Source organism: Octadecabacter dasysiphoniae (assembly GCF_021532615.1).
GTDB lineage: Bacteria > Pseudomonadota > Alphaproteobacteria > Rhodobacterales > Rhodobacteraceae > Octadecabacter > Octadecabacter dasysiphoniae.
Map to the genome: position 1 here is coordinate 171,731 of NZ_JAKGAQ010000002.1, position 57,671 is coordinate 229,401.

Annotated in this window: 54 protein-coding genes (2 of these 54 running past the window's edge); 22 read left to right on the top strand and 32 right to left on the bottom strand. The window is 57.9% G+C overall.

Annotated elements, in window-relative coordinates:
- The 7 genes from L0664_RS07705 to L0664_RS07735 form a co-directional block, all read right to left on the bottom strand.
- Positions 1-60 carry the 5' portion of a sugar transferase gene (locus L0664_RS07705; protein WP_235225072.1) on the bottom strand. Its footprint begins 570 nt before the window's first position, so the window shows 60 of its 630 coding nt (coding positions 1-60); it begins with the start codon at positions 58-60; the stop codon falls past the left edge of the window.
- A gap of 11 nt (positions 61-71) precedes the next feature.
- Entirely contained in the window at positions 72-1,466 is a 1,395-nt protein-coding gene (gene sauS, locus L0664_RS07710) for an acylating sulfoacetaldehyde dehydrogenase (protein WP_235225073.1), read from the bottom strand.
- A 3-nt stretch (positions 1,467-1,469) separates the two neighbouring features.
- On the bottom strand, positions 1,470-2,114 hold the full coding sequence (locus L0664_RS07715; protein WP_235225074.1) for an acetyltransferase: 645 nt from the start codon (positions 2,112-2,114) through the stop codon (positions 1,470-1,472).
- Between the two features lie 153 nt (positions 2,115-2,267).
- Positions 2,268-3,479, bottom strand: coding sequence for a DegT/DnrJ/EryC1/StrS family aminotransferase (locus L0664_RS07720; protein WP_235225075.1), 1,212 nt, complete (start codon positions 3,477-3,479; stop codon positions 2,268-2,270).
- A 77-nt stretch (positions 3,480-3,556) separates the two neighbouring features.
- A complete protein-coding gene (locus L0664_RS07725; RefSeq protein WP_235225076.1) occupies positions 3,557-4,714 on the bottom strand; it encodes a tyrosine-protein kinase domain-containing protein in 1,158 nt (385 codons plus the stop codon).
- Positions 4,715-4,717: 3 nt separating this feature from the next.
- Entirely contained in the window at positions 4,718-5,641 is a 924-nt protein-coding gene (locus L0664_RS07730) for a GumC family protein (RefSeq protein ID WP_235225077.1), read from the bottom strand.
- Positions 5,642-5,682: 41 nt separating this feature from the next.
- Entirely contained in the window at positions 5,683-6,918 is a 1,236-nt protein-coding gene (locus L0664_RS07735; protein ID WP_235225078.1) for a polysaccharide biosynthesis/export family protein, read from the bottom strand.
- Between the two features lie 440 nt (positions 6,919-7,358).
- Here L0664_RS07735 and L0664_RS07740 point away from each other — a divergent pair, with 440 nt between their 5' ends.
- The 4 genes from L0664_RS07740 (at position 7,359) to L0664_RS07755 (ending at position 10,760) form a co-directional block, all read left to right on the top strand.
- A complete protein-coding gene (locus tag L0664_RS07740) occupies positions 7,359-8,048 on the top strand; it encodes a serine/threonine protein phosphatase (RefSeq protein ID WP_336247101.1) in 690 nt (229 codons plus the stop codon).
- Between the two features lie 221 nt (positions 8,049-8,269).
- A complete protein-coding gene (locus tag L0664_RS07745; RefSeq protein WP_235225080.1) occupies positions 8,270-9,157 on the top strand; it encodes an NAD-dependent epimerase/dehydratase family protein in 888 nt (295 codons plus the stop codon).
- Positions 9,154-9,792 carry a sugar transferase gene (locus L0664_RS07750; protein WP_235225081.1) on the top strand — a complete coding sequence of 213 codons (639 nt, stop codon included), beginning with the start codon at positions 9,154-9,156 and terminating at the stop codon, positions 9,790-9,792. The genes L0664_RS07745 and L0664_RS07750 overlap by 4 nt, the downstream gene beginning before the upstream one ends.
- Positions 9,792-10,760: a glycosyltransferase gene (locus tag L0664_RS07755; protein ID WP_235225082.1), complete on the top strand. Its 969-nt coding sequence runs from the start codon at positions 9,792-9,794 to the stop codon at positions 10,758-10,760. Before L0664_RS07750 ends, L0664_RS07755 begins: the two co-directional genes overlap by 1 nt.
- On the opposite strand, the gene L0664_RS07760 is transcribed toward L0664_RS07755, so the two are convergent.
- Positions 10,747-11,565: an ABC transporter permease gene (locus tag L0664_RS07760; protein WP_235225083.1), complete on the bottom strand. Its 819-nt coding sequence runs from the start codon at positions 11,563-11,565 to the stop codon at positions 10,747-10,749. The genes L0664_RS07755 and L0664_RS07760 overlap by 14 nt on opposite strands.
- A 93-nt stretch (positions 11,566-11,658) precedes the next feature.
- On the opposite strand from L0664_RS07760, the gene L0664_RS07765 reads away from it, so the two are divergent.
- The 3 genes from L0664_RS07765 to L0664_RS18630 all read left to right on the top strand — a co-directional run bounded on the left by L0664_RS07765 (position 11,659) and on the right by L0664_RS18630 (position 16,924).
- A complete protein-coding gene (locus tag L0664_RS07765) occupies positions 11,659-13,017 on the top strand; it encodes a KpsE/RkpR family capsule polysaccharide export protein (protein WP_235225084.1) in 1,359 nt (452 codons plus the stop codon).
- 11 nt (positions 13,018-13,028) lie between these two features.
- Positions 13,029-13,682 (top strand): ABC transporter ATP-binding protein, encoded by a 654-nt coding sequence (locus tag L0664_RS07770; RefSeq protein WP_235225085.1) that lies wholly within the window; start codon positions 13,029-13,031, stop codon positions 13,680-13,682.
- Between the two features lie 128 nt (positions 13,683-13,810).
- Positions 13,811-16,924 (top strand): calcium-binding protein, encoded by a 3,114-nt coding sequence (locus L0664_RS18630; protein WP_235225086.1) that lies wholly within the window; start codon positions 13,811-13,813, stop codon positions 16,922-16,924.
- A gap of 8 nt (positions 16,925-16,932) precedes the next feature.
- On the opposite strand, the gene L0664_RS07780 is transcribed toward L0664_RS18630, so the two are convergent.
- The 4 genes from L0664_RS07780 to L0664_RS07795 are packed head-to-tail and all read right to left on the bottom strand — an operon-like array spanning position 16,933 to position 21,562.
- On the bottom strand, positions 16,933-17,562 hold the full coding sequence (locus L0664_RS07780; protein ID WP_235225087.1) for a sulfotransferase: 630 nt from the start codon (positions 17,560-17,562) through the stop codon (positions 16,933-16,935).
- Positions 17,559-19,379, bottom strand: a complete 1,821-nt coding sequence (locus tag L0664_RS07785) for a DUF4422 domain-containing protein (RefSeq protein ID WP_235225088.1) — start codon at positions 19,377-19,379, stop codon at positions 17,559-17,561. The genes L0664_RS07780 and L0664_RS07785 overlap by 4 nt, the downstream gene beginning before the upstream one ends.
- Before the next feature lie 57 nt (positions 19,380-19,436).
- Positions 19,437-20,603, bottom strand: a complete 1,167-nt coding sequence (gene glf / locus L0664_RS07790; protein ID WP_235225089.1) for a UDP-galactopyranose mutase — start codon at positions 20,601-20,603, stop codon at positions 19,437-19,439.
- Entirely contained in the window at positions 20,603-21,562 is a 960-nt protein-coding gene (locus L0664_RS07795; protein WP_235225090.1) for an NAD-dependent epimerase/dehydratase family protein, read from the bottom strand. Before L0664_RS07795 ends, glf begins: the two co-directional genes overlap by 1 nt.
- A gap of 153 nt (positions 21,563-21,715) precedes the next feature.
- Here L0664_RS07795 and L0664_RS07800 point away from each other — a divergent pair, with 153 nt between their 5' ends.
- Positions 21,716-22,396, top strand: a complete 681-nt coding sequence (locus tag L0664_RS07800) for a sulfotransferase family protein (protein WP_235225091.1) — start codon at positions 21,716-21,718, stop codon at positions 22,394-22,396.
- Here L0664_RS07800 and L0664_RS07805 read toward each other — a convergent pair.
- Both L0664_RS07805 and L0664_RS07810 read right to left on the bottom strand, forming a co-directional pair.
- Positions 22,390-23,160 (bottom strand): glycosyltransferase, encoded by a 771-nt coding sequence (locus tag L0664_RS07805; RefSeq protein ID WP_235225092.1) that lies wholly within the window; start codon positions 23,158-23,160, stop codon positions 22,390-22,392. The two genes, L0664_RS07800 and L0664_RS07805, sit on opposite strands and share 7 nt — an antisense overlap.
- The gene (locus L0664_RS07810) at positions 23,147-24,496 is read right to left on the bottom strand and encodes a hypothetical protein (RefSeq protein ID WP_235225093.1); all 1,350 of its coding nucleotides are present in this window, start codon (positions 24,494-24,496) and stop codon (positions 23,147-23,149) included. Before L0664_RS07810 ends, L0664_RS07805 begins: the two co-directional genes overlap by 14 nt.
- A 233-nt stretch (positions 24,497-24,729) precedes the next feature.
- Between L0664_RS07810 and L0664_RS07815 the strand changes: the two genes are divergently transcribed.
- From L0664_RS07815 to L0664_RS07825, 3 genes are all read left to right on the top strand, one after another.
- Positions 24,730-25,887 (top strand): NAD-dependent epimerase/dehydratase family protein, encoded by a 1,158-nt coding sequence (locus tag L0664_RS07815; RefSeq protein WP_235225094.1) that lies wholly within the window; start codon positions 24,730-24,732, stop codon positions 25,885-25,887.
- A gap of 97 nt (positions 25,888-25,984) precedes the next feature.
- Positions 25,985-26,920, top strand: a complete 936-nt coding sequence (locus L0664_RS07820) for a formylglycine-generating enzyme family protein (RefSeq protein WP_235225095.1) — start codon at positions 25,985-25,987, stop codon at positions 26,918-26,920.
- A gap of 70 nt (positions 26,921-26,990) precedes the next feature.
- Entirely contained in the window at positions 26,991-27,395 is a 405-nt protein-coding gene (locus tag L0664_RS07825) for a rhodanese-like domain-containing protein (protein WP_235225096.1), read from the top strand.
- On the opposite strand, the gene L0664_RS07830 is transcribed toward L0664_RS07825, so the two are convergent.
- The 3 genes from L0664_RS07830 to L0664_RS07840 all read right to left on the bottom strand — a co-directional run bounded on the left by L0664_RS07830 (position 27,392) and on the right by L0664_RS07840 (position 30,624).
- Complete coding sequence (locus L0664_RS07830) at positions 27,392-28,525, bottom strand: Gfo/Idh/MocA family protein (protein WP_235225097.1); 1,134 nt, start codon at positions 28,523-28,525, stop codon at positions 27,392-27,394. The genes L0664_RS07825 and L0664_RS07830 overlap by 4 nt on opposite strands.
- A gap of 100 nt (positions 28,526-28,625) precedes the next feature.
- The gene (locus L0664_RS07835; protein WP_235225098.1) at positions 28,626-29,516 is read right to left on the bottom strand and encodes a TIM barrel protein; all 891 of its coding nucleotides are present in this window, start codon (positions 29,514-29,516) and stop codon (positions 28,626-28,628) included.
- Positions 29,517-29,520: 4 nt separating this feature from the next.
- The gene (locus tag L0664_RS07840; RefSeq protein ID WP_235225099.1) at positions 29,521-30,624 is read right to left on the bottom strand and encodes a Gfo/Idh/MocA family protein; all 1,104 of its coding nucleotides are present in this window, start codon (positions 30,622-30,624) and stop codon (positions 29,521-29,523) included.
- Between the two features lie 116 nt (positions 30,625-30,740).
- Here L0664_RS07840 and iolD point away from each other — a divergent pair, with 116 nt between their 5' ends.
- The 6 genes from iolD (at position 30,741) to iolG (ending at position 36,492) form a co-directional block, all read left to right on the top strand.
- Positions 30,741-32,606 (top strand): 3D-(3,5/4)-trihydroxycyclohexane-1,2-dione acylhydrolase (decyclizing), encoded by a 1,866-nt coding sequence (gene iolD, locus L0664_RS07845; RefSeq protein WP_235225100.1) that lies wholly within the window; start codon positions 30,741-30,743, stop codon positions 32,604-32,606.
- Positions 32,606-32,767: a hypothetical protein gene (locus L0664_RS07850; protein WP_235225101.1), complete on the top strand. Its 162-nt coding sequence runs from the start codon at positions 32,606-32,608 to the stop codon at positions 32,765-32,767. Before iolD ends, L0664_RS07850 begins: the two co-directional genes overlap by 1 nt.
- Positions 32,764-33,741 carry a 5-dehydro-2-deoxygluconokinase gene (gene iolC, locus L0664_RS07855; protein WP_235225102.1) on the top strand — a complete coding sequence of 326 codons (978 nt, stop codon included), beginning with the start codon at positions 32,764-32,766 and terminating at the stop codon, positions 33,739-33,741. The genes L0664_RS07850 and iolC overlap by 4 nt, the downstream gene beginning before the upstream one ends.
- An 11-nt stretch (positions 33,742-33,752) precedes the next feature.
- Entirely contained in the window at positions 33,753-34,607 is an 855-nt protein-coding gene (locus L0664_RS07860; protein ID WP_235225103.1) for a 5-deoxy-glucuronate isomerase, read from the top strand.
- A 65-nt stretch (positions 34,608-34,672) separates the two neighbouring features.
- A complete protein-coding gene (locus L0664_RS07865; RefSeq protein ID WP_235225104.1) occupies positions 34,673-35,509 on the top strand; it encodes a class II fructose-bisphosphate aldolase in 837 nt (278 codons plus the stop codon).
- Positions 35,506-36,492 carry an inositol 2-dehydrogenase gene (iolG, locus tag L0664_RS07870; protein WP_235225105.1) on the top strand — a complete coding sequence of 329 codons (987 nt, stop codon included), beginning with the start codon at positions 35,506-35,508 and terminating at the stop codon, positions 36,490-36,492. Before L0664_RS07865 ends, iolG begins: the two co-directional genes overlap by 4 nt.
- Here the strand turns inward: iolG and kynU are convergent.
- The 3 genes from kynU to L0664_RS07885 form a co-directional block, all read right to left on the bottom strand.
- A complete protein-coding gene (gene kynU / locus L0664_RS07875) occupies positions 36,489-37,676 on the bottom strand; it encodes a kynureninase (protein WP_336247102.1) in 1,188 nt (395 codons plus the stop codon). The two genes, iolG and kynU, sit on opposite strands and share 4 nt — an antisense overlap.
- Before the next feature lie 33 nt (positions 37,677-37,709).
- On the bottom strand, positions 37,710-40,133 hold the full coding sequence (locus L0664_RS07880) for a GcvT family protein (protein ID WP_235225106.1): 2,424 nt from the start codon (positions 40,131-40,133) through the stop codon (positions 37,710-37,712).
- Positions 40,134-40,223: 90 nt separating this feature from the next.
- Complete coding sequence (locus L0664_RS07885) at positions 40,224-41,186, bottom strand: LysR family transcriptional regulator (protein ID WP_235225107.1); 963 nt, start codon at positions 41,184-41,186, stop codon at positions 40,224-40,226.
- A 79-nt stretch (positions 41,187-41,265) separates the two neighbouring features.
- Between L0664_RS07885 and L0664_RS07890 the strand changes: the two genes are divergently transcribed.
- On the top strand, positions 41,266-42,792 hold the full coding sequence (locus L0664_RS07890) for a trimethylamine methyltransferase family protein (protein ID WP_235225108.1): 1,527 nt from the start codon (positions 41,266-41,268) through the stop codon (positions 42,790-42,792).
- 63 nt (positions 42,793-42,855) lie between these two features.
- The gene (locus L0664_RS07895; protein WP_235225109.1) at positions 42,856-43,764 is read left to right on the top strand and encodes an NAD-dependent epimerase/dehydratase family protein; all 909 of its coding nucleotides are present in this window, start codon (positions 42,856-42,858) and stop codon (positions 43,762-43,764) included.
- Here L0664_RS07895 and L0664_RS07900 read toward each other — a convergent pair.
- From L0664_RS07900 to rpe, 3 genes are all read right to left on the bottom strand, one after another.
- Positions 43,761-44,693 carry a sensor histidine kinase gene (locus tag L0664_RS07900; RefSeq protein WP_235225110.1) on the bottom strand — a complete coding sequence of 311 codons (933 nt, stop codon included), beginning with the start codon at positions 44,691-44,693 and terminating at the stop codon, positions 43,761-43,763. The genes L0664_RS07895 and L0664_RS07900 overlap by 4 nt on opposite strands.
- The gene (locus L0664_RS07905; RefSeq protein ID WP_235225111.1) at positions 44,690-45,373 is read right to left on the bottom strand and encodes a response regulator transcription factor; all 684 of its coding nucleotides are present in this window, start codon (positions 45,371-45,373) and stop codon (positions 44,690-44,692) included. Before L0664_RS07905 ends, L0664_RS07900 begins: the two co-directional genes overlap by 4 nt.
- A 92-nt stretch (positions 45,374-45,465) precedes the next feature.
- Positions 45,466-46,155, bottom strand: a complete 690-nt coding sequence (gene rpe, locus L0664_RS07910; protein WP_235225112.1) for a ribulose-phosphate 3-epimerase — start codon at positions 46,153-46,155, stop codon at positions 45,466-45,468.
- Positions 46,156-46,240: 85 nt separating this feature from the next.
- On the opposite strand from rpe, the gene L0664_RS07915 reads away from it, so the two are divergent.
- From L0664_RS07915 to L0664_RS07925, 3 genes are all read left to right on the top strand, one after another.
- Positions 46,241-47,113 (top strand): helix-turn-helix domain-containing protein, encoded by an 873-nt coding sequence (locus L0664_RS07915; protein WP_235225113.1) that lies wholly within the window; start codon positions 46,241-46,243, stop codon positions 47,111-47,113.
- Between the two features lie 70 nt (positions 47,114-47,183).
- Complete coding sequence (gene deoC, locus L0664_RS07920; protein ID WP_235225114.1) at positions 47,184-48,170, top strand: deoxyribose-phosphate aldolase; 987 nt, start codon at positions 47,184-47,186, stop codon at positions 48,168-48,170.
- A 4-nt stretch (positions 48,171-48,174) separates the two neighbouring features.
- Positions 48,175-50,493 (top strand): aldehyde dehydrogenase family protein, encoded by a 2,319-nt coding sequence (locus tag L0664_RS07925; protein WP_235225115.1) that lies wholly within the window; start codon positions 48,175-48,177, stop codon positions 50,491-50,493.
- 133 nt (positions 50,494-50,626) lie between these two features.
- On the opposite strand, the gene L0664_RS07930 is transcribed toward L0664_RS07925, so the two are convergent.
- The 9 genes in view from L0664_RS07930 to L0664_RS07970 are tightly spaced (at most 45 nt apart) and all read right to left on the bottom strand, a layout consistent with a single transcriptional unit that may run on beyond the window.
- Positions 50,627-51,298 (bottom strand): DUF1523 family protein, encoded by a 672-nt coding sequence (locus L0664_RS07930; RefSeq protein WP_235225116.1) that lies wholly within the window; start codon positions 51,296-51,298, stop codon positions 50,627-50,629.
- Positions 51,299-51,310: 12 nt separating this feature from the next.
- Positions 51,311-51,580 carry a hypothetical protein gene (locus tag L0664_RS07935; protein ID WP_235225117.1) on the bottom strand — a complete coding sequence of 90 codons (270 nt, stop codon included), beginning with the start codon at positions 51,578-51,580 and terminating at the stop codon, positions 51,311-51,313.
- Position 51,581: 1 nt separating this feature from the next.
- Positions 51,582-52,943 carry a DUF6638 family protein gene (locus L0664_RS07940; protein ID WP_235225118.1) on the bottom strand — a complete coding sequence of 454 codons (1,362 nt, stop codon included), beginning with the start codon at positions 52,941-52,943 and terminating at the stop codon, positions 51,582-51,584.
- 45 nt (positions 52,944-52,988) lie between these two features.
- A complete protein-coding gene (locus L0664_RS07945) occupies positions 52,989-53,336 on the bottom strand; it encodes a hypothetical protein (protein WP_235225119.1) in 348 nt (115 codons plus the stop codon).
- Positions 53,337-53,340: 4 nt separating this feature from the next.
- On the bottom strand, positions 53,341-53,685 hold the full coding sequence (locus L0664_RS07950) for a hypothetical protein (RefSeq protein WP_235225120.1): 345 nt from the start codon (positions 53,683-53,685) through the stop codon (positions 53,341-53,343).
- On the bottom strand, positions 53,678-55,615 hold the full coding sequence (locus L0664_RS07955) for an AAA family ATPase (RefSeq protein WP_235225121.1): 1,938 nt from the start codon (positions 55,613-55,615) through the stop codon (positions 53,678-53,680). Before L0664_RS07955 ends, L0664_RS07950 begins: the two co-directional genes overlap by 8 nt.
- Before the next feature lie 44 nt (positions 55,616-55,659).
- Positions 55,660-56,778 carry a hypothetical protein gene (locus L0664_RS07960; protein WP_235226158.1) on the bottom strand — a complete coding sequence of 373 codons (1,119 nt, stop codon included), beginning with the start codon at positions 56,776-56,778 and terminating at the stop codon, positions 55,660-55,662.
- On the bottom strand, positions 56,771-57,016 hold the full coding sequence (locus tag L0664_RS07965; RefSeq protein WP_235225122.1) for a hypothetical protein: 246 nt from the start codon (positions 57,014-57,016) through the stop codon (positions 56,771-56,773). The genes L0664_RS07960 and L0664_RS07965 overlap by 8 nt, the downstream gene beginning before the upstream one ends.
- Positions 57,016-57,671, bottom strand: the 3' portion of a protein-coding gene (locus tag L0664_RS07970; protein ID WP_235225123.1) for a coiled-coil domain-containing protein. The gene runs 421 nt beyond the window's last position; 656 of the gene's 1,077 nt are visible here — the last part of the coding sequence; its start codon lies off the right edge, out of view; the stop codon is at positions 57,016-57,018. Before L0664_RS07970 ends, L0664_RS07965 begins: the two co-directional genes overlap by 1 nt.

Consider the following 57,671-nt stretch of genomic DNA (forward strand, 5'->3'; position numbering starts at 1 on the left):
CAGCGCCAGTGCAGCGCACAGCGTGTCGAGGATATAGCGAAGGCGGAAATATAGGCGCACAGTCTTAGTCCTTATTCAAAACCCGAAAACAGCTGCTCGGGATCGGGCTCCGGCTTGTCTATGGTTCGGACCAGTTTGGTGACGTTGTAAAAATTCTTGACGGACAGGTTTTCAGAAATCGAATTTCCAGCCCAAGTTCCGCATCCCATCGACAGCGTGAACGGCAGGCTGTTGTTGAACCCGCCGCCATTACCAAAGGTGTGGGCCTGGTTCACCAGCACACGCGCAACAGATGCGCTTGCCGCCAAGTCTTCGGGCTGGGACGGATCCGTCGTGTGAATACCAACCGAATGACCGATGCCCTCATAGTCCAAAATCTCGAACGCTTTGGCCTTGGCGGCTTCAAAATCGTCAGCTTTATAAAGCGACAGAATCAGGCTCAGCTTTTCGCCCGACAGCGGGGAATCCGCGCCAACGCTGTCTTGTGGCACAATCAAAAACCGCACGTCCTCGGATGGTGCGGGCCAGCCCAAAAGGGCGAACAGTTTATCGATGCTTTGGCCTACAAAGTGGCGGTTGATGTTGCCGCCTTGAAACAGGCCAGCCTCAACTTCGGCGACTTGTTCGGGCGAACAAACGTACCCCCCGACACCGCGCAACGCATCAACAAAGCCGTCATAAATATCCGAATGGGCAATCGCCGCGTTTTCGGAACTGCACGATGTCGCGTTGTCAAAACACTTGGACAACAGGATTTTCTGCGCCGCGTCTTTCAGGTCCGCAGATTTGTCGATGATCACAGGCACATTGCCCTTACCGACACCGATACACGGCGTGCCGCTGCGATACCCGTCGCGCACGTTGGTCTGATCCCCCGTCACGATGATAAGATCGACAACCTGCGCCAGATACTGCGCTTTCTTCTTATTGATCGGCTGCGGGATGACCTGAAACAGATCGCGCGGCGCGCCAATCCGGTCAAGTTCCGCATGGATGAAATCACGGACGCGGTAGGCCGTGCGCGCACCGGCGGGCGACGGGCTGATGATGATCGCATTCTTGCACTTCAACGCCATCATCGCCTGATTGACGGGGGTGGCCGCCGGATTCGTGGACGGCGTCATTGTCCCGACAACACCAACCGGCTTGGCATATGTCGTCAGGCCCAGCTCTGGCTCATGGGATTGCTGTCCCACGGTGATTTCTTTCATCAGATCGTTCAACGCACCCAGCGTCTTGCGCTTGTTCTTGGTGATCTTGTCCGGCACGTTCCCAAGGCCCGTGTCTTCCACAGCCATTTCAGCCAATTCCAGCGCGCGATCATCGCGGTAAATTGCCCATGCAACGGCCTTGACCATCCGGTCAGCATCTTCTTGCGAATAATGGGAAATTTCGGTCATGGCCGAACGGGCCGCCGCAACGATCCCATCAACAATGGCTGCGTCTTTTTCATCAATATCGAACATAATCTATCTCGCTGGAATTGGTTTGGCCGGCGTACCGACAACTGTTGTATTATCATCGACGTCGCGAATAACGGTGGATCCGACCCCGACGATGGCGCCTTGGCCGATGTTCAACCGCGCATCAACGCGAAATCCGGGCGGCATCAATGTTGCGCCGCTCCCGATCAGGACACCTGTGGCCAGATCACACCGCGCCCCGATCACCGATCCGACCGACAAAAGGCAAAATGGGCCAACGACTGTGTCATGGGACACCGTGACGCTTGGCCCGACAAAGCAGCCCTCGCCGATCACGGGATTAACGTAAAAAACGCTGCCCGCCCCGATGATCAGGTTATCACCAAGCTGCGCATCAGCATCGATCACGGCAGAACTGTGGATCGCGCTGACCGTCTTGATGTCGTTTTCCTTCAGCCAGCCGACAATCGCCCTGCGGGATTTGATCGTGCCAACCCCGACGCAGACGGCATCGTAGCTGCTGCGATCCAGCAAAATGTCGCGCGTCCCAAGGATCGCACGCCCATAAGAAGATGCAGGCGCGTCCGGGGCGTCATCGACAAAACCCAACACCTCGTAGCCTTGCTCGCTCAGGATCGATGCGGCCATGTTTCCGGTCTGCCCGGATCCAAATACAATAACATTTTTCAATGTAAATACTCCAATGGGCTGCGGCTTTCGGTCCCTCTAGCACCAATAAATTTAAGACTAAAGTCGTCAGGCGCGGGCTTGGCCAACCTGCACTTTTTTTGCCGACAGCCGGGCCGTAATAGGCCGCGGCACAGTTGCGTTCTGCGCCTGAAATTAGGCTTTTGCTTGCTCGAATACCTCTGCAATGGCCGCTTCGGTCTGGCTGATTTCATCATCCGTAAGGGTCGGGTGAACCAGAAACATAATGCTGGTTTCGCCCAACCGCTGCGTCGTGCGCAATGGCGTCGTCGGGCGCACATCCATCCCGTCGAATGCTTTTTCCAGATAGACCTCGGAACAGGTGCCCTGAAAACACGGCACACCAAGGGCATTAATTTGTGCAACAATACGATCGCGCGTCCAACCCGGCGCCAAGGCATCCGGTTCAACGTAGGCATAGTATTTGTAATTGGCATGGGTGCAGCCAGTCGTGGCATCACAGCCCGTGCAGCCCTGACAGCGCAGCTGCGGCAAACGCACCGCCGCCCCGCCCGCTTTGGCCAACGCGGCCTCGATCCGGCTGGCGTTGTCGGTGCGCGCCTTGGTCCACTCGGCCATCCGCTTAAGCTGGATACGCCCGATCACCGCCTGAATTTCCATCATCCGCCAGTTGGTGCCGATGCTTTCATGCAGCCAGCGAAACCCCGGCGCGTGGTCGCGATTGTACACAGCGTCATAGGATTTCCCGTGATCCTTATAGGCCCACATATCAGCCCAAAGATCAGGATCGTTGACCGTCACCATGCCGCCTTCGCCGCCCGTCGTCATGATCTTGTCCTGACAAAACGACCACGCACCAACATGGCCGATGCCCCCAACGGGGCGGCCTTTGTACAGCGCGCCATGTGCTTGGGCGCAGTCCTCAATGACTTTGATGTCATGGCGCGCAGCCAGGTCCATGATCGGGTCCATATCCGCAGGCCAGCCCGCAAGGTGAACCACAATAATCGCGCGCGTTCTGTCTGTGATCATCGGCGCGATTGTTTCAGCCGACAGATTGCCGCTTTGCGCATCCACATCCGCAAACACCGGCGTCGCACCGGCCGTCACAACACAAGACGCCGACGCGATGAACGTGCGCGGCGTCACAATAACTTCGTCGCCAGCACCAATGCCCAAACCCTTCAACGCCAGATCAAGCGCGAGCGTCCCGTTGGACAACGCAATCGCATAGGCACTGCCCGCAAACTGCGCGAACTCTTTTTCAAACTCGCGGCCTTCCTGACCTGTCCAGTAATTCACGCGGTTTGATCGCACGACCTGTGCAACCGCATCCGCTTCCTCATCCGTGAATGACGGCCACGCCGCAAATTTGGTGTTCAACATAAACCGACCCTTCGCAATTCGTTAACGTCCCTATAAGGGACGCCCGCGCAGAGGCCTACAGACCCGCGCGTGCGCAATCAGGAGTAGTATCCAGCGGAATATTCGCCGTAATAGCTGCCATAACGTGTTGATCCGCCATAACTTCTGGCTTTCTTGCCATCAATCTTGGTCAAAATCAGGCCTGTCACCTTAAGGCCCGCGTTCGAAAACTCGGACATTCCGGCATCCAGAACTTCGCCACGTGTTTCGTCCCAAGCGACAGCATACAGAATCGCATCAACCTGCTGCCCGATGATCCGTGCATCCGTGACAGGCAGGATCGGCGGCGCGTCGATGATCACATGGTCATACTTTGCACGCGCCACGGCGACGAACTGTTTGAACTTCGCCGACGAAAAGAAATCCGCGGCGTTCAATTTGTCACGCGCACCGAACAAAACATCAATGCCAAGTTCCTCGATGGTGACTTTGTTGTCCGCCACCTCTTGCTCGGTTGATGGAAACTCGTCTGCAATCTTTCCGGCTTTGCCCTCAAAATACAGGCCCAGCGTATTCTTGCGCACATCACCTTCGACCAACAGAACAGACCGTCCCATCCCGACAAGGCTGTGTGCCATGGCAATCGACGTCGTGGTTTTACCCTCAGCAGGGACAGAGGACGTCAGCAGGATAACATTCGGTTCCTTATCAGGATCAGACAGCAAAACAGACGTTCTGAGGTTACGGATCGCTTCCGAAAACGCGGTGTTATTCTTGCCTTCCAGATACGGCAAAAGCTTGTTGCGACGCCGAATGGGGGCCATCGGAATTTGGCCAAGAACAGGCAACCCACTGCGTCTTTGCAGCTCAGTCGCAGACCGGATACCGCCTTTGTTCAACTCGCGCAGCAACACTGTGCCTGTTCCCAACATGGCACCAAACATCAGCCCCATCAAAATGATCAACGGAACACGCGGGCTTGATGCGTGGCGCGGCAAAACGGCTGCCGACAGCAGGCGCGCATCAGGTTGTTGCGTCCCTTGCTGCACTTCCGCCTCTTTCAGGCGCGCAAGGAAATAGCCGTAAATCTCACCGATCGCATCCGCTTCGCGCTGAAGCTGCTGCAAAATCAACAGATCACGGGATTCGTTTTCAACTTCTTGCTCTAGGCCCAGAACAGCGGTGGCCAGTGATTGTCGTTGCACCTGCACCTGCGCAAGGGATGTCCGGATGCGTCCGGCTTCGCGCTCAAACACGGATTAGAACCGGTCCTGCTCGGTCTGGCCTTCGTCAATCGTCGCGAACAACTGTGTCAGCGTCGCGTTGTCCAACGCCTCAACGTCCGACAGGGCCGCCGTGGTGGCATCAAAATTCTGATAGGCCTCTGATACGTTCTGTTGCGTCGCCACCAAAGCATCCAACGTCAAAAGACGTTCCCGCAATTCTTTCACCTGACGGTTCTTCGCCGCCAACGTTTCCGGGCTGATCAGCTCAATGCTTGCGGCGAAATCTTTGACTTCCAGTTCCGCTTCGTTCAGCTCGATCTGAAGCTCAAGCGTGCGCTGGTCAAGAAAACTGATCGCCGTGTCTGACTGCGCTTCTTTGAACAACAACTGGTCGTTGATATAGGTCGTGGCCAAGGCATTTGCCAAATTCGTGGCCTTTTCAGCCGTCCCGGCAGACACCCCGATCTGGAACACAAAACTCTGCGTTGGGTTGCTAACAGACAATCGGTCGCGCAGCCGGTCGACGGCAATGCGGATCAATTCATCTTCGGTATACTCCTGCGGCGCTTGCGGCCCCAAAATAGCATCGCGCAGCCCACCCAGCGAATAAGGATTGGGTTCAGCCAAAAGTGGGTTGAATTCAGGATCATTGGTCAAATCCTGATCCAGCACCAAACGGCGCAACAACTGCCGTGACCGGATCAAATGGATTTGCGTATTCAGCGATGGTTGTTCAGCGGACAGGCCACCAACGACAGCATCCAGATCAGTAACCTGGGTCGGCGTGCTCTCAATCGCGACCGTTGCCGTTGATCGATACACCGGCTTTGCAACATTTGTCGCATACAAGAAGCCGAGCACACCAAAAACCAGCGCAACAAACCCGATAAGCCACTTGCCCCGCCAAACCGTTCTGAACAGCTGAACGGCATCTATGTCATCGTCACGGTTATCCATCAAAGACCATGGCTCCAAAAATCATATTACTAAATATCAGACTAGTTCGCTGCAGCATTCACACCAGAGATGATCAAAGACGGAACCAGCTGCTGAACCAAACGGTTCCATCGTGTGACCGGCTGTTCGGCTACAAACACGACATCATTGGGCCGCAACTCGAACCGTGTCGCGAGGACCATATTAACAACGTTCGACCCATCCAGATGCCACGCGGTCACGGCCTCCGTCGACCGTCCGGCCCGCAAAACGTAAATCTGGCTCGGGTTGCCTGTCTGCGCGGCGATACCGCCCGCCTCAAACAAAGCATCCGCAAGCGTCGATTGGCGCTCGAACGGCATCGCATAACGTGTCGGCTGGTTCACTTCACCTGTCAGGTAAACGTAATCACGATCCACGGCCCCAATCTCAAGGCGGGATTGGAAATTACGGCGTTCTTCTTCCAATTGGGCGCGCCGGATCTCGATTTCCAGCTCAAGCTCGCTCAGCGCGACTGTACGTTCACTGCGGCGCAGCTCAAGCACGCGGATCTGCTGCTCAAAATAGGCCTGTGCACGATCGATCCGGAATTCCGTATCGACAAAAACACTGTCCCCACTGACAAGCTCAAGCCGCTGAAGATCGCCATCGCGGTTAAAGTCGGCAAGCGGGATCTGATAGATCGACCCGTCGCGATAAATCCGGATAGACGCAAATTCTGGGTCCAGTTCATCAATACCGCCTGCGGCTGTCAAAGCCTCATTCAGGTACAACGGGCCAAGGCGCACGGGGATAACAGACGGCGTGCGCACCGCCCCCCCGATGGATACACGCTGGGAATTAAATTCGGCGATCTCCACGCTGAAAGACGGGTCAATCTGGCTTTCGATCAGGCGATCAAAAATTGAATCTTCCGCCTCGCTCAGGGTTTTGCCACCAACCTGCACGCGGCCAACATCAGGGATCGTGATCGCGCCATCATCTTGCACAGTGTACCCTTGGCGACGGTTCTGCGCGGCCAAAAGTCCGGTCAGCTCTTCAACAGACCCGCCACCGGCAGGCGTCGCCAGAACCAGAACATCACCAATACCGACAACATAAGGCCCGCGATCAACAGCTGGGGGCGGACGCAATGTCAGGGACGTGGGGCGCAATTCCGGCTGTACGGGATTATCCGGAAGCGTTCCCAGCCCGCGCAATCCCGCGCCAACACCCGCCGTTGCACCAAAAGCAGCAGGAAGCTGCCGGGGCGTGTAGCTCGTGGCGCTGTTTGCGGTGTTCAATGACGACGTCGACATCGTGACTACATTAACGGCAGGGCCATTTTCATCCGAACGAATCTCGGCAGGCACATAGAGCTGCGTACAAGCGGACAACGAGAGAGCAAGCAAAATAGCACTTAGCCGCACGACAAAATCTCCATTAACATCGAATCCGAACTATCAAAACGACATTGGCTTGGAAAGCGCCAAAGCCTCTTTGATCAAGGAATTAAACGCTCGGATATGGTTAACGCAACTTACCCTTACGTCAGCACCCCCCGCGTCTTGGTGGATGCAAACGGTCGCGCGTTTGGATATGAACGGCACAACATACAGTATACCGGGCATGAAATAGGCATATGAAATCCATGCCCCCAGACGTAGGAAACACCCCTTTGAATGTCTTAAAACGGCTTTTCGGCACACGCATAGCGCGAACAAGTAACCCTGACACTTCAGTCACTTGTGCCCCTCTCGTGCCCGTCAGCATCGTCGGCGACATCCACGGTTGCCACGATCTCATGGTGCGGCTTTTCGATAAAATCGACCCCGGCGACCACATCATTACGGTCGGCGATTATGTCGATCGCGGCGAAAAATCCGCCGACGTCTTACGATGGTTAATGGCGCAACAAACCGCCAACCCGGATCGCATCACGTGTCTTTTGGGCAACCATGAAGTGATGATGCTGGAATTCCTTGACGACCCATCAGAAAAAGGCGCGCGCTGGCTGCATCACGGCGGCCTGCAAACTTTGGCAAGTTTTGGCGTGCGCGGCGCGAACGAATTGATGAAACCGGATGAATTGATCGCGGTGCGTGATCGGTTTCGCGCCGCTTTGCCAACGGGGCTGGAAGATTGGGTCAGATCGCTTCCCAAACACTGGTCAAGCGGGAACCTCTGGGTCGTTCACGCCGCCGCCGATCCCGCAGTGGCGATGTCCGAACAGGGCAACCGCGCCCTGCTGTGGGGCAGCAGCACCTTTCTGAACGTCCCGCGAACGGATGGTATTTGGGTCGCTCACGGTCACACCGTCATCGAACCGCCTGAACAAAAGAATTCCCGCATTTCGGTCGACACGGGTGCGTATCATTCAGGTCGGCTGACCGCCGCGCGCTGTCTGCCCAACGGTGAGGTCTATTTCATTCAAGCCACGCACGGCTAACGGCAGGCGTCGTTTCGATAACAACACTTTAGCAACCTTTCGCGCCTATTCGATATTGGCGGGTGATCAAAATAGATCGCCCGGCTTCATTGATGTCGACGAATTGTAAGACCGCTGGGTGGACCTATGACCAAAATGAACCTGACGACCAAAACTGCTTTTGTGCCTGTACCGCGGGCACTCGCCGCCAATCGCCGGGCACAATGGGGCGCACGCCCTTGATGGACCAGCGCCCAGTGCTGGTTTTGGGCGGCTCAGGTCGTTTGGGCCGAATGATGCAGCTTTTGCGGCCCGTTCAGGACGGCCATTGGCATTTTCAATCCCGCCGGCCCGCCCCATGGGCAAATCTGATCTGGGATGGCACGCCCACGGACGCCGCATTGGCCCACTACCTTGAACACCACCGCCCGCGCGCGATCCTCAATCTGATCGGGCGGACCACCGCACCCGACACCGCTGCATTCAATGCGGCAAACGTCGATATCCCCGCACATCTGCTGACCCTCGCGAAACGCCATTGCGTGCCACATCTGGCGCTGGTGTCGTCCGCCGCAGTCTACGGCACCCAACCTGATCGCGTCGACACCCCCGAAACGGCATCCTTGCACCCGCTCAGCCACTATGGCCGATCCAAGGTCTTGATGGAACAAATCGCCCAAACCCAAGAAGGCGCGGGCCCGCAGATCAGCATTTTACGCATAGGCAACGTGGCGGGCGCAGACACGCTGCTGTCCTTGGCTGAAAAAGGGTCCTTGGCGCTCGACCTGCTAGAAGACGATACAACGCCCGTGCGCTCCTACATCGGCCCGCGCGATCTTGCCCAAACGCTTAGCGTTGTGATGAACGCGCCGCCGCGTCGCCGCACGAACGTCCTCAACATCGCACACCCGCAGCCGGTCACGCTTGGCGAACTGGCCCGCGCTTACAAAAGCAAACTCAACTCGGCATTGATCTGGGCAAAACGGCGCGCGCCCGCACACACAATCCCCAAGGTCGTTCTGAACACGAACGCCTTGGAAACCCTGAACCCCAGCACACGATACGCCGCCCCCGCCGTTGCCTTTGCCAGCCAGGTCACAGACCTGCGCCGTGAACTGGCCCTGCAATGAAACGATCCTTCGACATCATCGTGTCGCTCTCCCTATTGATCACGCTCGCCCCTGTGATGGCGATCCTCGCGGCCGCCATTCTTTTGATTGACGGACGCCCGGTCTTCTACGTGTCCGAACGAATGAAAACGCAAAGCCAGCCGTTCGCCCTTTTCAAATTCAGAACCATGCGTGAACCAAAGGTCGGCGAATCCAACAGCGGCGTTTCCGGCGGTGACAAGACAGGGCGCATCACAGCACTCGGGCGGTTTTTGCGCCGGACCCGACTGGATGAAATACCACAGCTGCTCAATGTGCTGCTCGGCGACATGGGCCTCGTTGGGCCCCGCCCGCCCCTGCGCCAATACACAGAACAATTCCCCGATCTGCACCGCCGCATCCTGCGATGCCGCCCCGGAATAACCGGCCTCGCGACGCTTCATTTTCACCGCCGCGAAGAACAGCTGATTGCATCCGCAAGGACGCCACAAGAAACAGAAAACATCTACGTCACCCGCTGCATTCCACGCAAAGCCCGCCTCGATCTGATCTATGCGCGCCATGCGTCCGTCTGGTTTGACATGATCATCCTGTTGCAAACCTTCCTCAAAATCTTGGATCGCCCCCATGCGTCCCGCCGATCCGTGCTGCGGTGATGCCACGACCAACCCAACCCCCTGCCCCGCGCCTCGTTGCGGTGGTCGTCACATTCAACAGACTCGAACAGCTGAAAATCACGCTGGCCCGACTGCTGGATCAGGGCGATGCACTGGGCGGTATCATGGTCTTCAACAACGGGTCTGATGATGGCACCAAAGACTGGCTCGAATCCCAAAATGATCCACGGCTGAGCGTTGAAACCTCATCACACAACGTCGGCGGGGCTGCCGGATTCGCGCGCGCGATGGCCTTGGCCAGACAAACCTTTGATCCTGATTGGGTCGTCTTGATGGACGACGATGCACGCCCGATCGCTGAAACCTTCACCGCCTTCGTGTCTCAAAATCGCGGTCACGCTGGCGCATGGGCCGCAAAAGTCATCCATCCAGATGGCCGCCTGTGCGATATGAACCGACCATGGTTTAACCCGTTCAAATCATGGTCCGCCCTTGCCAGCGCGCTGTTCAATGGGCGCGACGGGTTCCACATTGATGACACGGTGCAGCGCGCGCAAACCGTCGATGGCGCATCTTTCGTCGGGCTGTTTTTGTCACGCGCCGCCATCGACCGCATCGGCTATCCAGACCCGGGCCTGTTTATTTATGGCGACGACGTCCTATACACATTGGCACTGACCCGCGCGGGCCTGACGCTAAATTACGATCCCGCCCTCGTGTTTGAACATGATTGCGAAACCGTTATGGCCGGCGCCGCAATCACCCCGCTATGGAAGGCGTATTTCTATCACCGAAACCAGGTGTTCGTCTCCCGCGCTGCTGCGGGCCGGTTCCTGGTCTGGCCTCTGCTATTCACGCGCATCGCCGCATGGCATTGGCGCGCCGATCGGTACGGGGGCGATAAAACGACCTACCTGCGCCTGCTGCGCCGCGCCGTTCGCGACGGTCTAAGGGGGCGCAAAACAATGACCCGCGCAGACGTCGAAACCCTGATCAGCGGGCGTTGATGACCCACAGGTGATATCGGCGCAACAACAACAGCCCCAAGGCTGTCATGATCAAACCGGGGATGATCATCAAATTGAACGAAATATGTTGGGGCGCATAGGTGCCATAAAACCCGTCCCGTGCGAGGCCCGTGATATGCACCAACGGATTCCACCACAGCACATCTTGGGCCAGACTTGGCAATTCTTCGTAAATCCAGATCACACCGGACGCCAAAAACAACGGGCGCGTCACGATCGACCAGACGTTTTTCCAGACCGGAAAAAACCCCATCAAGATACAATTCATCAACCCCGCCCCGGCCCCCAAAAGTGCTGCCAACCCGAACGCGGCCAGAATCTCGCCAAAGGCGAGGGAAGATCGATGATCGACAAGCTGCATAATTGCGAACAACAAAACAGCGGCAACCAAAAGGTCCGTGAGGACATTCAGGATAAACCGCGCCAACACCGCATCAATCCACGTCACAGCTGGATAGGCCAACAAGTTGCGCGAATACGTCAAGGCGTTCATGACACAGGTATTTGTACGCAAAAACAACGTGTAAACCAGATGGCCCGTCGCATAAAACATGATGAAACTGCCGCCCAGCGGCGGGTTCCGCAGCAGCAACCCGAACCCGATGGCAAGCATGACAATCATGCCCAAAGGTTCCAGAACAGCCCACAGGTATCCACCCGGCGTGCGCCCGTACCGCGACCCCATTTCACGCAACATCAACGCAACAATCGTGCGGCCATGGCGCGGGCGTGCGGCCTGTGGTTTCGGGGGCCGACGCCCGGCCACGCCAACGGTCTTACTCACGACAAAGCCTCCTCTGACGGCTGTGTAAATTTGTTAAGCCTTTTAGATTATCAGATCGTGAACAGACCCGAAAAACCCTGAGGCGCCGCCGCTGTGAACACCCCGCACCCCAAACCCGTGATCGTTCACACCACCCAAGGCCCGCCTGCGCCAAAAAAGCCGCGCGGCAACCTCAGCGCGCAAGAACGCGAAGCGCGCAAAAAGGCCCGCCACGCGAAACAAAAACCTCAAAAGCAGGCGCAGCCCAAACCCAAATCAGCCCAAACCGGCGCACCAAAGCAAAAGAAAATCAAACCCGCCGCACGCATCATCGAAGTGCCCCCCATGGCCAGCCCGGCCCGATTGCGCCGCAGACACTGGGGCATGATCTTTAGCCTGGTATGTCACGTCTGCATCCCGCTCCTGATCGCGGGCTGGTACATCTGGGACCGCGCCGAAGATCGCTATGCCTCCACCGTCGGCTTCACCGTGCAACAGGAACAGGCACCGTCATTGGCCAGCCCCCTCACGGACGCATTTTCAGCGCTCGGTGGGGCGGGCGGATCAATGGACGCTGATATTTTGTACGAATACCTGCACAGCCAGCAATTGGTCGAAGCCATAGATGCGCAATTTGATCTGCGGGGCCATTACGGACAATTTCACGCAACGGACCCGATTTTCGCATTGGCACCAGATGCAACGCTTGAAGACATGGTCGACTATTGGCCGCGAATCCTCAAGATTTCATATGATGAAAACTCTGGATTGATTGAGCTCCAGACCCTCGCCTATACGCCTGAAATCGCACAAAATATCGCCCATGCCGTGCTGTCCAACAGCCAAGCATTGATCAACGATCTAAACGCACAATCGCGCCAGGACACGATGCGCTACGCACAAGAAGACCTCACCAATGCGCAAACACTGCTGAGCGAGGCGCGCGGCGCGCTGGTCGCATTTCGCACCCGCACACAAATCGTTGATCCCGCGACAGATCTGGCAGGGCGTTTGGGCATCGTGAACACATTGCAACAACAACTGGCAGAGGCGCTGGTGGACTATGATTTGCTGTCCCAATCCACCGGCGAACGGGATCCGCGCATTGTTCAGGCCCAAGGCCGCATCGACGTGATCCGCACCCGCCTGACCCAAGAACGCGCAAACGTGGCGCGCGGCCAAGACAGCGAAACCGGCGAAGATTACCCGACCCTTCTGGCCCAATACGAAGAACTGATCGTGCGCCGCGAAATCGCAGAACAGTCTTTTCGCGTCGCCCTCAGCTCAATGGAGGCCGCGCGCGCGGATGCAGCCCGCCAAAGCAGATACCTCGCCGCCTATATCACGCCCACATTGCCGCAATCGGCGTCCTATCCCGACAGGATGATGTTGTTGGCTTTGATCGCGCTATTCACCCTTCTGACGTGGACCATCGGTGTGCTGATTTACTATTCCGTGCGCGACAATCGCTAGGCCGTGGTGACATGATCCACCTGCAAAACCTGTCTAAAACCTACTGGTCGCGCGGTGCGCCCCACCGGGTGATCGATGATTTAACCATCACTTTGCCAACGGGGCGGTCCATCGCGCTTTTGGGCGCAAACGGGGCGGGGAAATCGACGCTGCTCCAGATGATCTCGGGCTTGGTGCCGCCCGATACGGGTGAACTGCACAGCGACGGCACAATTTCGTGGCCCGTCGGGCTGGGCAATTCGTTTCACCCCCAGATGTCAGGCGAACAAAACACACGTTTTGTCGCGCGGGTGTATGGTGTGGACACGGACGAACTCATTGATTTTGTGTATGGTTTTTCCGAACTCGGGGCCCATTTCCTCAACCCTGTGAAAACCTATTCATCCGGCATGCGCGCGCGCCTTGCGTTTGGCCTGTCTATGGGCATCCAATTTGACACCTACCTGATTGACGAAACAACGTCCGTCGGCGACGCACGTTTCAACCGCAAAAGCCGCGCGGTGTTTATGGAACGCATCAAACACGCAAGCGCGATCATGGTCAGCCACCAGACACGCACAATCCGCGAATTTTGCGACAGCGGCCTCGTGCTTCACAACGGCAAGGCCCACTATTTCGACGTGTTGGAGGATGCCATCACCGCCCACCTCGACCTAAACGGATAACACCGAAACTTAGCACTGATTTGTCGATAAATTCGACAGTCATGCCACGCTTTGACCCCGATTCCAGACACGCCAATGCCCCACGCCAGCGACATCTTTAGCGCGCGAAGTGGGAAAGGCGGGGCGTGGTGGAACTTCAGTTCAACGGACAATTTATCGTGGGCGACGACGCCTATGATTTCGGCATCACCGATGTGTCCCTGATCACGGACACGGACGGCGATCTGATCCTTGTGGGCGTGTCCCAAGGGTCGGGCGGCCTTTTTGCATGGGATATGTCCGACACCTCTGCACCCGATTTTTCAACGATGCGCGGGGGCGATACCGAATTTGCCAGCGCTGTGGGGCCGTCCATCGTGGCGCTGGATCAGGGTGTTTTGCTCACGGGGATGAACGCCGGCGGTGTGCTGTTTGGCGACGCGAACGGCAATGGCGGCACAACCCCGCTCAGCGCGGCGGCGGTTCAGGCCGAAGACTGGACCAGCGGCGTTCAGCTCGACAACGGATTGATCGCGCTTGCCGATGCCGCCGGATCAGGGTTCTCGCTTTTCACCAAAGACAGTGGGACAGCCCTGTCACTGCAAGACACCATCACCGACACGAACACCACCCACGCCACCGCGATCACCGCCATGGCATCTTTCGGGAACGTCCTGTTGGTCGGCAGCGACAGCGAATACGGCATTTCCAGCTATGACACGACCGCGACGACCACCACAGCCATCTCCAGTTTCGGCAGCGACAGCGGGATCGGCATCATGGCACCGACCGCCATCACGACCGTTCAGATCGGCGGTCAGGGATATGCAATCGTCGCATCCGCTGGCGGATCATCCGGCGCACTCAGCGTGTTCAGCATTGGCACCGATGGCAGCCTGATCCCGACAGATCACGCGATGGACACCCTCAACACCCGCTTTGGCGCAATCCAGGACGTCGCCGTCGCGCCTTTGGGAGACGGCGCATTGGTCGTGTCGGGCGGCGGCGATGATGGCCTGACGATCATGGCATTGATGCCCAACGGGCGCTTGGTCCACCTTGCGTCCTTCGAAGACACGGCGACCCTCGCACTGTCGGGCGTCAACGCCCTCGACATCGTGATTGAGGGCACCGAAGCCACGATTTTCGCAGTCACGCAAACCGACGCGGGCTTTTCCAGCATGTCCATCGACCTCAGCGATATCGGCGATTGGACGATCGGAACGGGTGGGGTTCTCAGCGGCACCAACGACGACGATATTTTGATGACAAGCAGCCAAGCCGCCACTTTGGACGGCGGCGGCGGGCACGACATCATGGTGATTTCCGAAGTCGGCACCGCCGACCACAAAGTGCGAAATTTCAACCCCGACGAAGACAGATTGAACCTGTCCGATTGGTCGTTCCTGTACAGCGCGGACGATTTGACGTTCCAGACGATCTGGAACGGCGTCACCATCACCCACCGCGACGAAACCCTGACCGTCACAGGTGTCGCGAACGCGCCGCTTTCTATCGACGACGTGCGCGCGACCATAGACGTTGACGTCATGCGCCTGCCAACAATCCCGAACGACACCATCATGGGCGATACGGGCGACGACATGCTGATGGGAAACTGGGCAGCCGATATGATTTACGGCGAAGCAGGCTCAGACGAAATCTATGGCGGCGCGGGCGATGATACGCTCGATGGGGGCGAAAATTTCGACGCGATTTTTGGCGGCGACGGGGCCGACATCTTAATCGGTGACGCGGGCAACGACACATTAACAGGCGGCGCAGGGAACGACACGATCAATGGCGGCGCGGGGTTTGATCGCGCGATACTGGACGGCACGGCGGATTTCAGCGTCTTGGGTTACGACAGCACCGCAGAAACCGTAACCCTGCAAACCGCAGACGGCATCGACACCTTCCAAGACGTCGAAGCGTTCATCATCGGCGACACCACCCATACCTTCGACAGCCTCGCCCCGCCCCCTTTGTCGATCTACGGCACGTCCGGCGATGACACCTTGGTGGGCGGCGACGCGGGCGTAACGCTCGTCGGGCGCGAAGGGGACGACGTGATCATAGGCGGCGCGGGCGGCGACACGATCAAGGGCGGCACCGGCGCGGACAGCATCACAGGCAACGGCGGCAACGACGATGTTCTGGCCGGTGCGGGCCATGACACCATCGATGGCGGTGCCGGCGACGACATTCTGAACGCGGGCGCTGACAATGATGTGGTGATCGGCGGCACCGGCACCGACACTTACGTGGCCTCCCTGAACGTCGGCCGGATGTTCATCCTCGATTGGTCCGAAACCAGCGTCACCCTGCAATCGTCCATCGGCTTGGACGTGATCAGCGATGTCGAATTCTTCCAGTTTGATGACAGCACCGTAACCCTCGGCGATCTGGCGCCCGACACATCGCACCCGATCATCGACGGCACGAACGACCTGGACCGCATAACGGTCGAGTCTGGCGCCACCGAAATTCGCAGTTTTGACGGGGATGACGCCGTGCGATCGGGCTCCGGCAGTGACATCATTGTCGCCGGCGCGGGCGATGATCGTGTCTGGGGCGGCACGGGCCGCGACCAGATTTGGGGCGGCACGGGCGACGACAGGCTTCAGGGCGAAGCGGGCAATGACATGATTTATGGCGGCGACGGGGTCGATCTGCTACGCGGCCAATCCAACAATGATCTGATGTACGGCGGCAATGATGCTGATGTCCTGTACGGCGGCGACGGCCACGATTTGATGTTCGGCGACGCCGGTGATGATTTCCTGAGCGGCGGCGTCCGGCGTGATCAAATGTGGGGTGGCGCGGGCGATGATGACCTACGCGGTGGCGATGATGACGATATTATCTACGGCGATGATGGCGCCGACGCGATCCGCGGTGGTGAAGACGACGACATCATTTTCGGCGGCGCAGGCAACGATTCAATCCTCGGCGGCGCCGGTCTGGACACGATCGAAGGCGGGTCCGGCGATGACACCCTCAGCGGGGGCGGCGACCGCGACACATTCATCTTCAATGCCGATCACGGCAGCGATCACATCACAGACTACAACATGCTGCGGGATTCCATGATTCTGGACGCCGAATTGGTCGGCTCCGCGCTCAACGGGCAGGACGTCGTTGATACGTTTGCCGCGCAAACAGACAACGGCGTCACGTTCAACTTCGGCGACGGCAGCATGATCGTGCTGGACGGGGTCGCAACCTTGGATGGCTTGGCCACCTCCATCAGCATCTTGTGATCGCGCCCTCAGGATCGGTTGCAATGGGGGAACGGTTCGTCAGGGGCCTTTCGCCCGCAAAAATTTGCCAACCTGTCGAAGTGACCAAGATCGGCCCAATCCAGCACAACCGCATCATCAGGGCAGGCACGCCGGAACGCCGCAAAACCACGGCGCGCGACCATGCGGCGGCGGATTTTTTGCGCAACCATATCATCCTTATCCGTGTGCCATTTCGCATGGTGCGGATAGACGTCAGGGTGCGCGACCTCCCATTTTCGCACACTTTCCAACCACCCTGCCTTGGGCCGTTTGACCCAAATCAGGCGCGCACGCGGCATCAGCGTTTTCAGAATGAACGGATGAAGATGCGAATGCCCGATCGGCGCGTCATGAAAGATATCAAAACCATCACACACCGCCAAAAGGCCCGTAAACGCCGCGCGAATCTCATCGCCGTGGCGGGCCCGAAAAGCATCGAAAGACATATTCGGGCGCACCAGCCAATGCGCCTGCTGCACGCTAGGGCCAATGTCGGCCAACACATCACCCCGATACGGCATCGGCGCGCACCCAGCACCAAGCAGCACCAAAGCTTTCGCAATCGAACTGGTTCCCGTCTTGAAAGGCGATGCGACAATATAGGTCGGCTTCGTCATCGATCCGCCCATCCCAACACATGATAGGCCCGCAACAAAGGCGTGCGCAGAAACGGCACACGCCGCGCGACCGCCCGCCCCCAGGCAACCAACCGCCCGCTCGCCCGGGCACGCGAACGCGGCATCGGTGCACCGACAACATCACGATAAAACGGGGTCCGGATCAACGCCTGCCAATACAGATCCGCCATAGGCACTGGCCCGGCGTTCCACGGCTTAGATCCACGATCAGCGAAATGCACGATCCACGGATCAGCCCGCGCAACCCGTGCACGCTGCCACAATGCGCGCGGCACCTGTGCGTACGCATGATCCCTGCTGTTAAACACGTTCCAACGGGCATCCAACTGGTGCAACGATCCCTTGAACATTTTATTCAAAATGTCCTGATCGCGAAACATGTATCGCCCGTCCCGCGCCGCCTTCATCAACCTCTGCCCGATCTTCACCGGATCCTTCATCGCGACAAAATTGATCAACAAAACGCCCGCATTAAAATACCGGGCGATTTCTGCGTCAGTCAGGCCCAGCGTCTCGCGATGATAGGCCCTCAGATCAGGCACCTCGGGATCAGCCGTTCGCGTCGGCCCCGCCAGCGTCCGCGTCATGATCCAATCGGTGACGGCCCCGATCTGCGCGTCGCCCATTTCGGTATCATACAACTCACAAATATCGCGGGTGATGATCATGTCGGCGTCCAGATACAGCAATCGATCCAGCCCGGGCAAAAGAGAAAACACCAAAAACCGATTATACGTGGTGTTTGACGGGCCACGGCTGCTGGATCGATAACTTTTGTCAAAGGGTGTGCCGGTGTTGATCGGATGAAATGAAACATCGCGACGCGCCCGCATCACCATGTCCCGCAAACACGCCACGTCCCCCGGATCGAGGCCCGAATGCAGGAAAAACAGATTGATCGGGCGCGCCGAATTTGCGTGATCCAACAGCGATCGCACCATCGCCGCCGCGTGGGGTAAATACGCGCGGTCCGCAGACACGGCGACGTTAACGGCGCCTTTTTCGGGCGCGTCCTCGTGGCCCAGATACGGCGTGATCATCGCATGATCCAACTTCAAAATCCCGACCTCTTTGATCTTCAAGGTCGGGTTGGTCTGGCGTTCGTGTTCAATGAAAACCGTCAAAAGACGTTCCGCTAGAAACCCTAAATAACGGCTCTGGTAGGTGCTGTAATAACTGCGATCCACGTCAGCGCGTTCGACCTGGTGCAGTACGCCAAACACAAACGCGCAATACCGATCAAGCACCGCGCGCGTCATGATCGCAAGATTGCCCAGCCGGATCGCACGCCCCGCGGCCACGCCCGCGAATGCCTGCAGATATTCGGGAAAGTGTGCCGCAATCACATCGCGCGCCACGTCCCAATCCTGCGGGGCGTGCGTATGTTTGTAATTCTCTTCAACGCAGCGCCCCATCGTGTGCAAGCGCGGTACAACAACGTCAAAATCCGCGCGCGCCAGCCAGTGATCGGCCCGTTCGGTCCAGTCCTGCACATCAAAATCCGCAACCTGCGTTTCGACCTGCCCTGCGGTCCCCTCTTCCATTAGATCAAGAACCCGGCGGTAATGCATCAGCCCGATCCGCTGGCTGTCGCTGTCGTTTTTCCAGGCCCAATACAGCGCCGTCAGTTCACACCACGCATCGTTGCCGCCAGATATATGATCGCCGGTGTCGTCGCCCATCATCCCGCGCAACGCCACATCTGCACGGCCGCGGCCCACATGGATCGGCGTGAAAGGCCCACCCACAATTCGCGGGGCCCACGTATGATATGCGACGTAGATTTTCGTGCTCATCAGAACCTTCCGCAAAAGGGCGCCATTACCGCACCGCACCCCCGTCTTAGCGGCGCGTTATGCAGGTAATGTTAACGGATCAATCGGGGCATGAATGAACGCACCCAGACGCTGATCGGCTAAATCCGCATTGATAAATTTTTCAGCAACGTCAATGGCTTCGCGCACGCAGACATCCATATCCAGATACCGATACGTGCCCAGCCGGCCGACAAACGTAACATTGCGGGTGGCCTTCGCGGCCGCAATGTAGCGGTGCAACATCGCCTTTTCAGTGGCCAATCGGATTGGATAATAAGGCACATCATCCGGCCCGCAGGCACGGGCCATCTCTCGGGTGATGACAGTTTGCTCATGGGCCTCCCACGGTGCGAAATGTTTGTGTTCGGTGATGCGCGTGTAGGGCACCGCGCCATCCGCATAATTCATCACCGCGCATCCCTGATAATCGCCCGCGCGCACCTCGTTTTCGAAATCCAGCGTCCGGTATCCCAAACGCCCCTCGCTATGGTAAAAATACGCATCAATCGCACCAGACCAGAACACATGCCCGTCAACGTCATGGCCCGGATTCAACGGCGTAGACAGGCGCACCGCAATGCGGGGATGGTTCAACATCGCTTCAATCACAGGTGTGTAACCCTCCTCGGGCATTCCTTGAAAACGATGCGCGAAATACCCGTCGTCATAGGAAAACCGCAGCGGCAGCCGCTTTAGGATTGCGGCGGGCAAATCACGGGGCGCACAGCCCCATTGCTTGCGCGTATACCCTTCAAAAAACGCCTCGTATAAGGCGCGCCCGACCATCGACAGCGCCTGTTCTTCGAAATTGTGCGGCGCGGCGATGTCTTCGGACGTTTCATCGATAAAATCGCGGGCGGCATCCGGCCCCATGTCAGAACCGAAAAACTGGTTAATCGTGGCCAGTGAAATGGGCATCGGAAACACCGTTCCGCCCGCCTTGCTCCAGACACGGTGGGCATAGGGGCGAAACGCGCCAAATCTGTTCACATAGTCCCAAACCTCGGCATCGTCGGTGTGAAAAATATGCGGCCCATACCGGTGCACCAACACCCCGGTTTCCGCGTGCCGTTCTGTGTAACAATTGCCCGCAACGTGATCGCGCGCCTCATAAACCGTCACGTCGTATCCCGCATCCGCCAGTTCACGCGCAAGGACAGCGCCCGACAAACCCGCCCCCGCGATGGTCACAGGCCCGCGCATCACACGCGCCCTTCGTAATAGGCAAAAGTCTGCGCAATTCCGTCCGCCAAAGGCGTGATCGCATCCCCCAAAAGCACCTGCACATCTTGACCGTTGGCCACCACATCGCGTGGTTCCGTCGCAATCAAATCCACCGCTGGGGTTTTCACGCAATTCAATGCCGCCCCCGACGTTTTCGCAATCACATCAACAACATCCATCAACGTAGAAGAATGGCCCGCTCCAATCATGTTGATCGCATCCACCGCCTGCCCGTGCGCAACGCGCAGCGCTTGCGTCGCGATCGCGCGCCCCACATCGCCCGCATAAATAAAATCACGAGACTGCTGCCCGTCGCCGTTGATCACAATCTGCGATCCTTCAAGTGCCGCGCGTGTAAACGCATGAATAGCGCTGTGTTTGCGATCCGAAAACGCGCCGTAAACATTCGTCATACGCACGACGCTGAACAGACCACCGCGCAGCTCCACCAGTTTTTGCAGCACCATTTCTTCGGCAGCCTTGGTCGCGCCGTAAAAATTCTTCGGGCAGAAAGGCGACGTCGTGCGCACTTCGAATGTGCCGTCAAACAATGCGCCAGCCGTTGAAATCAATATAAAATGATCCCCCGGCCGCACCGCACGCATCACAAACGCGGACGGGTCTTCGATGTTGGCTTTGATAAAATCAAGCGGGCGATCCTTGCTTTCTGCCACACGGGTTTCGCCCGCCAGAAACACAAATATCCGCCCTTGTTTTGCCCCGCGCCCGTCCAGAAATTCAAGCGCACCCGCGTCCTGATACCCGCCATGATACGCGTCGATATCGATGGTTTCATGCCCGGGGGCCGCGTTGGACAGATCATCAATGACGATCGGGTTCAGCCCGTCAAACTGATCGTCCGTCAGCATCACATCCAGAATATTGCGGCCCACAAAACCAAAGCCGCCAACCAGAACAACGTCGCGTGGATTTTTCATATGTTAACCCTTTTTGTTCACTAGCTGGAACCGTTGAACCTACGTCGCACAACAATGGTTACTGGCGTCCTAACCACAGGGCATAAGCCGCATAAAACCTTGTGCATCGTGATTAATCGCCGTGTCAGCGGCCCCGGATAGGAAACACAAGACGTGCAATTACGCCTCGGTCAGATCCTCGATTTTTATGGGCCCCAGCGGATCAAACACATCCTGCTGCTCCATTCCATCAGGCTTGCCTATGTCGCGATCCCGAAAGCGGCCTGTTCATCGATGAAGCTGTATTTTGAGAAAGTTCACCAAGAAAATCCGACCCTCGACATGCCAAAAATCCACCGCGACACGACCGTCCCCACGTTAAGCGACCTCACGGTAAAGGACATCCGCACGCTTGAGGATGAACAGCCGTTTTTCGGGTTCTCGATTGTGCGCGACCCCATGCGCCGCGTGGTTTCCGCCTATACGGACAAAATGCGCGACCCACATTTTCGCCGCCAGATCAACGCGGCCCTCGGGCGCGAAGACCTTGATCAAAAGGTGGGTTTTGGCAAATTCCTCGCGGCACTTGAACGCCAAACCTCGCGCCAAATGAACCCCCATTGGCGCCCGCAAACAGATTTGTTGATGCTGGATGCGCTGGAATATGATCACCTCTGCCGGCTCGAAAACCTTAAGGCAGATATGGATTATCTGTGCGAAGCAACAGATTTGCCCCGCCTGTCGATGCCACATCAAAACCGCATCAAGAAAAGCGATGATTTGGTGCCAACACCGGCCCAAAAGACGCGGATATACAACATCTACCAAACCGACTTTGAGGCATTTGGCTACTGAATCCCCAAAGCCGCCCCACCCTTGCGACCCAACATCGCGATGCGATCAATGGCCAAAGGTTCAATCGCGCGCACGGTCGCTTCTCGGTTGCGGCTTTCTATCACCAATGAAAAATCACGGCGGCGCTTGAAGATAATCGTGTCCCGCGCAGAGCGATGCACATACCCCGCAGCCATCGTTTCCACACTGTATTGCCAATCCTGAAACGACAGACCGTTGGGAATATCGCGATGCACGTAAGGGCAGGCCAGATGCGCATCGCGCGGCGACATGCACAATGAATCATAGTAATTGGTGAACGCGAAATGATGCGGCGAAAAAAGAGGATCATCCTGATCAATCTTCACATAAACCGACGCTTCCCCATCAAACAGCCAGTTCAATTCGGGATGGGCGATACGTTCCTCCCCGACCTGCGCCCCGGCTTGGATCAGCTCTAACCCTCTTTCCAACCAGTTTTCACTGAACAGATCGTCAGCATCGAGAAAGGCAATATTTTCACCGTCGCATTTCGCGATCACCTCATTGCGCGCACGGCCCAAATCGCCCTGCTCAACCTCCCACCGCGCCCAATGGTCAAACGCGGGTTGATGGAAATATGCGCGGCAATCGGGCGTCGCTTTGTCGAGCGCGATAACAGGTTGAACGATGAAACCCGCAGCCCGTGCCCGCGCAATCGCAAGATCCGCAGACCGCATCGTCGGGCCGGACACGACGCTTTCGTTATGTACCGTCACAACAATCGAAAGATCAGTTTGGGGCATTGTTCACCTGCTCAGTTCGGAGGCCAATAAAGGGTGGCGGCGCGTGCTCATCGCATGCAATCCAGATTGACTCAGATTGCGCCTCCGGCAAGGTGAACGCATGCGTAAGGTGGTCACGCTCTGCCTGGGTCGGCACGATCACGCGGTGGTGCACATCAATGGCGCGGTAATATCGGCTGCCCAATTGCGCAGCGTCGCGGGTCACATCAAACGGAAGATATTGGTAAACAACACTAGACGCCGCCACCGCGCGCCCCTGACGGCGCATCGCCTTGTTCATCAGGACCGCATTCAGATTAACCACGATTTCCGGCCTCAAAGACCGGATAAATTCAACCAGCGTTCGGCCCGGTTTGTAATCCTTGGCCCGTGGCATCGCCAAACCAAAATGAACAACACGCACCATCGGATTTAGATGCGCAACTGACCCCAACCCATCCAGTACAACAACGACAGTTTCATCCGCAGTCACATTCGCAATCGTGCGCTCAATAATGGCCTCAATCTCGGGCGCACCCACGCCCAGCTTGCGACCATCAACAACGATCACGGCCTTGGCTCGCCGCCCGCCAGCTTGATGTTGAAGGTCGATCAGATGCCCGATGCGTCGCACACCAATCGCATTGCTCGCGGGTGGCACGCGCACCCGCAATCCGGCACGCCAGGATCGCCCGATCAGCGGGTCCAGCGCCGTTGCTTTCATCACCATTTCGCCCAACTCACCACGACGCAATCGATCGCGCACATCTTCCATGCGCGCGCGCACCCGTTCACTGGTTTCGTGTGCATCGCTCCCGATACTTCGGCAAAAGGCATCGTAGTTGGCAGGTGCACGCGGCGCATATCCCGCCGCGCGCCCCTCAGTCAAAAAATGATAGAAGGGATTTACCTTATTGGGCTGCTGCCCGGCCGACCCCTTCAGATAGGCGCGCCGATATTCAGCAGTCGAAAACCAAGGGGCAGGATCACGATTTTCACGCGCACCAGCCCGCAAATAATGCCCAACAGGATCAAGCGCTTGCCGTGCAATATCGGGGTTGCGCGACAGATAAAACAGCGGGTCAAAGGCTGCTTTCACAACCTCATACTCAGGGCCCCATTCTGCATGTGGCCGATGGGTGTCGGACGCCGCCTCAAGCGCCAGTAATTCCTCATCAAAAACATGCCCCGCATCAAACGCCACGTCTGTGACCTGCATCGCCTCGACGGGTGGAAAACGTGCCCCGGCGCCGCGCCCATTTGGATCAACGTTCCGCCGTAAAACACGCCGCACCACGGCTGTCATGACAGCGCGAAACCGCCCCCTAAAAACACCAAAAACCCGAGAACCAACCATGGAATTTCTTTCGCAAGGTGACATGAATACCAGGCCACGACAGCGCGCCGTGACACATCCCCTTTAGCGGATCAGACCCTTCAAATTGGTTAACCCACAAGGCTTTCGACGCCCCAAAACCAGTTCGTCGAAATTAACCAAAAAGAAATTCGAGCGATCTATCCCTCACCAAGACGAACAGTTTATCGCGCAACTGTGTGCGCACACATCAGGTCTTAGAAAGGACTGCTTCAATGAAAGTAATCATCCTTGGCGGCGACGGTTTTTGCGGCTGGCCCAACGCCCTTTATTTGTCGAAACAAGGCCATGACGTCACGATTGTCGATAACCTGTCGCGCCGCGAAATCGATGTGGAGCTGGAGGTCGACAGTCTGACCCCGATTCGCCCCATCGGGGAACGGATTCGCGTCTGGAAAGAACTGTCCGGCAAAGACATCAAATTCGAAAATTTCACCGTCGGCAAAGATTACCATCGCCTCGTGTCCCTGATTAAGGACGAACAGCCCGACGCGATTGTGCATTTTGCTGAACAGCGCGCCGCGCCCTATTCGATGAAATCCGCAGGCCACAAACGCTACACCGTGAACAACAATTTGAACGCCACAAATGATGTGCTGGCGGCCGTCGTTGAATCCGGCGTCGATGTCCATGTGATCCATCTTGGCACGATGGGCGTCTATGGTTACGGAACCTCGGGCATGCAAATTCCCGAAGGCTATCTTAAGGTTAAAATCGACACGTCCGATGGCGAAACCGAGCAGGAAATACTGTATCCGACCAACCCCGGTTCGATCTATCATTTGACCAAATCGCAAGATCAGCTGTTGTTTGCGTTCTACAACAAGAACGACAAAGTGAAAGTGACCGACCTACACCAAGGCATCGTTTGGGGCACGCAAACTGATGAAACCGCGATGGATGAACGGCTGATCAACCGGTTCGATTATGATGGCGATTTCGGCACTGTTCTGAACCGGTTTATCATGCAGGCCGCGGTCGATTATCCGATGACAGTTCACGGCACGGGCGGGCAAACCCGCGCCTTCATCCACGTTCAGGACACCTGCAAATGCATTGAAATCGCGCTGAACAACCCACCGCAAACCGGCGAACGTGTGAATATCCTCAACCAGATGACTGAAACGCACCGGGTGCGCGATCTGGCGCAGATGATCCAAGACGCGACAGGCGCGAAAATCGCCTACCTCGAAAACCCGCGCAACGAATCTGCCGAAAACGAACTGAACGTCGCCAATGACCGCTTTATCGGGTTCGGGTTGAAACCGAAAAAACTGGAAAACGGCCTGATCGAAGAAGTGACCGCCATCGCCCAGAAATATGCGGGCCGCTGCGACACCACGAAAATCCCCTGCGCGTCAAAATGGAACTGACGCACGGGATATGATGCAAGCGGCGCGATGATCTGGACGCGCCAGCACGTTTCGATACTGTCCGCGTTGGCACACCAACAACGCGGACAATTTCCAGATGGCGCAAAAACCCTGCTGCACACCGACCCGCGATGGGCCACCCAACGTCATTTCAGACTCCATCAAACCTGCGGTACGTACTGACCTTCACGTTGACGCAATCACCATCGCGGCGGGCAAAGGTCTGGTCGGCACCAACAGCCCGCGTATTCCAAATGACGGCGAATCCCCCCTGCGCCCAACCAAAATCGCGGCGTTCAGGATCGGCACGACCACCGTAACAAACGCGCAGTTCAAGGCCTTCGTTGACGCAACGGGTTTCGTGACCGAGGCCGAAAAATTCGGCTGGTCCTTTGTGTTCTGGGCGCAGGTGCCCAACCAGACCGGACCAACGCACGCTGTTCTTGATGCAGATTGGTGGCGCCATATGGATGGCGCAAACTGGCGCGATATCAACGGGCCAGACACCATGGCGCAGGCATGGCACCCCGATCATCCGGTCGTGCAAGTGTCATGGAACGACGCCAAAGCATACTGTGATTGGGTCGGGGGCCGCCTGCCCTCAGAAGCAGAATGGGAACACGCGGCGCGCGGCGGTCAAGGCGATGTGCCTTTCCCATGGGGCAACGCCGAACCCAACGACACGGATCAAACGCCCTGCAATATCTGGCAGGGCCATTTCCCCGAAACGAACACAGCCCGCGACGGTTATGTCACCACCGCCCCCGCCCAAGGCTTCGCACCAAATGCCTTTGGCCTTTATAATCTGGTCGGAAACGTCTGGGAATGGACATCGGACGCCTACACGATCAAATCCCTCAAGAAAGACGTGCGCGCACGTTTGGCCCAAATGAAAGGCTACAAACTGTCAAAGGGCGGGTCATTCCTGTGCCATCGATCCTACTGCGAACGCTACCGCATCGCGGCGCGTTCCGGTTCATCCCCCGACAGCGCCACAACCCACCACGGATTTCGCGTCGTCTGGCCCGCCTGACGGCGGTTGCACCACGCCCCACACCTTGGCTACCTTGGCGCAGAAACAACCAACCGATAGGCGGGCCCAGATGACCAAACTCAAACAATCAGCCGCACAAATGGTCGCCGCCGCCCGCGCGCGGATAAAAGAAATAGAAACCCGCGACCTGATCAAAATGGCCCAAGACCCCGCCGTCGTGATTGTGGATATTCGCGATATTCGCGAACGCCAGCGCAGCGGCGCGATCCCGGGTTCCATTCACGCCCCGCGCGGCATGATCGAATTCTGGGTCGACCCCGACAGCCCCTATCACAAAGACGTTTTCGCCCAAGACGACAAAACATATGTGTTTCACTGCGCGTCCGGCTGGCGCTCTGCGTTAACGGTTGCGACGCTGCAAGACATGGGATTTGACGCGGCCCACCTAAAGGACGGGTTCACATCCTGGGTGGAAAACGACGGGCCGGTTCAGCCCGTCGAACAGAAATCCTAGCGGTACATCGGCGGACGCGCGTCCACCCATTCGCCGTTTGCCTTGGCCGATGCCACGGCCTGATGCACCGCGGCCATGGACCGCACACCATCTTCGGCCGTTGGCAACCCATCGCGCACATCACCGCGAATACCGGCCGCAAGATCGACGTAAATATTGGCCACAGCCAGCGGGAAACCCTCGGGGTGGGCGATACCAACCCGCGTCATCCGCTCGGCCTCGCTGCTCAACCCGTTTTCGCCTTTTTCCATGATCTGCGTGCGCCCACCGACGGGGGTGTAATAGACCTGATTGGGTTGCTCTGACGCCCAGCGCATCCCGCCGGTTTCCCCAAACACCTGAATTTCAAACCCGTGCTGGCGGCCAATCGCAACCGAACTGGTCCAAAGCCGCCCGACAGTCCCGCCCTCAAGACGGAAATTCACCATCGCATCATCCTCAAGCTCACGGCTGGGGATCGTGGATGCGAAATCAGCCGACAGGCTGCGCACCTGATCGCCCGCAATAAAGCTCGCCATATGCAGCGCGTGAATTCCACAATCGGCAAACTGCCCGGACACGCCCGCCATTGCCGGATCATAGCGCCAGCGCACCCGCGGATTGTCCGCATCCGTCGCATCGCCGTGGTGGCCATGGCTGAAATTGCTGACGACAAGGCGGATTTTACCAACCTGCCCCGTGCGCACCATCTCGCGCATTTCACGCACCATCGGATAGGCGGAATAGCAGTAATTCACCGCACAGATTTTGCCCGATTTGGCGGCGATCTTAACGATCTCCTCGCCCTCTTCCACGGACATCGTCATCGGCTTTTCGCACAGCACGTTGAACCCGCCCTCAAGGAACGCTTTGGTGATTTCAAAGTGGGTGGAATTCGGCGTGGCAACGGTGACCAGATCAACTCGATCCTCGCGCGCGCGTTCGCCCGCCAGCATTTCGCGCCAATCGCCGTAGGCACGGTCCGCCGCGACGCCCAAACGCTGCGCATAATCGCGCCCCTTGTCTGCATCATGATCCAACGCGCCGGCGGCCAAAACAAAGTTGCCGTCAGCCTGCGCACCCAAACGGTGTGCCGGCCCAATCTGGCTGCCTTCGCCGCCTCCGATCATGCCCCAATTCAATCGTGTCATTTCATATCCTTTTCAAAGGCTTAAGGCCATTCGCCCGATTTGCCCATTTTTCACCCATACCAGAACCATACCGGACCCATACCAAACCCATATCGCGGTTTTAGACGAATCCGATGGATTCAAGGTACTCACGGTTTGCGCGTGCATCTTCCATTGGTGTGCCGGGCATCGACGGGTCACAATCCTGTTCGACCGTGCACCAGCCCTCGAAACCGGCATCGATCAGCACCTGACGGACGGCGGGAAAATCCACATCGCCTTGGCCAAGATTACAGAAAATCGCCTGCCCACAGGCGGTGTAAAAATCCGTGCGTTTGGCGACAACATCGGCCTTCACGGCCGGATCAATATCCTTGAAATGCATGTACGAAATCCGCCCGATATTGCGCTTCATGAACGCCACCGGATCAAAGCCCGCATAAGAATGGTGGCCCGTGTCAAAACAGATCTTCAGAATGGATTCGTCAACTTCGGACAACAGGCGTTCAAGCTCGGGTTCGAAATCCATGAACCCGCCCGCGTGGGCGTGAATGCCGACAGTCAGGCCATGGTCAACGCCGATCTTGGCAGTCTCTGCGATGCGGTCGCGGTAGGCGGTCCATTCCGCCTTGTCCATCTGCTCGGCTTCGGCTGCGCGGCCAGCAGTCGGCGCGCGACGCGGTGAGATACTATCGATTAAAACCAAATGCTTAGCCCCATGTGCGGCCAGCGCTTTGCAGGTGCGCAGCGTGCCGTCCAGCACATCCTCCCACGCCGCAACATCGTGATAGGGGCGGAAAACCACGCCACCGATCAGCTCCAGATCGTGCTCGGACAACGCCTCACCCAGCTCGCTCGGGTCTTCGGGCATGTAGCCGACAGGGCCAAGTTCGATGCCCTTATATCCGGCTTCGGCGTTCTGGCGCAAAACCTCGCGCCACGCGGGGTAACTCGGGTCGGACGCAAATTCGATACCCCAGGAACAGGGCGCATTGCCGATACGGATGGTCATGGTCTTAGCCTTTCGAAAGGGAGTGCCAGCTGCGCGTTTCAGCGGAAGCCAAGGCAGTATGAACGATACGGGCCACTTCAAGCCCGTCGCGGAACGTGGGCCACACAGGGTCGCCCGAATGGATCGCGTGCAGGAAATCGCGCGCTTCAATGATAATCTGGTCCTGATATCCGGTGCCGTGACCAGGGCCTTGGCAGAACGGTTCGTAGTCAGGGTGCGCAGGGCCCGTCAGGATTTTGCGAAACCCGCGCTCGGCCTCCGCGTCTGACATTTTATAAAGCCAGATCGCGTTCTGATCTTCCTGATCAAACTTGATCGCACCTTTTGTGCCAGTGATTTCATAGGCATAGCCCATCTTGCGACCCGTCGCGATACGGCTGAAAAACATCTGCCCCATCACACCATTGGCAAAACGGCACATGATCTGGGCGTGATCATCATTGGTGACGATGCCGCCCGGGCGGTCTTTATGAACCGTCTCGACCTCGGCGATCAGGCTTTCGATTGGCCCGACCAATGCCAAGGCCGCATTGATCATATGCGGCGCAAGATCACCCATTGTGCCGTTCGCCATTCCAGTTGTGCGCCACGTGGCGGGCGCCTTTGGATCGGCCATGAAATCTTCGGTGTGCTCCCCGCGAAACGCGGTCACATCGCCGATAATCCCGTCTGAAATTAACCTTCGTGCGTATTGGGACGCGGGCGTGCGGATGTAATTATAGGCAACCATATTGGCCGTGCCCGTGGTTTCCGCTGCGGCCACCATCGCCTCGGCGTCGGCCAGATCAGCGCCCATCGGCTTTTCACACAGCACCGGTTTTCCGGCGGCAAACGCAGCTTCTACGATTTCACGGTGTGTCGATTGCGGCGTCGCTATCACGATCGCCTGCACCTTTGGGTCTGCCACCAAAACACGCCAATCATCCGTCGCCCGGGCAAATCCATAGGCCGCACGATACCGTTCAGCCGATTCCTGTGAAGACGCGCAAATCATCTCCAATCGGGGGCGCAGGGCCGTGTTAAACACCGCCCCAACAGAGGCCATCGCGACCGAATGGGCCTTACCCATATAGCCGCCGCCCAGGATTCCGATACCGATCTCTGTCATTCTGTACCCTTTTTCGAAAACCAGTTTGCAACCGGTTGCAAAATGGTTATCGTCTGAGTCTGAAACGTGCAAGCGGCAATCTTTTGCCACCGACAAATTCTGGGGAATACGCCAGCATGACCGACAAGACACTCCGCCTGACGACGGCTCAGGCGATCATTCGTTATTTGAACAATCAGTTCATCGAAATCGACGGCGAGGAGCTGCGCGTTTGCGGTGGTGGCTTCGGAATCTTCGGCCACGGCAACGTCACCTGCCTTGGTGAAGCCTTGTATAACGTGCAAGACACGCTGCCGCTGTATCGTGGGCAAAACGAACAAAGCATGGGGTTCGCTGCGGCGGCCTACGCCAAGCAATGGCTGCGCCAGCGGTTCATGCTGTGCACCGCGTCCGCTGGCCCCGGAACGGCGAATCTTTTGACGTCAGCGGCCTTGGCCCACGCGAACCGTTTGCCGATGTTGATGCTGTGCGGCGACACCTTCCAGACGCGCCTGCCCGATCCGGTTTTGCAACAACTCGAACACTTTGGCGATCCGACGTTCGGCGTGAACGATGCCTTCAAGGCCGTCAGCCGCTACTGGGACCGCATCACGCATCCCGCACAGATTATCCAATCGCTGCCCAACGCTTTGGCCACCATGCTGGACCCCGCTGATTGCGGCCCCGCCTTCATCGGCCTGCCCCAAGACGTGCAGGGCTGGGCCTATGATTACCCCGAAGAATTCTTCGCCAAGAAGGTACACAGAATCCGCCGCCAACGGCCGTGCACCGATGAAATCGCAGCGGCGCGCACGATCATCGCGGACGCCAAACGCCCCGTGATCATCGCGGGCGGCGGCGTGCAATATTCCCGTGCGGTTAAAGAGCTCACCGCGCTGGCGGAATCGTGTGACATCCCCGTGGTCGAAACCATCGCGGGACGTGCCAACATGTTGTCTGATCATCCTCTCAACATCGGGCCTTTGGGCGTGACGGGATCAGATAGCGCGAACGCTGTGGCAGAACGCGCAGATGTTATCATCGCCGTCGGCACCCGGCTTCAGGATTTCACCACAGGATCATGGACGGCCTTTGCCAAAGACGCCAAAATCGTCACCGTGAACGTGGGTCGCCATGATGCGATGAAACATCAATCAACCCCGATTGTGGGCGATGCAAAGGCCGCACTGACCGACCTGCATCAGGCCCTGAACGGTGTAACATACGACGCCAGCTGGACAGATTTCGCCAAGGCCGAACGCACCAAGTGGGATGCCTACGTGGCCGAAAACGTCGCCGCTGGTAATCGCGCCAATTCCTACGCCCAAGCCATCGGGGTGGTGAACGATCTGTGTGATCCGCGCGACCGTGTTGTTGCCGCCGCTGGCGGTTTGCCCGCCGAGGTAACGGCCAACTGGCGCACCAAAGGCCTTGGCACCGTAGATGTCGAATTCGGCTTTTCGTGCATGGGTTATGAAATTGCCGGCGGTTGGGGCGCGCGCATCGCACAGGCCCAACGCGAACCGGACAAAGACACCATCGTGTTTTGCGGTGACGGATCGTATCTGCTGATGAACAGCGATATTTACTCATCGGTCCTGACACAGAAAAAGATGATCCTTCTGGTTCTCGACAACGGCGGTTTTGCGGTCATCAACAAGTTGCAAAACAACACCGGTAACGAAAGCTTCAACAACCTGATCGCGGACACACCCACAGTGCCCACACCCTTCACAGTTGATTTCGAAGCCCACGCCGCATCCATGGGTGCGAACGCCGAAACTGTCGCCAATCCCGCTGAATTGGGCGAGGCGTTCAAGCGCGCAAAAGCCGCCGACAAAACCAGCGTGATCGTGATGAAGGTGGACGCCTACGAAGGCTGGACCACCGAAGGCCACACATGGTGGGAAGTCGGCACACCCGAAGTGTCAGACAGCGCCAAGGTCCGCGACGCCCACACAGATTGGGAATCCAGCCGCCCCAAACAGCGCAAAGGTCTGTGATGAACACCTACACCGCCAAAGATTTCGATTCCGCCGGGGTCATCCATGACCATGCCGAACCTGTGTCGGGTGATATGGTAATCTTGTCTGGCGCTGCTTGGCACCCCGCCCCAGACGTCCGCGACACCGCAGACGCAATAAACGCCGAAGGCAGAACATGAACGCAGTAAACGGTATCAAAAAAGGGCGTTTCATCGTCGTAGGCCGCGTCGGGATGGATCTGTCCCCAGTCGGCCGCACCCAAACAGAACACGCATCCGAAATGTTCGTGGCCATGGGTGGGTCGTCCGCCAATATCGCTGCGGGGTTGGTCAAACTTGGCCTGTCCGCCGATCTGGTGACTTGTGTGTCAGACGATGCCGTCGGACGGTATTGCCTTAACCAGTTGGACAATTACGGTGTTGGCCACGCCCATGTGCGCACCATTCAAGGCGAAGAACGCACATCCCTTGCGGTCTATGAAACCCGCGTCGATGATCATCAATCAGTGATCTATCGCAACAACGCCGCTGATTTTCAAATGAACGTCGCGGATGTCGAAGCGGTTGATTATTCCCAGTTCTCGGCCCTCATAACGGCGGGAACCGTCTTTGCCGCCGAACCATCCCGCACAGCGGCGTTTCGCGCGTTCGAACTCGCCAAAGACGCGGGCATCCCGATCATCTTTGACGTCGATTATCGCCCCTATTCATGGCCCTCCCCCGCCGTGGCCGCCGATGTGTTGTCGCGCGCGGGCGCCTTATCCGACGTGATCGTCGGCAACGACGAAGAATTCGGCTTTATGGCGGGCGGCATTGAACAGGGTCTGCAAAAAGCCCGTGACCTCGCCGCAACAACCGCTGAAATCGTGGTCTATAAAATGGGCCACAAAGGCGCTGTGACATTTGCCGAAGGGCAGGAAATCACCACAGGGATTTACCCCGTTGAAGCCGTCAAACCCACCGGCGCGGGCGACAGTTTCATGGCCGGTTTCATGGCATCGCTGTCGCAGGGCCGCCCGATGAAAGATGCAATCTTGCGCGGGTCTGCTTGTGCGTCCATCGTTGTCGCGCAAGAAGGCTGCGCACCGGCCATGCCTGACACCGATCAACTCGACAGTTTTCTGCTTGACCATTCTGGCCCAACCCAAAGTTAAGGACCGACCCCATGCACATCGCCCCCCATGACAACCAAAACAAACCGATCGTGGATGCGGACGACCCAACGGTCCCGCTGAACTATTTCAACATCGTCAAATTGAAAGCGGGCGATGCATTTGAATATCAGGTGCCGGGCTACGAAACATGCATCGCGCCGGCCACAGGCACCGTAGACGTTGAAATCGAAGGCGTGAAATTTGCCGCCCTCGGCAATCGCGGCACAGACGTCTGGGACGGCGAACCAGAAGGCGTTTACGTCCCCGTCGGCGCAAAGGCGACAATGGTTGCCGTCAACGACACCGAAGTCTTCATCGCAGGTGCGCGTTACGACAAAGTCCTCGACCCGTTTGATGTGCGCGTGGCCGAACTCGACACGGTGCAATACGGGTCCGACGACACCAAAACCCACCGCAAAATCAAACATATCCTGGGCACGAAATACCACGACAAGGTCGGGCGTTTGCTGGTATCCGAACTGTTCACAGTCGGCCAAGGCGGCTGGTCCGGTTTTCCCGCGCACAAACATGACACCGACCGCAAGGATGCCGATGGCAACATCATCGAAACCCGCCACGACGAGACATATAATTTCCGCTTCCGCCCCAACCACGGGGCTGGCGTCCAGATCATCCAACACGAAGACGGCCAGCCCGGCGATGCGCATCACCTGATGGACCGCTCCACCATTTTGCTTGGCTCTGGCTATCATCCATGCGTCGTGATGCCGGGCTACGAGATGTATTATTTCACCATCCTCGGTGGCCTGTCCCAGCGGTCCCTCGTGCAGTTTTTTCAGCCCACATTTGCCAACCAGATCGAAACTATTCCCGGCATCAAAGACATGATCGCCAAGTTCAAATAGCGCCGCGCCTTCATCTAGGCCAATAAACTCCCCCCGGAGGGCCGGGGGCTTCTAAGGACGAACCCATGCCACTGGTCACACTCAAAGACGTTCTTCATCCTGCACTCACACAAGGCTACGCAGTGGCCGGATTGGTCACGCTCGGCTGGGAAGACATGCGCGCCTATGTCGCCGCCGCCGAGGCCGAAAACTGCCCCATCATCCTACAAGCTGGCCCCGGTTGTCGTGAACACACGCCGCTTCCGGTCCTTGGCAAAATGTTCCGCCATTTGGCCGAAGGCGCGTCTGTACCTGTCGTCGCCCATCTTGATCACGGTTACACGTTTGAGGACTGCAAAGAAGCGCTCGACTCCGGCTTCACCTCCCTGATGTTTGACGGGTCACGCAAACCGCTAAACCAGAACATCGACGAAACCGCACAGATCGCAGAAATGGCCCACGCGGCGGGTATTTCGTGCGAAGGTGAAATCGGATTTGTCGGCTATAATGGCGGCGAAGCATCCGCCGGAACAGACCCGGCAGAAGCCGCAAAATTCGCGCGCGAAACAGGCGTCGATGCCATGGCGATTTCAGTCGGCAACGTGCATTTGCAAACCGACAAAGACGGCGGGCTCGACGAACCCCGCATTCGCGCAATCGAAGCCGTGACAGATGTACCTTTGGTCATCCACGGCGGATCAGGCGTACCAATGGCCCAACGCACATCACTGGCCCGCACGTCACAAATTTGCAAATTCAACATCGGAACAGAACTGCGCATGGCCTTCGGCGCGGCGTTGCGCACCGCCGTCAACAGCGACACGACCCGCTTTGATCGCAACACGATCCTCAAAGACACACACGACCCGCTGGTCACCGCAACGCGCGGTGTTCTGCGCGCATTCATGAAAGGGACATCATGATACGAATTGGATTATTGGGCTGTGGCCGCATCGGTCAGGTCCATGCAAAAACCCTGCGCGGGATGGACACGGCGCGCATCGTGGCCGTGTCGGATTTCTTTCCCGACGCAGCCGCCGCATTGGCCAAAACCTGCGGCGCTGACGTGCGTACGACGGATGACATTATCGCCAGCGATGACATCGACGCGGTGATCGTCGGCACCCCGACGGACACCCATTTCGACATCATCAAAGCCGCCGCGCAATCTGGCAAAGCGATCTTTTGCGAAAAGCCGGTGGATATGTCCGCCGACAACATCCGCACCTTGATCGATATTGTGAACGGCGCAAACGTGGCGTTCTTCACCGCCTTCAACCGCCGCTTTGATCCCAACTTTGCCAACGTGCAAAAGCGTATCGTCGCAGGCGAAATCGGCAGCGTTGAAATCGTCACCATTCTGTCGCGTGACCCCTCCCCGCCCCCGATCAGCTACATCAAATCCTCCGGCGGGATTTTCCGCGACATGATGATCCACGATTTTGACATGGCGCGCTTTTTGCTGGGCGAAGATCCGATCAGCCTCTTTGCTGTCGGCTCGGCCCTCGTGGATCCCGCAATCGGCGAAGCGGGCGATGTCGATACCGCCGCCGTGACCCTCACCACGGCATCGGGCAAAATCTGCACCATCAGCAATTCGCGCCGTGCGACGTACGGCTATGATCAACGCATCGAAGTCCATGGGTCAGGCGGCATGCTACGCGCGGCCAACGTGCTGGAAAACACCGTCGACATTGCAAACGCCAATGGCTTTCAGGCCGCGCCGACGCTCAACTTTTTTCTTGAACGATACGAGGCCGCCTACGCCATCGAAATGCAAACCTTCGTCGCGCATTTGCACGACAAAACCGTCGCCATCCCGACCATTGAGGACGGATTGCGCGCACAGGTTATGGCGGACGCCGCCGCAAAGTCGCTGGAAACCGGACAGCCCGTCACCCTTTAGGTGACGCGGCTTTTCGCCATGTATTTGGGATCATCCCAGACGCGATTGTCCAGAATATCGGCCAGAACATCGACGGCGCCCGTCACATCGGCGTCGTCAATATAAAGCGGCGTAAATCCGAACCGGATCAGGTTGGGCGCACGGAAATCACCGATCACATCACGTGCAATCAACGCCTGCATGACAGCATAACCTTCGGCGTGAGCAAACGAAACCTGACTGCCACGATGTGCGGGATCGCGCGGTGAAAATAGCGTCAGTTCAGGGCATCGAGCCTCAACCTCACTAATGAACAATTCTGTCAGGCGAACCGATGCTGCGCGCACATCGGCCATCTCAACCCCGTCCCAGACCGCCAGCGCGGATTCCAGCGCGGTCAGTTGCAACACGGGCGGCGTGCCGACCCGCATCCGTTCAATCCCCATCGCCGGGCGATAATCAAGGTCAAACGCAAAGGGCGCATCATGGCCAAGCCAGCCAGACAGCGCAGGTTTGATGTCTTCGATCACGTAAGGGCGCACATAGATGAACGCAGGCGCACCCGGCCCACCGTTGAGGTATTTATAGGTACAGCCAACCGCAAATTCACAACCACATCCGGCCAGATCAACCGGAACGGCCCCCGCCGAATGGGCCAGATCCCAGATCATGACAGCACCCGCTGCCTGCGCCTTAGCGGTCATCGCCGCCATGTCATGCACGGCACCGCTGCGGTAATCGACCTGCGTGATCATCACCACCGCAACCTCGTCCGTGATCGCATCCATGACATCATCAGGTTCAACAACGCGCAATTCGTGGCCCTGATCCAGCTGCGCGATCAGCCCCTGCGCCATATACAGATCAGACGGAAAATTGCCGCTGTCAGACAGGATTACTTTGCGATCAGGGCGCATTTGAACGCCAGCCGACAGCGCCTGATAAACCTTCACGGACAGTGTATCGCCCATAGTGATCGACCCCTCGGGTGCGCCCACCAGTTTGCCAATCATGTTACCAACCCGCATAGGTTGGCCCATCCAATCATCGACATTCCAGCCCTTGATCAGATGCGCGCCCCACTGGTCCGTGACCATGCTCGACAACGCAGAATCCACCGATTTCGGCAATGGCCCCAATGAGTTACCATCAAGATAAATCATCCCCTCGGGCAGATGAAACAGGTCTTTGCGGGGCAATGTCACGGGCGAAACTCCAATGGTTTCACCCTAACTACCCTAGCCACGCATCAGCGCATAGTCGGGATCGTACGGCCCCGCCGGAATGACCGTAGCGGCCACCATCTCACCGAGCATATCAATCTCGACCGTGTCCGGCATGTCAGTGTCCACGAACGCATAGGCAAGGTTCAGCCCAGTGCGGTGGCCCCAATCCCCCGACGAAATCGTGCCAACAACTTTGCCGTCCACCATCACCGAGGCCCCGCCATAAGCGCGGGCATAGGTGTTGTTGACCTCAAGCGTCACAAACTTCTTCGTCGGCCCATCAGCCTGTCGTTTCACCAACGCATCGCGCCCGATAAAATCCGGTTTGTCCATTTTGATGAACCGATCCAGCCCCGTTTCGAAGGGGTCAAACTCGGTCAGCAAATCTGCCTTCCAATGCAAGAACCCTTTTTCCATCCGCATGGAATCCACGGCCAAGGCACCAAACATCTTCATGCCGTGCGCCTCACCCGCTTTGCGCAACGCGGTATAGGCCGCGAACAGGGACGCATTCGGGATGTGGATTTCATACGCCAATTCGCCCGAAAAACTGACGCCCAGAACGGTCGCGGGGGAAAACCCGATAAAACATTCGCGCACGGACAACCATGGAAACGCTTCGCGCGACCAATCTTCGCGGCTGACCGCTTGCATGACATCGCGCGCCTTTGGCCCCGCAATAACAAGGATTGTCTGATCGTTGGTCAGGCTACGGATCTGCACATCGGCATCGCCAATATGCGCCTGCAACCAATCCATATCGTGGAATTCAGCCGCTGCCGCAGACCCGTACCAGACCCGCGCAGGGCCGCGATCCGACGCGGGGATATTGGCAACCGTGGCCTCGGCCTTCACCATCCCGTGGTGGTTCAGCAAATAGCCAAGCCCGACGCGCCCGTCTTTTTTGGTCACACGTCCGCAAATCATATGATCAAGGAAGCTGTGGCGATCTTCGCCCGTGATTTCAAAGCGGTTGAACCCGTTGACCTCACAAATGCCAACGGCGTTTTGCACGGCATCCACTTCGCCTGCGACAACATCAAAACTCTCATCAAATTTGAAACCGTGGGTGACGTGGAAATCTGGCGTCGGCTTCATAAACTCGACACGTTCCCAGCCATTCACAACCGTAAATTCAGCACCTTCCGCCGCCAGTACAGGCGTCAAAGGCGTGGTCTTTGCGTTGCGGCCCGCGGGGCGGTGCTCGTTCGGGAAATGGAACCGGAATTCGTTCTGATAATCCTCAATCGCCTTCAGCGCGTTCAGTTCAACATTTGTGTGCCCGGTAAAGCGGCGCGGATCGATGCACCACGTGTCATAACAGGCTTCACCGTGGACGATCTGTTGCGCCAACAGCCAGCCATGGCCACCCCCCTCACCAAGGCCTGCACGTAGACCGATGATGCAGAACGCATTGCGTTTCCCGGGGATCGGCCCAACCAATGGCGCGCCGTCAATTGTGTAGGTGATCGGGCCGTTGACGATGGATTTGATACCAACATCCATCAACGCAGGCATCCGCTCAAACGCGCCTTCCAAGACGTCCATCACACGGTCCAGATCATCGGGGCACAGGGCATTCACAAAGTGCGGGTCGATCCCGTCCATGCCCCATGTCTTACAGTCCTGTTCGTAAAACCCGACAAGCAGACCGTTCTTTTCCTGTCGCGAATAATAATCCGAAATCGGGCAACGCAGCAGCGGCATGCGATGCCCCGCCTCAACGATTGCCGGGATGTCCTCGGTCACCATGTACTGGTGTTCCATGGACGTGACGGGGTGATGCACGCCCATCATCGACCCGACCTCGTTCACGCGATACCCGCAGGCATTGATCACGACCTCGCAGGCAATATCGCCCTTGTCTGTGTGCACGATCCAGCTGTCATCCTTAAGCTGCGTCAGCCCCGTGACAGGCGTATTGCGGTATACCTCAGCCCCCGCCTTACGGGCACGGCGCGCCAAAGCCTGGCACAAGGATGCGGGATCGATGTCGCCGTCGTTGCCATCCCAAAGACCACCAAGCAGGTTGTCGGTTGAAATCAGCGGATGCCTGCGCGCGCATTCTTGGGCGTCCAGAACCTCGTATTCAACGCCCATACCCCGCGCCATCGACGCGAAATGGCGATACCCCTCCATCTGCGCCTCGGTATTGGCCAAACGGATGCCGCCATCACCGTGATTATACCCGACAGGGTAATCGGCATCATCGCGCAATTCTTTGTAAAGATTGATGGAATGGGTTTTCAGGCCCACCATCGTCTGGTTCATCCCGAAATTTGTCACCTGCGCGGCGGAATGCCATGTGGTCCCGCTCGTCAGCTCATCACGTTCCACCAAAACGACGTCCGTCCAGCCCTCTTGGGTCAGATGGTACAACGTTGAACAGCCGGCAATGCCGCCCCCGATGACGACGGCTCTGGTTTGGGTTTTCATGGCGAGTCCTCTGGTGATTGCGTGTAAATCTGACCAGATAGGGACCGTTCGCGCAATCGGGGGGCGGTGCGAAGAATCTATGATTTCGATTTAGTGAAGTATCTGAAAACCATCGCCAAGGAATGGCAAACGATCCGCGCTCGTTTTCAGAATACGGTCTTCCAGACAGGTGCGAATGTCGTGCGCCATCTGACGCGGCAAATCCCCCAGCGCACCCGCCCTTGAATGCAATGCCAAACGACGCGAAAACGCAGCAACAGGCAGCGGATGCGCCCGCACCAAATCCCCCGCCAGCGGCGTGCCGAAGAACGCAAGCGCTGTGGTGATCGCCCATCCGCCCAGTTCGGCCGTCATCGCAAACAGCGCCTGATTGGTCGAAAATTCAAACCCCCGCGCAGGCTGCAAACCGGACCTGCGCAACTGCGCTTCAATCTGCCGCCCGATCTGAAGGTCGGACGCATAGCGCACAAACGGCGCACCGCGCAGCGTCGCCATATCGGGCGCATCCCCCATCCGCGGCGCGCTTACCAAGATAAACGGATCGCGCAGCACGGGGTGCAGTTCAACCCAATCGGCCTGCCCCACGGTATCCACAGCCAGCATCAAATCCACGGCACGGGTGCTTAGCGCTTCGTGGTTTTCGTGGCTCGCCCCACTGCTCAGCGCGAAGGCAATGTTCGGATAGGTGCCCGTCAGCTTAAGCAACCAAGGCGCAATCACCGTCGCGTCCAATTCTTCGATCGATGCAATCCGCACGGACATCGGCGGCGTCTGATCCGCCGTTACCAGCCGCGCTTTGGCCGCGCTCACATCATCCAAAAGCTGCTTGGCGGGTTCAAGAAACAACACCCCTGCCGTCGTCAGGCGAAACTGACGTGCGGTGCGTTCGATCAACTTGGCGCCCAGCGCCGCCTCTAGGCCGCTCAATTGTTGGGACACGGATGATGGACTAACCCCAAGACGATGCGCGGCCTTTGTGACGGACTGCGCTTCGACCACCGCAACAAACGTCTGCGCGGCGCGGAAGGTAAAGGGGGGCGGTTGATTCTCCATATCTGAATCAACGTTTCTGAATTTACGCATCTTGTCCACGATGCTTGCACGATTGGCCGCGTCGGCAGACGCTGATCCAATGACAGATCCGAAATCTTCACGTCGCACAGGTGGCAGGGCGGCCCGCGTCGCAAAACGCGCGGTGCCCGTGGCCGTAAACCCCGCCGCACCGGGCCAGCGCGGCGGTCAATACCAACCGCTTTCGCCAGCCGATTGTCACAAGATTTATGACACAGCGTTACGGTTACTTTCCGACCTTGGTATGGGCGAAGTCCCAGCGCGTCTTTGGGATGATCTGATCGCCGCAGGCTGCACCGATCTTTGCAATAGCCGCATCGGCATGCCGCGCACATTGATCGAAAATATCATCGACAAGGCCGCCAAAACATTCCCCCTGCATGGCCGCGATCCCAACCGCACGATTGAAGTCGGGGGTGACAACGTCTTTTTCGGCACAGGCGGCGCGGCCGTCACGACATTGGACCGCGACACAGGCGTCTACCGCCCTTCGACCCTGACTGATCTACACGATTTCACCCGCCTGCAAGACGCGCTTGATAACGTCGCGTGGTTCACCCGCTGCTGCATCGCCACGGACGTGCCCGACATGTTCGATCTGGATGTGAACACCGCCTACGCCTTGATGCGCGGCACCACCAAACCCGTCGCCACGGCATTTACCATCGCGGACCATGTGGACCCGATCGTGCATCTGTTGGACATCGCAGCAGGCGGGACAGGCCAGTTCGCACGCCGCCCGTTCCTGAAAACGCACATCAGCCCCGTCATCAGCCCCATGCGCTTTGGCGAAGACGCGGTGGACGTCGTTTATAAATGCATCGAACACAATATCCCGATGTCGTGCATCACTGCCGCACAAGCAGGCGCAACGGCGCCCGCCACCCTTGCCGGGTTCCTTGCGCAATCGCTGGCCGAAACACTCGCAAGCCTTGTGATGGTCAACGTCATTTCCCCCGGCTTTCCGATGATCTTTTCCAACTGGCCGCTGGTCATCGATCTGCGATCAGGTGCCTTCGCGGGCGGCGGTGGGGAAACCACCGTTCTCAACGCCGCATCTGCACAAATGTCCAACTGGCTTGGCCTGCCCAGCGGCGTCGCGGCCTCCATGACCGACGCCAAAGCACTGGACGCACAATACGGTGTCGAAAAAGGCATGACATCGCTTGCCGCGGCCCTTGCGGGGGGCAACCTCATCTATGAATCCAGCGGCATGACCGCGTCCCTGCTTGGCGCATCATTCGAAGCCTTCGTGCTGGACGACGAAATGCACAGTATGACCTACCGCACCCTGCGCGGCATTGAAGTGAGCGATGAAAACCTCGGCTATGATGCGATCTGTGCCGCAATCCTTGGCGACGGCCATTTCCTCGGGTCGGATCACACCTACCAAGCGATGGAGCGCGATTATCACTACCCGTCCTTAGCAGATCGCGAACAGCCGCAAACCTGGGCCGACGCAGGTGCGCAAACCGCATGGGACCGTGCCAAACTGCGCGTTGACGACATCCTAGCAACCCATAAACCCACCCATCTGTCCGCCAAACAAGACGCGGAAATCCGCGCGGCGTTCAACATCATCGGTTAGGTCACCCTTGACGTGCGCCCGCGAACCGTGAAGCGTGGCGGCAAATAACAAAGGGGTCGCACCATGACCAAACTTCACAAGAAAATCGTTCTCACGGGGGCCTGCGGCAACCTTGGTATGGAAATCCGCGCAACCCTTGCGGCGCTCGCGGATACGCTGGTGTCTGTCGATATTAGCGACGCCCCTGCAACGCTGCTGGACAACGAAACATTCGTGCAAGCCGATTGTTCCAAACTGGACGAAGTTTTGCCCCTGATGGAGGGCGCAAACATCGCCGTCCACTTCGCCTCAATCGCGGATGAGCGCCCCTTCGAAGACCTGCTAGGCCCGAATTTCCTGTCGTCTTACAACGTCTGGGAAGCAGGCCACCGCCATGGCGTGCAGCGCGTGATCTATGCGTCCTCCGTGCATGCAGTGGGCATGGTTGAAAACGCCGCCGGTGCGGACCTTGATGTCGATCACGCGCCCGATACGTTCTATGGCTTGGCCAAATGTTTCACGGAAGATCTGGGTAAACTTTATTGGGCAAAACGCGGTATGGAATCCGTCCATTTGCGGATTTTCTCCTGTACGAAAGTGCCCCAAAACGCGCGCGCATTGCGCACATGGCTCAGCTTTGATGACCTGCGCCACCTGGTTGATCGGTCTGTCACTGCGACCACGACAGGATTTACGGTCGTTTACGGCGTGTCCGACAATGACCGCGCGCCGGTCAACAACGATAAGGCCGCGTTCCTTGGATATAAACCAAAGGACAACGCTGAAAACTGGGCGGACAGCCTGCTGGCCTCTGCTGCCCCCGCTGATCCGTCAGATCGCGCGCAAATGTGCATCGGCGGACCCTTTGCAACCATCCCATTGGGCGAAAGCGGCGTTGCAGCCATCAAGGCCATGGCACCCGCCGAACAGGCCGCCACAGATGACGCCAAAAAGCTTCCTTCGTTTTTGACGAAAAAGGGCATGAACCCCTAAAACGTAATGTCGAACCGTGCGCCTGCGTCCGTGGGCACAAGCGCGATATCTGCTTCGTGCGCTTCAAGAATGCGGCGCACGATGGACAGCCCCATGCCCGTGCCACCTGCCTCGCGGCGGGTGGTGAAGAAGGGCTCAAAAATGCGGGCGCGGTTGCCGTGCGAAATACCTGTACCATTGTCCTGAATGCGCAAGGTATCGCCATGCACCGCAGCCGTGATTTTTGTGGCACCATGGGCCTTGGCATTGCCGGCAAGGTGTTCAATCACCAGCGTCAACGCCTCAGCCGGAAGGGGGACGTCCCCGTCCTGCACCACTTCAATATCCTTGGCCACATCCGACAGACGTGCAACACCGCGTGCACTGGGTTCTTGCGCGCGCGCCAACGCCCTTTGCGCATCAAGCAACGCGGTCATCCGCGCGGCAGCCGCCTCGACCTTGGCCGTAAGCCGATCCCGCTCCACCGCTGGTAAATCGGGCAAGGCCAGCAATTCCGCCGCGCCGCGCACGACGGTCAATGGCGATTTCAACTCATGCGTGACGTGGTCCGCATAGCCGCGCAAAACTGTCTCACGGTTGCGCAACGCACGCCCCATATCCAGAAACGATTGCCCCAAGGCCTGCATGTCAGACGTGCCGTATTGATCCAGCGGGTCCAACGCGTCCTCCTCACCTGACCGAAGCGCCCCAACGCGGACACGCATTGCTTGGACCGGCCGCAATAAAAACCGCCAAAGCCCCCAGCCCATCACAAATGTCGCCGCAAGAACACCGAAACCCGCGGCATAAGCGGCCTCTCGATACCCCATCAACGGGGCCATATATCTGACAAACACAATCCCGATCAGCGGCAGGCACAACACCACGCCCAGCGTCACAGCCACGACCAACCATAACGGCGGGCGCCATTTGCGTGTGATCCGCGTCATCCCGCGCACGGCCCCATGCGGATCCCGATCCCGTGCATGGTTTCAACCGCATCCACGCATCCCGCCGCCTTCAACTTGGCGCGCAAATTCCGCAAATGACTGTCCATGGTGCGGTCGCTGACGTGGATATTTACACCGTAAATCGCATCCACCAAAGCCGGGCGCGCATGCACCTGTTCGGGGCGCGACATCAGCTTAACCAGCAAATCCATCTCGCGGGCGGTCAGGGCTACGACCTCTCCGCGCACGCGGGTCAAATGGCGGCTGGGATCGACTTCGATAATGCCATGTCGCAAGGGCCGGTCTTCTGGCGTAACACCGCCGCGCCGCAAAATCGCTTTGACGCGGGCGACCAGTTCACGCGGCGAAAACGGTTTGGGCAGGTAATCGTCCGCCCCCATTTCAAGGCCGATAATCCGGTCAATTTCATCCCCTTGGGCGGTCAAAAACAGGATCGGCACATCTGATGTCACCCGCACCGTGCGGCAAACTTCAAGCCCGTCCATTTCCGGCAGGCCAATATCAAGAACCACCAAATCCGGTTTGATACGCGCAACAGCTGCCAGCCCTTCGCGCCCGTCACCTGCTTCTTGGGTCTGGAATCCCGCTTGGGTCAGCGCAATGCGCACCACGTCGCGAATGTCCGCGTCGTCATCGATAATCAGGATCGTATTGGTCATATGTCGGCACCTTTGGGCGTTTGCAGTGACCCTACCCTACAAATCCATTTGTGCAGACAGGTTAACCCGTTTGTGCAGTTTTTGTGCAGACGCTAAAGCGCCTTTTGCGCCGCATCGCGGATCGCGGCGATGTTGCTGCCATACACCTGCGGCGCATCAACCGACCCGCCGCGAAACACCGCTGATCCAGCAACCAGCACATCCGCACCCGCCGCCGCCACAAGCGGCGCAGTCGTCGGATCAATACCACCATCAACCTGAATGTGGATCGGCCGATCACCAATCATACCGCGGCACCGCGCCACTTTATCGACCATCGCATGGGTGAATTTTTGCCCGCCAAAACCGGGGTTGATCGTCATGATCAGGATCATGTCGATATCATCCAGAATATCCTCAACCACGGACAGCGGCGTTGTCATATTAAGCGCAACACCCGCCATCTTGCCCTCTGCGCGCACTGATTGCAGTGAACGGTGCAAATGCGCGCCCGCCTCTGCGTGAACCGTGATCATGTCACTGCCCGCCTTGGCGAAGGCACCAATATAAGGGTCAGCCGGCGAAATCATCAAATGCACATCCATAAACGTCTTTACGTGTGGGCGGATCGCCGCGACGACATTCGGCCCGATCGTCAGGTTCGGCACAAAATGCCCGTCCATGGGATCAACGTGAATCCAATCCGCGCCCTGTGCCTCGACGGCTCGAATTTCCGCGCCCAGATTGGCGAAATCGGCAGACAGAATGGATGGGGCAATTTTGATAGAACGATCAAATGACATGCGCAGTTCCTTTGCGGTTTCGTGTGCTGACTACCGCGCCAATGCCCCCCGTGCAATCCCGCCATGAGCATGGTAATTTGACGCCATGAACATCATGACCCTGTCCGCAAACGATACCTTTGCCGCTGAAGAAGCCTTTGTTCTTAGCCGTGCGGAGCTTGACACACGCCGCCCGCCGCACCTGCACACGCAAGATTTTCATGAACTGGTCTGGGTGCAAAACGGCACCGTGCGTTTGCACACCGATGCCGGAAAACGCGACCTGTCCGAAGGAGACGTGTTGTTCATTTCACCCGATCAACGTCACGGATTACAAGGTCGCCGCCCCAAAGGCGCGCAGGCTGATGGCGAAGCGTCCATCGTCGTGTCCCTCGCCATTCGTCCCGGTGTGATCAAGGCCATTGGCAACCGCCACGAAGACCTTGCGGGGGTTGCGTTTTGGGCCGCCACGACGGAACCGACGATCACCCACCGCGATATGCGCCAGCTCGCAGCGCTTAACCAGGCGGCCTTGCAGTTGGAACGCAGCCCGCGGCGAAAACTGTATCTTGAGGCGTTCTTGCTCCCGTTCCTCGTCGCCCTTGATCGCACGCCAGAAGGCATGGAAAACGGTGCGCCCGACTGGTTGATTGCCGCATGCACCAAGGCACATGACCCTGCCGTTTTTCGCGACGGTGCCGCTGGTTTTGTCGCCGCAACAGGGCGCGCGCACCCGCACGTGTCACGCACCATGCGCCGCTTTATGGGGCTGACGCCGTCCGATTACATCAACACCCTGCGAATGGATCACGCCGCGCGCCAGCTTACGGGAACGTCCGACCCGTTGCCCGAAATCGCGGCTGATTGCGGCCTTCCAAACCTCAGCCACTTTCACAAACTTTTCCTGTCCCACATGGGCGAAACACCCCTGCGCTATCGCCGCGCGCGTCAGGCCAACCTGATCCAGCCCCGCCTCTGACGCCCCGTCGCCGCTTGCCAAACCCTACCTTCGCGTGACAGTGTTTTGCTTCACAAATCGGAAGTCTCCCATGCAAACCATGGACCCAAAAACAACCCATCTGCCGCAAGTTCAAGAACCACGAAACGACGGAATTCCGCTCGATTTGTCGTGGGTCAAAGCGGTGCAGGCCAATACCTCAGCGATTGAACGGCGCGCCGCAACGCTGCCGGGCCGCCGCTCAGTCAAAAAGGATTATCAGGCCGCGTGGTTGTGCAAGGCAATCAGCCTGATGGACCTCACGACGCTGTCGGGGGACGATTCCGAAGGCCGCGTGAAGCGCCTGTGTGCAAAGGCCCGCCAACCGGTGCGCGCTGATTTGCTTAAGGCGCTGAACATGGAAGGCCTGACCACTGGCGCGATTTGCGTCTATCACGATATGGTCGAAACGGCTGTTGACGCATTGCGCGGCACCAACATTCCTGTCGCCGCCGTGTCCACAGGTTTCCCCGCTGGCCTGTCCCCCCTGCACCTTCGTCTGCAAGAAATCACCGAAAGCGTGAACGCGGGTGCCAAAGAAATCGACATCGTCATCACCCGCCGCCACGTCCTGCAAGGCAACTGGTCCGCGCTTTATGATGAAATGGCCCAAATGCGCGAAGCCTGCGGTGATGCCCACGTCAAAGCGATCCTCGCGACGGGCGAACTGGGCACCCTGCGCAACGTCGCGCGCGCGTCTGTCGTGTGCATGATGGCGGGTGCTGATTTCATCAAAACGTCAACGGGCAAAGAGCCCGTAAACGCGACCTTGCCCGTAACCCTGACCATGATACGCGCCATCCGCGACTACCACGACCGCACCGGTATCCGTGTCGGCTACAAACCGGCCGGCGGCATCAGCAAAGCCAAAGACGCGCTGGTGTATCTGTCGATGATCAAAGACGAACTTGGCGATCGCTGGCTGCAACCCGACCTGTTCCGCTTCGGCGCGTCCTCCTTGCTCGGCGATATTGAACGGCAACTCGAACACCACGTCACGGGCGGCTATTCCGCCGGCTGGCGTCACGCGATTGGATAAGACCATGACAGTCAAAGACATCTTCGAGTCGATGGACTACGGCCCCGCCCCCGAAAGCGCGTCCGAGGCATTGGGCTGGCTGGCGGATCGCGGCGGTATCGCAGGCCATTTCATCAACGGTCAGTGGGGCCCGCTGCGCGACGATTTTGCGTCCAACAACCCCGCAACGGGTGAAAAGCTTGCCGGTGTGACCAAAGGCACCGCGGACGAGGTCGCATTAGCCGTCGCAGCCGCCCGCAAAGCCCAACCCAAGTGGGCCAAAGACGGACAGGCCCGCGCCCGTGTTCTTTATGCCATCGCCCGCCTGATGCAGAAAAATGCGCGGCTTCTGGCGGTGATGGAAACCCTCGACAACGGTAAACCGATCCGCGAAAGCCGCGACATCGACGTGCCGCTCGCCATCCGTCATTTCTACCACCACGCGGGCTTCGCCCAGTTGATGGAGACCGAAATGCCCAACGCCGAATCCCTCGGTGTGTGCGGCCAGATCATCCCGTGGAACTTCCCACTGTTGATGCTGGCATGGAAAATTGCGCCCGCCTTGGCGATGGGCAACACCGTTGTCCTCAAACCTGCCGAATACACGTCGCTGTCGGCGATGGTATTTTGCGAAATTTGTACCGCCGCTGGCGTGCCCCCCGGCGTGGTCAACATCGTCACAGGCGACGGCGAAACAGGCGCTGCCTTGGTTGACGCGGATGTCGATAAAATCGCCTTTACGGGCTCAACCGCCGTGGGCCGCATCATCCGGGAACAAACCGCCGGATCAGGCAAAGCGCTGTCGTTGGAACTGGGCGGCAAATCCCCCTACATCGTGTTTGACGATGCCGATCTGGATTCCGCCGTCGAAGGCCTCGTGGATGCGATCTGGTTCAACCAAGGCCAAGTCTGCTGCGCCGGATCGCGCCTTTTGGTGCAAGAAGGCATCGCCGATCGTTTCTACGCCAAACTCAAATCCCGCATGGACGGACTGCGCATTGGCGACCCGATGGACAAATGCATCGACGTCGGCGCCATTGTCGACCCCGTGCAACTGGCCGAAATCACCCGCATGGTCGACACCAACACATCCGGCGAAACCTACCAATGCGCCGCCCCTGATGGATGTTTCTACCCACCCACGCTGATCACCGGCCTCGCGCCCGCCGACACCCTAATGCAAGAAGAAATCTTCGGCCCCGTGCTTGTCGCCACGACCTTCCGCACCCCTACTGAGGCGGTCGAAATCGCCAACAACACCCGCTACGGACTGGCCGCATCCGTCTGGACGGAAAACATCAACCTCGCGCTGGATATCGCACCAAAACTGATCGCTGGTATCGTCTGGGTCAACGCCACGAACCTCATGGACGCCGCCGCCGGTTTCGGCGGTGTGCGCGAAAGCGGCTTTGGACGCGAAGGCGGCTGGGAAGGCCTGATGGGCTACACAAGACCCAAAGGCAAAATGGCGAAACTCACCGCGCCAACCGCGTTCACCACCACAGATGGCACCCCCGCCGATCCACTGGATCGCACCGCGAAACTCTATATCGGTGGCAAACAGGCGCGCCCTGATGGCGGGTATTCAGACCCCGTGTTCAACAAATCCGGCAAGCTTCTGGGTCATGCGTCCATCGCCAACCGCAAAGACCTGCGCAACGCGATCGAAGCCATGGCCGCCGCCAAAGGCTGGTCAAAAACCACAGGCCACCTGCGCGCCCAGATCCTCTATTACATCGGCGAAAACCTCAGCGCGCGCTCGGACGAATTTGCAACCCGCATCAACCAGCTGACAGGCACTAAAACCGGCACCAAAGAAGTCGGCGACGCGATCAACTGCCTGTTCACGTGGGCTGCATGGGCCGACAAACATGACGGTGCCGCCAAAGGCGTGCCCATCCGTGGCGTTGCCTTGGCAATGCACGAACCCGTCGGCAACATCGCGGTACTGACGGACGACACCCGCCCGCTGATGGGGCTGATCGAACCCCTCGCGCCGGCACTGGCCATGGGCAATCGGATCACCGCAGTCGCCAGCCAACCCTTCCCGCTGGCCGCCACCGATTTCTACCAAGTGCTGGAAACCTCGGACCTCCCCGCAGGCGTCGCCAACATCCTGACAGGCAGCCACGCCGACCTCGCACCACACATGGCCGCACATGCAAACATCGACGCGGTATGGTCATTCTCAACCGCTGATGTGTCACACGTGATCGAGGCCAAATCCACTTCGAACCTCAAACGCACATGGGTCAATCACGGCACGGCCCGCACGTGGCCCTCATCCATTTGGCGCGCGCAATCGACCGAGGTCAAAACGATCTGGATCCCTTACGGCGAATAAGGGCGCGCGTCCTATTCGTCTGAGCTTTCTAAATATTCCGGGGAAGCGCGCAGCGCTGGGGCAGAGCCCCCCTTGCGCCCCGCAGGGGCGCTCCCCGCCCGCCGCAGGCGCTGATCGTCAGATCATTGGCGCTTCACTTGCGCCGCCACGTGCCCAGCCAGCGCGAAATGCGCCCCTTACGTTCCGCCAGATCAGCGTTCACATGATCCACCCGATCCCCGACCCGGTCTGCCAACGGATCAACCGTGCGTTCACGAAATTGCAGCCACATGGCCCGCAAGAAAAACCCGCCCACGATCATCGCGATGAAAATAATCAGGTTCACCCACGGGAACGGGCGAAAATCCTCACTTGGGGCGGGGCGGATGGCCACCGCATTCGGATAAATCGACGCCCAACGCACGCGCCAGCCGTAATGCGTGATCACAACCCATTCCTCAGCAGCCGTTGAAATCGACGCAGATGCCTCCGCCTGCAAATCAGAGCTGTCGAACTTGAAATACGGCGGATAAATCCAGCCCGTATCCTCATTACGATACACCATCGTCTCGTTATTGCCGCGGATCAGGCCAAACAGATATGTCGCTTTGCGCTCGGTGTTGATCAGGCGCAAATCGCGTGTGGGGTTTTCCACCGCACCACTGTCGGCCTGCGCATAAAACAACCGGTTAAAATTCGAAAAATCGGTACGGATGATCTCGGTCGATGTGACGCGCGCGATGTCTTGTTGGGGCATCACGTAATGCAAAAACAGCCCGATGATCAGGAACAAAGCGATGCGAAGGAAACGGCGAATGTTGCGCATGAGATCAACCCTTTAGTTGATGAAATAAATAATTGTGCCGACGATAAGCGGCGGGATCACAAACACGAGAAGGATCAGTTTCTTACGCAGCCCGCTCTCGTATACCATCATCCCGCTCGCGATGAAATTCGCCCGCATGTCCGGCGTCGCGTCCTTGGGCGGGTTTTCGTCCCATTCATTTTCCAGCTTTTCGCGCCGGATTGACCGCGAATAAAGCGAGACGCACAGGTACACGACCGACAGGGCCAGAAACCCGAATACGACCAATCTTACGAACGACATATCATCTCCTCTTTACTGCGCCCCAGGGTCCGACCCGATCGATCAGATCGTTCCGCGCAGTCCCCTTACCCCACGGACCTGTGGGTTCTTCCATCGCATCTTCAAAGCCGAACAGCGCCTCGCGGGTGCCCGCCTTGTCCACCTGATACTCGTTTGACAGGAAATCCGCCACATAAGCCTTCTTGGCGTCAGGCCAGTCGTTGTAGGCGGTATAAAACGCCTCTTTGTGGCAGATAAACAATTGCCGCACATCCATCGGGGACAGTTCGGACAACAGCATATTCACCATATCGGCGTCTTTGTGATCCTTGGCCCGCAGAGTGTAGAAATAGGCTGGATGTTCGCTGTCGATACGCGGCCACGCGCCGCCATCCTCGGCCCAGCGCACAAGATCAGACAGACCACGCCACGCGATAGGCAATTTATCATAGTACCGACGCCCCAAGCTGCGCAAATCACGCCGCGTTGCACCGCCCATATCTTCGCCCAAAGACGTCGCAACATCGGCCACGATGAAATCCATCTTCTGGCGCAGGATCGCGGCACTATCGATCCCGCGGGCCTCAATGATCGGTTCGGCCAAATCGTTGACCTTCAGGAATTGCGCAATCGCGGATCGCTGATCCGCACCCACCACACGATCAATCGGCAAATCGCCAAGGACAGCCAGATCCCCCATGGCAATCGCGGCAGGTTCTTTGACATTGCGAAACACATAAACGCCGCCCAGATGCGCCGTCCAAAAATTGTCCTGATCAAATGTCATCCGGTTCAGGTTCACCGGATTGCGGGTGATATCGCCCGTGTCTTTGGCCAATGAAATCATGTTGGCGATCAGCACATCATCATGCCATGCGCCGTCTTTGACCATGAAATCATCAATCATCCCGCCCAGCTTGGCCGCCGATGCGACGGCTCCGTCCGTGGTGTCTGCCTCAATCGTGACATGGCCGATGTCAAACAGCCGCGCGGGTGTATCCAGCGCATAGACAGAATTCACCAGCTCCCCCGCGACGGCATCGCGCGCAGTCAGGGCGAACAACTGCGCCTCATTGGTTGCGATAAACTGGCGCAAAATCCCGCGCGACGTCGAAAATTTCGCATTCAACAGCGGCGCGGTTTTCTGTTCTGTGGTGAGAAGAATAAACTGCCGGTTCACCCCGTGATGGTTCAGGTACAGATCATCCCCCAACTCATCCCCGACCTCGGGCGAATAGCCGGAAATATCGATGTGAAAATCGCTGAGTTCCGTCTGCTTGCCCGTCAACCGCTTCAGCGCCCGATTATACCGCTCCACCAGAATGGGGCTGACCACGGGGATGAGGTTGCCAAACATGAGCCCTTTTTCAATCAACCGCTTCATGCCCTGCCCACTTTCGACCGATGCGCCATGACGCCTAAATTTATCCTATTGAACATCGCGCGCGCCCCGGTTTTCAGAAAATTTCCGCCCCAGCCAGATGCCAAGCATCCCGAGGCCGCAATAGCCCACAAGAAATACAGACAAGACAACAAAGACAGGCCCGGACTCAGCGAGGACCGCTTGTACAAACCCATCCCACAGCGCCCCTAACGCATCAAACACGCCCGCATCACTAAGGACCAATGAAAACACACCAACCAAAAGGGCGGTGCCCGCAAAGGCCACACAGATCACCAGCACGGCAACCCCAATCCCCAATGCAAAGATGTTCCCACCTGACACGATTGCGCCGACAATGACTGCGACAATCAGGATGACCACGGCGACAATCATGCGTTCACCAAACCTCCCTCACCCAATTCTTCGGCACGCCAATCAGCGACAGCACCATCAACGGTGCCCACAACAGCGCCGAAATCAGGCTGAGTTTTGCAAAGTGGATCGGCACGGACAGCCCGCCGGTTTCCCACAAATCATCCAGCTTGATCCCTTGGCTCGCGTAAAGGATGGCGAAAAACGCGGCCCCGCTGAGGGCCATCACAAAGGTTGACGCAAACGCCAACCCGATCAGCCATTTCACCCCTTCCGGCCACCACACCGCCAATACGCGCGGCACGGCCCAGCCCAGCGCCGCGAGGCAAATGGCGGGCAACAGCAATCCGGTGGAAAATGCGTCAGCCATCCTTGCTCTCCAGATAGCGCCGCTTGGCTTCTTCGGATCGCTCAAAGTCGCGGACCATATTATCAATCGCAACTTCATCGGATTTATCGGCATAGCGGAATTCACTATCGGCGTAGCGGTTGATTTCCTGAATGACCATTTCAACCGTGATGGGCTGGCGCATATCTTTGATCATGGCCAGCTTGGTGTCGTAGTCTTTGGCCAAAAACAGATCAGGCTGTTCCATCCATTCATCAGGCAATTCAAAATCCATCGCCCGCACTTTAACGGCGTCCGTGATGTTCTTGATCGCGCGGCCTGTGAACCTTGGATCAGCCTCTTGGATGCCCTTCAGATAGGTGCCTAATTTCGCAATCGTATCCAGTTCCCCGATGGTAGAATGCACCTGATCAAACACGTTCATCAGGCCGGGTTCATGGGGTTTGGAATGCGACTCGAACGACGCCGCAACCGCCTTTTTGATTTCCTGCGCGCTGAACACCTCATGATCGCCAACTGGAATATCGTGGTTTTTGCCCATCAGCAGATAGAGGATATCGATGTAGTCGTCCCGCGTTTGCGGACCGTCGACAAGAAACCGCGCGCCCGCCCGCTGGCGCAACGCATCATCCACGTTTTCAGGGTAATTAGAAAACATACCGAACGTGCAATTGCCGCGCACAACGGTGTTGGCGCCCGCAAAACTTTCCATGAGAACGGCGGTGATTTCCAACTGCCCGGCCGAAGACTGGCGATCCCCGCGCTTACCCGCCAACTGGTCAATATCGTCAATCGTGCCAAAGCCGATGACATTGGGGTCAATCACATTGTTGATAAACGCCTTCGCGTTCTGGCCCGATTTACCCTGATAGCTGTCGATATTGTCGGTCGACAGGTTCTGATACCGGAACGGATATTCCGCGACCTTACAATAGTCGCTGATCAGCCCCGCCATCATCTGGATCAACGTCGTTTTACCCGTCCCCGGCGCTCCGTCCCCCATGAACGTAAAGATAAACCCGCCAAGGTCGGCAAAGGGGTTCAGCTTGCGATCAAAATCATAGGCCATCACCATCTTGGCCAACTTCATCGCCTGATATTTCGCGATGTGGTTGCCCACGACCTCATTGGGTTTCTTGAACGTCATGGTCAGCGTGGATGACTTTGCCGCACGCGCAGGCGTAAACCCGCGAATGGTCAGATCGTCTTCCTCGATCTTCCAGGACGCGGCAACAAACGGCTCCAGCCGGCCCGCTGTGCTGGACCGCGCCGCAACCTTGGCCATCAACGCCTCGGCGTAGGCCAGAACCGTCGCGACCAGCTTGGGTTCACTGTCCGCAAACAACCCGATGTCCTGATCCAGCTCCCACAACGCACCGTGCAACGCCAATGTGGCATTGTCCGTCAACACCTCCTCGACCTCACCGATCTCGACCGTTTCTTCGCCCGCATGGGGCGCAATCAGAAACGCCGTCGCATTGGCAAAGACATAAAGCGTCACCAACGCCTCCGCGCTCAGCAATTCGGAAAAATCCATCTTCTTGCCAGCGGCCAATGACCCTTCAAGGTTGGCGCGTTTCAAATCCGCCAGTCCGGTCCGTTCGCCGTATTGCTCCGCCACCGCCAGCGCAATCGCCAGCGCGCGACGCAATCCGTGCAACACTGTGGCCTGTGTCGGTGACGTCAGCCCATCACCCTCATCCGCGCCTTCTATGCGCGCCAGCAACTGCACCCCTTCGCTGCGCGCGGTCGAGCGCGTCACCAACCCCGGCGTAGTCGTGCGAAACCGCCGCCGCGTACCGATGCCACTGGATTTCTCGGCAACAGGCGCGTTCTTCGCCACACCTATGCGCGGTGTGTGATCAAACCCCTGCACCATCGCCGTGGCCGCATCGTAATGCTTAACGATATCTTCCTCACGCAGCTCCATCGTGTCGCTTGTCTGGCTCATGCTCGTTCCAACTTCATCTAGGCAAAAAAACTCAAATTCAGGGGTTATTTATAACTCAAAACGCTTCCGGTGGGTGAAACAACGAATTTACGCACGTCCTCGAACCCGGCGGGCTTGCGTTCTTCCAGCGCTTGATAGGGGCGCTGGGGCAAAATGATGCTGCGTTCCATGCGCGTCGCGCCGTGTTCCGCGCCCTTGCCGGCAAACGGGTCGAGCGCGAATGTCTCCCGTTCCACCGTCCCGAACCAGCCGGATTTTTCTTTGCGCGTTTCAGCTGACACCAGTTCTTCTTCGGTCCAGACCAGCGCCCAGTCTTCCCCAACGGGGGACCGCGCGACTTCCAACACTTCGCGCAATGGCCCCGCCTGACGGGTAAACGCATGGCTATACATCGGCCCCACATGAAACCGTCGCAGGCGTTTGGGGTGCAGATCGTCGAAATCCTCATCGAAACCCTTGGCGATGGTCAGCAATTTCAGACCACCCAGCGACTGCGCCATCAGATGCGCCTGCACTTCGGGCCAGCGGCGATCGTCCTTGGGCAGGCCAATGCGGCCCGTGTCCTCAAGCTCCATCATGTAGATCGTCGGTAGGTTGATCTGGCTGTCGTAAACCGCCCAATGGATCATGAATTCCCGGCGCATTTGGTGTTTGTTACCCAGCCAAACGGCCGTCGGGTCATTGCGCGGCCAGAACAATTCGCCCTTTTGCAGTTCCTCGTAATACAGCCGTTGGGACAGCGCATATTGCAGCTTCGTCGGGATCGCCTGTTCGGACAGGATCACGCGCACCATGTCCTGCTTCAGCGCCTCAACGGACCGCATCCCCGCAAGATGTTTGCCCGCCTGCGCCGCGTCACTCGCCATCGCCAGCAGCTCGTTATGGACAGGAAACCCAGAGTCCACACGATCAAACGTCAGCTTGCCCGCATGTTCAAACCGCCCCGAAAAATGGTACTTATGCGCCAGCGCTTTGAAGGTGTAATTCAGGCCGACGATGTAGCGCGTCATCACTTCGACATCGCGCTTGCTCAGCCGCTTTTCCGCCTCAAGCGTCGCGGCGACTCGGCCCAAGTGACCGATGATCGCCTCGAACTTGCCAAAATACCGCCGGGTCACACGGGTGTCTTCAAGCTGGAAATGATCGTAGGCGGTGTCAGTCACAACTACCATCTCCTCCGTTGCTGCCACCGCCTGCGCCGTCAGAATAGCCGTTGTCGGAAAAAAGGTTGAGCGCCTTTAACAATGCGATCAAACCAATTCCTGCACTCACAACTGCATAATCTCGATTTGCCGTTGCCACAGCAAAAGCTAAAACAATTCCGGAAACCACTGCAATGATGGCAGAGACCTTATTCAGCAGACTCAAACTAAGAAACCAGTGCATTTGATCTGCCGTCATCAAGCCCCATATTCATTGCTATCATGCTTCTCCACGATCTTCGCAAACCGACGCATGAAACGCTCGTCGGCCTTGGCCTTTTGCTCCAGCACTTCGCGGGCGAACACCATGTGGTCCTCGTGGGCTTCCATCATCTCGGCCATGCGCGCGTTCGTCGCGGACCCGATCGCAGCCATCGCCGTCTGCGCCTCTTGGTCGGTCTTTACACCAATCTCGTTGATGCGGTGCGCGACGTCTTGTTGCTGGGCGGTTTTCAACGATTTCGTCAGCGCATCATACAGCACCACGCGCTGCTTTGTGTCCGTCGCCAGCTTGTTGATAAGAACCATCTGTGTCGCCGCCTGGTTCTGCAATGAATCGATCCAGGTCTTACCCTTTTCGATATAGCGTTCCAGCGTTTGGGATTTCGCCAGCTTGACCTGTTCTTGTTGCACGGCCTCGTTGTAGGCGGCGTTCATCTGGGCGAGTTCTGTTTCCAGCTTCGTGCGCGCTGCCGCGTCCTGTTCAACGGAAATCTTGTTTTCGAGCGTGATAATCGCCGGATCCATGCCAAGGATTTCCGCGCGGACCGCTTCCAATTCCCCAACCACGGCCTCGCGTTCGCTCAGCGTCGATCCAAGGTTGCCCTCAACCTTCGTCTTCTGTTCTTCCAAAA

Bases quoted from the DNA above. Each gene is read 5' to 3' on its own strand.
- L0664_RS07820 (WP_235225095.1), top strand. From the start codon at position 25,985: ATGGCGCAAAAACCCTGCTGCACACCGACCCGCGATGGGCCACCCAAC.
- L0664_RS07805 (WP_235225092.1), bottom strand. From the start codon at position 23,160: ATGCCCCAAACTGATCTTTCGATTGTTGTGACGGTACATAACGAAAGC.
- L0664_RS07830 (WP_235225097.1), bottom strand. From the start codon at position 28,525: ATGACACGATTGAATTGGGGCATGATCGGAGGCGGCGAAGGCAGCCAG.
- L0664_RS07880 (WP_235225106.1), bottom strand. From the start codon at position 40,133: ATGAAAACCCAAACCAGAGCCGTCGTCATCGGGGGCGGCATTGCCGGC.
- L0664_RS07905 (WP_235225111.1), bottom strand. From the start codon at position 45,373: ATGACCAATACGATCCTGATTATCGATGACGACGCGGACATTCGCGAC.
- L0664_RS07945 (WP_235225119.1), bottom strand. From the start codon at position 53,336: ATGATTGTCGCCGTGGTCATCCTGATTGTCGCAGTCATTGTCGGCGCA.
- L0664_RS07865 (WP_235225104.1), top strand. From the start codon at position 34,673: ATGCCACTGGTCACACTCAAAGACGTTCTTCATCCTGCACTCACACAA.
- L0664_RS07840 (WP_235225099.1), bottom strand. From the start codon at position 30,624: ATGACAGAGATCGGTATCGGAATCCTGGGCGGCGGCTATATGGGTAAG.
- L0664_RS07810 (WP_235225093.1), bottom strand. From the start codon at position 24,496: ATGGTTGGTTCTCGGGTTTTTGGTGTTTTTAGGGGGCGGTTTCGCGCT.
- L0664_RS07785 (WP_235225088.1), bottom strand. From the start codon at position 19,379: ATGAGCACGAAAATCTACGTCGCATATCATACGTGGGCCCCGCGAATT.
- iolC (WP_235225102.1), top strand. From the start codon at position 32,764: ATGAACGCAGTAAACGGTATCAAAAAAGGGCGTTTCATCGTCGTAGGC.
- L0664_RS07825 (WP_235225096.1), top strand. From the start codon at position 26,991: ATGACCAAACTCAAACAATCAGCCGCACAAATGGTCGCCGCCGCCCGC.
- L0664_RS07755 (WP_235225082.1), top strand. From the start codon at position 9,792: ATGCCACGACCAACCCAACCCCCTGCCCCGCGCCTCGTTGCGGTGGTC.
- L0664_RS07780 (WP_235225087.1), bottom strand. From the start codon at position 17,562: ATGACGAAGCCGACCTATATTGTCGCATCGCCTTTCAAGACGGGAACC.
- L0664_RS07745 (WP_235225080.1), top strand. From the start codon at position 8,270: ATGGACCAGCGCCCAGTGCTGGTTTTGGGCGGCTCAGGTCGTTTGGGC.
- L0664_RS07955 (WP_235225121.1), bottom strand. From the start codon at position 55,615: ATGAGCCAGACAAGCGACACGATGGAGCTGCGTGAGGAAGATATCGTT.
- L0664_RS07890 (WP_235225108.1), top strand. From the start codon at position 41,266: ATGACAGATCCGAAATCTTCACGTCGCACAGGTGGCAGGGCGGCCCGC.
- L0664_RS07925 (WP_235225115.1), top strand. From the start codon at position 48,175: ATGACAGTCAAAGACATCTTCGAGTCGATGGACTACGGCCCCGCCCCC.
- L0664_RS07930 (WP_235225116.1), bottom strand. From the start codon at position 51,298: ATGCGCAACATTCGCCGTTTCCTTCGCATCGCTTTGTTCCTGATCATC.
- L0664_RS07735 (WP_235225078.1), bottom strand. From the start codon at position 6,918: ATGTCGACGTCGTCATTGAACACCGCAAACAGCGCCACGAGCTACACG.
- L0664_RS07900 (WP_235225110.1), bottom strand. From the start codon at position 44,693: ATGACGCGGATCACACGCAAATGGCGCCCGCCGTTATGGTTGGTCGTG.
- sauS (WP_235225073.1), bottom strand. From the start codon at position 1,466: ATGTTCGATATTGATGAAAAAGACGCAGCCATTGTTGATGGGATCGTT.
- deoC (WP_235225114.1), top strand. From the start codon at position 47,184: ATGCAAACCATGGACCCAAAAACAACCCATCTGCCGCAAGTTCAAGAA.
- L0664_RS07885 (WP_235225107.1), bottom strand. From the start codon at position 41,186: ATGGAGAATCAACCGCCCCCCTTTACCTTCCGCGCCGCGCAGACGTTT.
- L0664_RS07965 (WP_235225122.1), bottom strand. From the start codon at position 57,016: ATGACGGCAGATCAAATGCACTGGTTTCTTAGTTTGAGTCTGCTGAAT.
- L0664_RS07835 (WP_235225098.1), bottom strand. From the start codon at position 29,516: ATGACCATCCGTATCGGCAATGCGCCCTGTTCCTGGGGTATCGAATTT.
- L0664_RS07950 (WP_235225120.1), bottom strand. From the start codon at position 53,685: ATGGCTGACGCATTTTCCACCGGATTGCTGTTGCCCGCCATTTGCCTC.
- glf (WP_235225089.1), bottom strand. From the start codon at position 20,603: ATGCGCGGGCCTGTGACCATCGCGGGGGCGGGTTTGTCGGGCGCTGTC.
- L0664_RS07915 (WP_235225113.1), top strand. From the start codon at position 46,241: ATGAACATCATGACCCTGTCCGCAAACGATACCTTTGCCGCTGAAGAA.
- L0664_RS07895 (WP_235225109.1), top strand. From the start codon at position 42,856: ATGACCAAACTTCACAAGAAAATCGTTCTCACGGGGGCCTGCGGCAAC.
- iolG (WP_235225105.1), top strand. From the start codon at position 35,506: ATGATACGAATTGGATTATTGGGCTGTGGCCGCATCGGTCAGGTCCAT.
- L0664_RS07935 (WP_235225117.1), bottom strand. From the start codon at position 51,580: ATGTCGTTCGTAAGATTGGTCGTATTCGGGTTTCTGGCCCTGTCGGTC.
- L0664_RS07860 (WP_235225103.1), top strand. From the start codon at position 33,753: ATGCACATCGCCCCCCATGACAACCAAAACAAACCGATCGTGGATGCG.
- L0664_RS07940 (WP_235225118.1), bottom strand. From the start codon at position 52,943: ATGAAGCGGTTGATTGAAAAAGGGCTCATGTTTGGCAACCTCATCCCC.
- rpe (WP_235225112.1), bottom strand. From the start codon at position 46,155: ATGTCATTTGATCGTTCTATCAAAATTGCCCCATCCATTCTGTCTGCC.
- L0664_RS07770 (WP_235225085.1), top strand. From the start codon at position 13,029: ATGATCCACCTGCAAAACCTGTCTAAAACCTACTGGTCGCGCGGTGCG.
- L0664_RS07720 (WP_235225075.1), bottom strand. From the start codon at position 3,479: ATGTTGAACACCAAATTTGCGGCGTGGCCGTCATTCACGGATGAGGAA.
- L0664_RS07750 (WP_235225081.1), top strand. From the start codon at position 9,154: ATGAAACGATCCTTCGACATCATCGTGTCGCTCTCCCTATTGATCACG.
- L0664_RS07815 (WP_235225094.1), top strand. From the start codon at position 24,730: ATGAAAGTAATCATCCTTGGCGGCGACGGTTTTTGCGGCTGGCCCAAC.
- L0664_RS07795 (WP_235225090.1), bottom strand. From the start codon at position 21,562: ATGAAAAATCCACGCGACGTTGTTCTGGTTGGCGGCTTTGGTTTTGTG.
- iolD (WP_235225100.1), top strand. From the start codon at position 30,741: ATGACCGACAAGACACTCCGCCTGACGACGGCTCAGGCGATCATTCGT.
- L0664_RS07730 (WP_235225077.1), bottom strand. From the start codon at position 5,641: ATGGATAACCGTGACGATGACATAGATGCCGTTCAGCTGTTCAGAACG.
- L0664_RS07850 (WP_235225101.1), top strand. From the start codon at position 32,606: ATGAACACCTACACCGCCAAAGATTTCGATTCCGCCGGGGTCATCCAT.